The organism is Vermiculatibacterium agrestimuris (assembly GCF_943193085.1).
Lineage (GTDB): Bacteria > Bacillota > Clostridia > Oscillospirales > Oscillospiraceae > Vermiculatibacterium > Vermiculatibacterium agrestimuris.
Genome location: NZ_CALPCU010000009.1, coordinates 1 through 53,118, shown reverse-complemented (window position 1 = coordinate 53,118; position 53,118 = coordinate 1). Strand labels below are relative to the sequence as shown.

General features: G+C 57.7%; 66 protein-coding genes, 1 tRNA gene, 1 pseudogene and 1 riboswitch (1 of these 69 only partly in view). Of the genes and pseudogenes, 59 read left to right on the top strand and 9 right to left on the bottom strand.

Translation table 11 applies throughout. The features are described 5' to 3' along the window. The 10 genes in view from NFR87_RS04685 to NFR87_RS04640 are tightly spaced (at most 13 nt apart) and all read left to right on the top strand, a layout consistent with a single transcriptional unit that may run on beyond the window. Window positions 1–1,122, top strand: the 3' portion of a protein-coding gene (locus NFR87_RS04685) for a phage major capsid protein (RefSeq protein ID WP_251447082.1). It extends 165 nt beyond the left edge of the window; 1,122 of the gene's 1,287 nt are visible here — the last part of the coding sequence; its start codon lies beyond the left edge, outside the window; it ends in the stop codon at window positions 1,120–1,122. A 13-nt stretch (window positions 1,123–1,135) separates the two neighbouring features. After that, the gene (locus NFR87_RS04680) at window positions 1,136–1,582 is read left to right on the top strand and encodes a hypothetical protein (protein WP_251447080.1); all 447 of its coding nucleotides are present in this window, start codon (window positions 1,136–1,138) and stop codon (window positions 1,580–1,582) included. A 13-nt stretch (window positions 1,583–1,595) separates the two neighbouring features. Beyond that, entirely contained in the window at window positions 1,596–1,856 is a 261-nt protein-coding gene (locus tag NFR87_RS04675) for an SH3 domain-containing protein (RefSeq protein WP_251447078.1), read from the top strand. Between the two features lie 3 nt (window positions 1,857–1,859). Then, the gene (locus NFR87_RS04670) at window positions 1,860–2,195 is read left to right on the top strand and encodes a head-tail connector protein (RefSeq protein WP_251447076.1); all 336 of its coding nucleotides are present in this window, start codon (window positions 1,860–1,862) and stop codon (window positions 2,193–2,195) included. Then, window positions 2,176–2,787 (top strand): hypothetical protein, encoded by a 612-nt coding sequence (locus NFR87_RS04665; RefSeq protein ID WP_251447074.1) that lies wholly within the window; start codon window positions 2,176–2,178, stop codon window positions 2,785–2,787. Before NFR87_RS04670 ends, NFR87_RS04665 begins: the two co-directional genes overlap by 20 nt. Then, a complete protein-coding gene (locus tag NFR87_RS04660) occupies window positions 2,787–3,203 on the top strand; it encodes a hypothetical protein (RefSeq protein WP_251447072.1) in 417 nt (138 codons plus the stop codon). The genes NFR87_RS04665 and NFR87_RS04660 overlap by 1 nt, the downstream gene beginning before the upstream one ends. Then, window positions 3,204–3,656 carry a phage tail terminator family protein gene (locus tag NFR87_RS04655; protein WP_251447070.1) on the top strand — a complete coding sequence of 151 codons (453 nt, stop codon included), beginning with the start codon at window positions 3,204–3,206 and terminating at the stop codon, window positions 3,654–3,656. A 4-nt stretch (window positions 3,657–3,660) separates the two neighbouring features. Further along, window positions 3,661–4,752, top strand: a complete 1,092-nt coding sequence (locus NFR87_RS04650) for a phage tail sheath C-terminal domain-containing protein (RefSeq protein WP_251447068.1) — start codon at window positions 3,661–3,663, stop codon at window positions 4,750–4,752. Window positions 4,753–4,765: 13 nt separating this feature from the next. Continuing rightward, entirely contained in the window at window positions 4,766–5,206 is a 441-nt protein-coding gene (locus NFR87_RS04645; protein WP_251447066.1) for a phage tail tube protein, read from the top strand. Next, a complete protein-coding gene (locus NFR87_RS04640) occupies window positions 5,206–5,625 on the top strand; it encodes a phage tail assembly chaperone (protein ID WP_251447064.1) in 420 nt (139 codons plus the stop codon). The genes NFR87_RS04645 and NFR87_RS04640 overlap by 1 nt, the downstream gene beginning before the upstream one ends. A gap of 218 nt (window positions 5,626–5,843) precedes the next feature. Here the strand turns inward: NFR87_RS04640 and NFR87_RS04635 are convergent, their stop codons facing one another. Then, the gene (locus tag NFR87_RS04635; protein ID WP_251447062.1) at window positions 5,844–6,104 is read right to left on the bottom strand and encodes a hypothetical protein; all 261 of its coding nucleotides are present in this window, start codon (window positions 6,102–6,104) and stop codon (window positions 5,844–5,846) included. A 77-nt stretch (window positions 6,105–6,181) separates the two neighbouring features. Between NFR87_RS04635 and NFR87_RS04630 the strand changes: the two genes are divergently transcribed. From NFR87_RS04630 to NFR87_RS04515, 24 genes are all read left to right on the top strand, one after another. After that, window positions 6,182–8,164, top strand: a complete 1,983-nt coding sequence (locus tag NFR87_RS04630; protein ID WP_251447060.1) for a tape measure protein — start codon at window positions 6,182–6,184, stop codon at window positions 8,162–8,164. A 15-nt stretch (window positions 8,165–8,179) separates the two neighbouring features. After that, window positions 8,180–9,025, top strand: coding sequence for a LysM peptidoglycan-binding domain-containing protein (locus NFR87_RS04625; RefSeq protein WP_251447058.1), 846 nt, complete (start codon window positions 8,180–8,182; stop codon window positions 9,023–9,025). After that, entirely contained in the window at window positions 9,022–10,014 is a 993-nt protein-coding gene (locus NFR87_RS04620) for an XkdQ/YqbQ family protein (protein ID WP_251447056.1), read from the top strand. The genes NFR87_RS04625 and NFR87_RS04620 overlap by 4 nt, the downstream gene beginning before the upstream one ends. Beyond that, window positions 10,011–10,265, top strand: a complete 255-nt coding sequence (locus NFR87_RS04615; RefSeq protein ID WP_251447054.1) for a DUF2577 domain-containing protein — start codon at window positions 10,011–10,013, stop codon at window positions 10,263–10,265. Before NFR87_RS04620 ends, NFR87_RS04615 begins: the two co-directional genes overlap by 4 nt. Continuing rightward, on the top strand, window positions 10,262–10,693 hold the full coding sequence (locus NFR87_RS04610) for a DUF2634 domain-containing protein (RefSeq protein ID WP_251447052.1): 432 nt from the start codon (window positions 10,262–10,264) through the stop codon (window positions 10,691–10,693). The genes NFR87_RS04615 and NFR87_RS04610 overlap by 4 nt, the downstream gene beginning before the upstream one ends. Continuing rightward, entirely contained in the window at window positions 10,686–11,732 is a 1,047-nt protein-coding gene (locus NFR87_RS04605) for a baseplate J/gp47 family protein (RefSeq protein ID WP_251447050.1), read from the top strand. The genes NFR87_RS04610 and NFR87_RS04605 overlap by 8 nt, the downstream gene beginning before the upstream one ends. Beyond that, window positions 11,729–12,262 carry a putative phage tail protein gene (locus tag NFR87_RS04600; RefSeq protein ID WP_251447048.1) on the top strand — a complete coding sequence of 178 codons (534 nt, stop codon included), beginning with the start codon at window positions 11,729–11,731 and terminating at the stop codon, window positions 12,260–12,262. The genes NFR87_RS04605 and NFR87_RS04600 overlap by 4 nt, the downstream gene beginning before the upstream one ends. Beyond that, entirely contained in the window at window positions 12,259–13,041 is a 783-nt protein-coding gene (locus NFR87_RS04595) for a hypothetical protein (RefSeq protein ID WP_251447047.1), read from the top strand. The genes NFR87_RS04600 and NFR87_RS04595 overlap by 4 nt, the downstream gene beginning before the upstream one ends. Then, window positions 13,038–13,313, top strand: a complete 276-nt coding sequence (locus tag NFR87_RS04590) for a hypothetical protein (RefSeq protein ID WP_251447045.1) — start codon at window positions 13,038–13,040, stop codon at window positions 13,311–13,313. Before NFR87_RS04595 ends, NFR87_RS04590 begins: the two co-directional genes overlap by 4 nt. After that, window positions 13,310–13,489, top strand: a complete 180-nt coding sequence (locus tag NFR87_RS04585) for a hypothetical protein (RefSeq protein ID WP_251447043.1) — start codon at window positions 13,310–13,312, stop codon at window positions 13,487–13,489. The genes NFR87_RS04590 and NFR87_RS04585 overlap by 4 nt, the downstream gene beginning before the upstream one ends. Next, entirely contained in the window at window positions 13,479–13,811 is a 333-nt protein-coding gene (locus NFR87_RS04580) for a hypothetical protein (protein ID WP_251447041.1), read from the top strand. The genes NFR87_RS04585 and NFR87_RS04580 overlap by 11 nt, the downstream gene beginning before the upstream one ends. Continuing rightward, complete coding sequence (locus NFR87_RS04575; RefSeq protein ID WP_251447040.1) at window positions 13,808–15,157, top strand: hypothetical protein; 1,350 nt, start codon at window positions 13,808–13,810, stop codon at window positions 15,155–15,157. The genes NFR87_RS04580 and NFR87_RS04575 overlap by 4 nt, the downstream gene beginning before the upstream one ends. Window positions 15,158–15,929: 772 nt before the next feature. Then, window positions 15,930–16,310: a hypothetical protein gene (locus NFR87_RS04570; RefSeq protein ID WP_251447037.1), complete on the top strand. Its 381-nt coding sequence runs from the start codon at window positions 15,930–15,932 to the stop codon at window positions 16,308–16,310. Window positions 16,311–16,730: 420 nt separating this feature from the next. Next, window positions 16,731–17,108 (top strand): hypothetical protein, encoded by a 378-nt coding sequence (locus NFR87_RS04565; protein WP_251447034.1) that lies wholly within the window; start codon window positions 16,731–16,733, stop codon window positions 17,106–17,108. After that, window positions 17,105–17,539 (top strand): hypothetical protein, encoded by a 435-nt coding sequence (locus NFR87_RS04560; RefSeq protein WP_251447031.1) that lies wholly within the window; start codon window positions 17,105–17,107, stop codon window positions 17,537–17,539. Before NFR87_RS04565 ends, NFR87_RS04560 begins: the two co-directional genes overlap by 4 nt. Further along, window positions 17,523–17,945, top strand: coding sequence for a hypothetical protein (locus tag NFR87_RS04555; protein WP_251447028.1), 423 nt, complete (start codon window positions 17,523–17,525; stop codon window positions 17,943–17,945). The genes NFR87_RS04560 and NFR87_RS04555 overlap by 17 nt, the downstream gene beginning before the upstream one ends. Continuing rightward, entirely contained in the window at window positions 17,942–18,604 is a 663-nt protein-coding gene (locus tag NFR87_RS04550; RefSeq protein WP_251447025.1) for a hypothetical protein, read from the top strand. The genes NFR87_RS04555 and NFR87_RS04550 overlap by 4 nt, the downstream gene beginning before the upstream one ends. After that, window positions 18,601–18,909 (top strand): XkdX family protein, encoded by a 309-nt coding sequence (locus NFR87_RS04545; protein WP_251447022.1) that lies wholly within the window; start codon window positions 18,601–18,603, stop codon window positions 18,907–18,909. The genes NFR87_RS04550 and NFR87_RS04545 overlap by 4 nt, the downstream gene beginning before the upstream one ends. Next, complete coding sequence (locus NFR87_RS04540) at window positions 18,906–19,181, top strand: hypothetical protein (RefSeq protein WP_251447019.1); 276 nt, start codon at window positions 18,906–18,908, stop codon at window positions 19,179–19,181. The genes NFR87_RS04545 and NFR87_RS04540 overlap by 4 nt, the downstream gene beginning before the upstream one ends. Then, window positions 19,174–19,434, top strand: coding sequence for a hypothetical protein (locus NFR87_RS04535; RefSeq protein ID WP_251447016.1), 261 nt, complete (start codon window positions 19,174–19,176; stop codon window positions 19,432–19,434). Before NFR87_RS04540 ends, NFR87_RS04535 begins: the two co-directional genes overlap by 8 nt. Window position 19,435: 1 nt before the next feature. Then, window positions 19,436–20,812, top strand: a complete 1,377-nt coding sequence (locus tag NFR87_RS04530; protein ID WP_251447013.1) for a WD40 repeat domain-containing protein — start codon at window positions 19,436–19,438, stop codon at window positions 20,810–20,812. After that, a complete protein-coding gene (locus NFR87_RS04525) occupies window positions 20,809–21,504 on the top strand; it encodes an NlpC/P60 family protein (protein ID WP_251447010.1) in 696 nt (231 codons plus the stop codon). Before NFR87_RS04530 ends, NFR87_RS04525 begins: the two co-directional genes overlap by 4 nt. 11 nt (window positions 21,505–21,515) lie before the next feature. After that, window positions 21,516–21,767, top strand: a complete 252-nt coding sequence (locus NFR87_RS04520; RefSeq protein ID WP_251447007.1) for a hypothetical protein — start codon at window positions 21,516–21,518, stop codon at window positions 21,765–21,767. Between the two features lie 14 nt (window positions 21,768–21,781). Then, complete coding sequence (locus NFR87_RS04515; RefSeq protein ID WP_251447004.1) at window positions 21,782–21,979, top strand: holin; 198 nt, start codon at window positions 21,782–21,784, stop codon at window positions 21,977–21,979. Between the two features lie 215 nt (window positions 21,980–22,194). Here the strand turns inward: NFR87_RS04515 and NFR87_RS04510 are convergent. Beyond that, window positions 22,195–22,285, bottom strand: a tRNA-Ser gene (locus NFR87_RS04510). Between the two features lie 79 nt (window positions 22,286–22,364). Beyond that, window positions 22,365–22,955 (bottom strand): molybdenum cofactor guanylyltransferase, encoded by a 591-nt coding sequence (gene mobA / locus NFR87_RS04505; RefSeq protein WP_251447001.1) that lies wholly within the window; start codon window positions 22,953–22,955, stop codon window positions 22,365–22,367. A gap of 131 nt (window positions 22,956–23,086) precedes the next feature. On the opposite strand from mobA, the gene NFR87_RS04500 reads away from it, so the two are divergent. The 9 genes from NFR87_RS04500 (at window position 23,087) to NFR87_RS04455 (ending at window position 31,631) form a co-directional block, all read left to right on the top strand. Beyond that, window positions 23,087–23,560: a YbaK/EbsC family protein gene (locus NFR87_RS04500; RefSeq protein ID WP_251446998.1), complete on the top strand. Its 474-nt coding sequence runs from the start codon at window positions 23,087–23,089 to the stop codon at window positions 23,558–23,560. Between the two features lie 191 nt (window positions 23,561–23,751). Next, window positions 23,752–23,885, top strand: a riboswitch (molybdenum cofactor riboswitch). Between the two features lie 107 nt (window positions 23,886–23,992). Beyond that, a complete protein-coding gene (gene modA / locus NFR87_RS04495; protein ID WP_251446995.1) occupies window positions 23,993–24,868 on the top strand; it encodes a molybdate ABC transporter substrate-binding protein in 876 nt (291 codons plus the stop codon). Window positions 24,869–24,896: 28 nt separating this feature from the next. Further along, window positions 24,897–25,559 carry a molybdate ABC transporter permease subunit gene (modB, locus tag NFR87_RS04490; RefSeq protein WP_251446991.1) on the top strand — a complete coding sequence of 221 codons (663 nt, stop codon included), beginning with the start codon at window positions 24,897–24,899 and terminating at the stop codon, window positions 25,557–25,559. Next, complete coding sequence (locus NFR87_RS04485; RefSeq protein WP_251446988.1) at window positions 25,559–26,590, top strand: sulfate/molybdate ABC transporter ATP-binding protein; 1,032 nt, start codon at window positions 25,559–25,561, stop codon at window positions 26,588–26,590. The genes modB and NFR87_RS04485 overlap by 1 nt, the downstream gene beginning before the upstream one ends. Window positions 26,591–26,595: 5 nt before the next feature. After that, on the top strand, window positions 26,596–27,810 hold the full coding sequence (locus NFR87_RS04480; protein ID WP_251446985.1) for a molybdopterin molybdotransferase MoeA: 1,215 nt from the start codon (window positions 26,596–26,598) through the stop codon (window positions 27,808–27,810). Beyond that, window positions 27,807–28,823 (top strand): molybdopterin-binding protein, encoded by a 1,017-nt coding sequence (locus NFR87_RS04475; RefSeq protein ID WP_251446983.1) that lies wholly within the window; start codon window positions 27,807–27,809, stop codon window positions 28,821–28,823. Before NFR87_RS04480 ends, NFR87_RS04475 begins: the two co-directional genes overlap by 4 nt. A 2-nt stretch (window positions 28,824–28,825) precedes the next feature. Beyond that, window positions 28,826–29,773, top strand: coding sequence for a GTP 3',8-cyclase MoaA (moaA, locus tag NFR87_RS04470; RefSeq protein ID WP_251446980.1), 948 nt, complete (start codon window positions 28,826–28,828; stop codon window positions 29,771–29,773). Between the two features lie 2 nt (window positions 29,774–29,775). Beyond that, complete coding sequence (gene moaC / locus NFR87_RS10485; RefSeq protein ID WP_338147036.1) at window positions 29,776–30,741, top strand: cyclic pyranopterin monophosphate synthase MoaC; 966 nt, start codon at window positions 29,776–29,778, stop codon at window positions 30,739–30,741. Further along, window positions 30,738–31,631 carry a MogA/MoaB family molybdenum cofactor biosynthesis protein gene (locus tag NFR87_RS04455; RefSeq protein ID WP_251446977.1) on the top strand — a complete coding sequence of 298 codons (894 nt, stop codon included), beginning with the start codon at window positions 30,738–30,740 and terminating at the stop codon, window positions 31,629–31,631. Before moaC ends, NFR87_RS04455 begins: the two co-directional genes overlap by 4 nt. A gap of 52 nt (window positions 31,632–31,683) precedes the next feature. Here NFR87_RS04455 and NFR87_RS04450 read toward each other — a convergent pair whose 3' ends face one another. Continuing rightward, entirely contained in the window at window positions 31,684–32,511 is an 828-nt protein-coding gene (locus NFR87_RS04450; RefSeq protein ID WP_251446974.1) for a TrmH family RNA methyltransferase, read from the bottom strand. Between the two features lie 18 nt (window positions 32,512–32,529). Further along, the gene (locus NFR87_RS04445; RefSeq protein WP_251446971.1) at window positions 32,530–32,910 is read right to left on the bottom strand and encodes a DUF5655 domain-containing protein; all 381 of its coding nucleotides are present in this window, start codon (window positions 32,908–32,910) and stop codon (window positions 32,530–32,532) included. A 114-nt stretch (window positions 32,911–33,024) separates the two neighbouring features. Here NFR87_RS04445 and NFR87_RS04440 point away from each other — a divergent pair, with 114 nt between their 5' ends. From NFR87_RS04440 to NFR87_RS04420, 6 genes are all read left to right on the top strand, one after another. Then, entirely contained in the window at window positions 33,025–33,510 is a 486-nt protein-coding gene (locus tag NFR87_RS04440) for a methylated-DNA--[protein]-cysteine S-methyltransferase (RefSeq protein WP_251446969.1), read from the top strand. Window positions 33,511–33,631: 121 nt separating this feature from the next. After that, entirely contained in the window at window positions 33,632–34,414 is a 783-nt protein-coding gene (locus NFR87_RS04435) for a ZIP family metal transporter (RefSeq protein WP_251446966.1), read from the top strand. 6 nt (window positions 34,415–34,420) lie between these two features. Continuing rightward, complete coding sequence (locus NFR87_RS10480) at window positions 34,421–34,588, top strand: ketopantoate reductase family protein (protein WP_338147035.1); 168 nt, start codon at window positions 34,421–34,423, stop codon at window positions 34,586–34,588. A 47-nt stretch (window positions 34,589–34,635) separates the two neighbouring features. Next, complete coding sequence (locus NFR87_RS04430) at window positions 34,636–35,322, top strand: ketopantoate reductase family protein (protein WP_338147034.1); 687 nt, start codon at window positions 34,636–34,638, stop codon at window positions 35,320–35,322. Further along, the gene (locus NFR87_RS04425; RefSeq protein WP_251446965.1) at window positions 35,319–35,987 is read left to right on the top strand and encodes an L-2-amino-thiazoline-4-carboxylic acid hydrolase; all 669 of its coding nucleotides are present in this window, start codon (window positions 35,319–35,321) and stop codon (window positions 35,985–35,987) included. The genes NFR87_RS04430 and NFR87_RS04425 overlap by 4 nt, the downstream gene beginning before the upstream one ends. A 35-nt stretch (window positions 35,988–36,022) precedes the next feature. Next, the gene (locus NFR87_RS04420) at window positions 36,023–36,250 is read left to right on the top strand and encodes a hypothetical protein (RefSeq protein ID WP_420910703.1); all 228 of its coding nucleotides are present in this window, start codon (window positions 36,023–36,025) and stop codon (window positions 36,248–36,250) included. Window positions 36,251–36,330: 80 nt separating this feature from the next. Here NFR87_RS04420 and NFR87_RS04415 read toward each other — a convergent pair whose 3' ends face one another. Continuing rightward, window positions 36,331–36,561 (bottom strand): hypothetical protein, encoded by a 231-nt coding sequence (locus NFR87_RS04415; RefSeq protein ID WP_251446962.1) that lies wholly within the window; start codon window positions 36,559–36,561, stop codon window positions 36,331–36,333. A gap of 259 nt (window positions 36,562–36,820) precedes the next feature. Between NFR87_RS04415 and NFR87_RS04410 the strand changes: the two genes are divergently transcribed. The 4 genes from NFR87_RS04410 (at window position 36,821) to NFR87_RS04395 (ending at window position 41,867) form a co-directional block, all read left to right on the top strand. Beyond that, the gene (locus NFR87_RS04410; RefSeq protein WP_251447156.1) at window positions 36,821–37,549 is read left to right on the top strand and encodes a class I SAM-dependent methyltransferase; all 729 of its coding nucleotides are present in this window, start codon (window positions 36,821–36,823) and stop codon (window positions 37,547–37,549) included. 82 nt (window positions 37,550–37,631) lie between these two features. Further along, entirely contained in the window at window positions 37,632–38,249 is a 618-nt protein-coding gene (locus NFR87_RS04405; protein WP_251446959.1) for a TetR/AcrR family transcriptional regulator, read from the top strand. Window positions 38,250–38,361: 112 nt separating this feature from the next. Continuing rightward, window positions 38,362–40,137, top strand: a complete 1,776-nt coding sequence (locus NFR87_RS04400) for an ABC transporter ATP-binding protein (RefSeq protein WP_251446957.1) — start codon at window positions 38,362–38,364, stop codon at window positions 40,135–40,137. Continuing rightward, window positions 40,134–41,867, top strand: a complete 1,734-nt coding sequence (locus tag NFR87_RS04395) for an ABC transporter ATP-binding protein (protein ID WP_251446954.1) — start codon at window positions 40,134–40,136, stop codon at window positions 41,865–41,867. The genes NFR87_RS04400 and NFR87_RS04395 overlap by 4 nt, the downstream gene beginning before the upstream one ends. A 448-nt stretch (window positions 41,868–42,315) precedes the next feature. Here NFR87_RS04395 and NFR87_RS04390 read toward each other — a convergent pair whose 3' ends face one another. The 3 genes from NFR87_RS04390 to NFR87_RS04380 all read right to left on the bottom strand — a co-directional run bounded on the left by NFR87_RS04390 (window position 42,316) and on the right by NFR87_RS04380 (window position 44,230). Continuing rightward, window positions 42,316–42,948, bottom strand: a complete 633-nt coding sequence (locus NFR87_RS04390) for a hypothetical protein (protein WP_251446951.1) — start codon at window positions 42,946–42,948, stop codon at window positions 42,316–42,318. A gap of 146 nt (window positions 42,949–43,094) precedes the next feature. Continuing rightward, window positions 43,095–43,823, bottom strand: a complete 729-nt coding sequence (locus tag NFR87_RS04385; RefSeq protein ID WP_251446948.1) for an alpha/beta hydrolase — start codon at window positions 43,821–43,823, stop codon at window positions 43,095–43,097. Next, complete coding sequence (locus NFR87_RS04380; protein WP_251446944.1) at window positions 43,820–44,230, bottom strand: peptide deformylase; 411 nt, start codon at window positions 44,228–44,230, stop codon at window positions 43,820–43,822. Before NFR87_RS04380 ends, NFR87_RS04385 begins: the two co-directional genes overlap by 4 nt. A gap of 264 nt (window positions 44,231–44,494) precedes the next feature. On the opposite strand from NFR87_RS04380, the gene NFR87_RS04375 reads away from it, so the two are divergent. The 6 genes and pseudogenes from NFR87_RS04375 to NFR87_RS04350 form a co-directional block, all read left to right on the top strand. After that, window positions 44,495–44,716, top strand: coding sequence for a helix-turn-helix domain-containing protein (locus tag NFR87_RS04375; protein WP_251446941.1), 222 nt, complete (start codon window positions 44,495–44,497; stop codon window positions 44,714–44,716). Between the two features lie 84 nt (window positions 44,717–44,800). Then, window positions 44,801–45,697 (top strand): HamA C-terminal domain-containing protein, encoded by an 897-nt coding sequence (locus NFR87_RS04370; protein ID WP_251446939.1) that lies wholly within the window; start codon window positions 44,801–44,803, stop codon window positions 45,695–45,697. Between the two features lie 13 nt (window positions 45,698–45,710). Continuing rightward, a complete protein-coding gene (locus tag NFR87_RS04365; RefSeq protein WP_251446935.1) occupies window positions 45,711–47,960 on the top strand; it encodes a DEAD/DEAH box helicase in 2,250 nt (749 codons plus the stop codon). Window positions 47,961–48,161: 201 nt separating this feature from the next. After that, window positions 48,162–51,422 carry a type I restriction-modification system endonuclease gene (gene hsdR / locus NFR87_RS04360; protein ID WP_251446932.1) on the top strand — a complete coding sequence of 1,087 codons (3,261 nt, stop codon included), beginning with the start codon at window positions 48,162–48,164 and terminating at the stop codon, window positions 51,420–51,422. Then, on the top strand, window positions 51,419–52,849 hold the full coding sequence (locus tag NFR87_RS04355; protein WP_251446929.1) for a class I SAM-dependent DNA methyltransferase: 1,431 nt from the start codon (window positions 51,419–51,421) through the stop codon (window positions 52,847–52,849). Before hsdR ends, NFR87_RS04355 begins: the two co-directional genes overlap by 4 nt. Further along, window positions 52,849–53,118 (top strand): annotated as a pseudogene (locus NFR87_RS04350) (restriction endonuclease subunit S); the annotation flags it as partial. The gene NFR87_RS04355 and the pseudogene NFR87_RS04350, both read left to right, overlap by 1 nt.

The following is a 53,118-nucleotide window of genomic DNA, read 5'->3' as shown; positions in this document are numbered from 1 at the left end:
GCCAGTAATGCCGCGGCGGAGGGCGTCTATGACGGCGCGCTCCATACCAAGAAGCCGGAGGAAAAGACCGACGGGGAGGACAAGCCCTTTGCCTCTCTGGGGGAGCAGCTGTCGGCCATCTACCAGTTCCGGAAGAACCACGTGGAGGACAAGCGCCTCCAGCGGGTAAACAACGAGGCCCTGGGCGTCAACGAGGGCACCGGCGCCGACGGCGGCTTCCTGCTTCAGACCGACTTCGCCGGTACCATCCTGGAGAGTGCTGTGGAGTCCAGCCCCCTGCTCAATCGGCTGGATCGCTACACCTGCTCCAACGCCGCCAACGCCATGCGCTGGCTGGAGGCTGCCGAGACCGACACCTCCAAGAGCGTGTTCGGCGGCGTGCAGATGTACTGGGCCAGCGAGGGAACCTCTGTGGCGGCCAGCAAGCCCCAGTTCCGGGAGATGAAGATGGATCTGGAGAAAATGATGGGCTTTGCCTACGCCACCGATGAGATGCTCACCGACGCGCCCTTTATGTCCGGCTTCTTCGGCCGGGCCTTCACCTTGGCCGCCGACCGGCTGCTGACGGAGGGCGTGATCTCCGGCGACGGGGTGGGTAAGCCCCTGGGCATCCTCAACTCCAAGGCCCTGATCACGGTGGACAAGGCCACCGGGCAGGTCGCGGGCACCTTTACCGGCGAGAACGTCATCAAGATGCAGGCCAGCGCCCTGCCCCGGAACCGGGAGCGGCTGGTGTGGCTGATGCACCCCGACCTGGAGGAGCAGCTGCCCTACCTGGCCATCAAGAGCGGGGACGCGGCCAAGTTCCTGTGGAATCCCGAGGGCGGCCTGGGCAACTTTGACACCCAGCGGGTGCTCAACAAGCCGGTGCTCTTTGAGGACAACTGCTCTGCCCTGGGCAGCAAGGGCGACGTGCTGCTGGTGGATCCCTACCAGTACATCCTGATGACCAAGGGCACCATCAAGCAGGATTGGTCTATCCACGTGGAGTTCCTCACCGACCAGAACTGCTTCCGGGTGGTATTCCGCTGCAACGGCGCGCCCAAGATGGCGGCGCCCCTGAAGATCAAGAACAGCAACAAGCTCCGGGGCCCCTTCGTGACCCTGGCGGCCCGGGCCTGAGAGGAGGATCATTATGAATCTTATCCATGAGCAGTACGCCATTCTGACCGCACTGGTGCCTCAGAGCATCGCCGCGGCGGGCAGCGCCCAGGGCGGGGCCATCGATCTGCAGGGCCGGCACAGCTTTTGCGTGGCGGTTCAGCTGGGGGCGGTGGCCGCCGATAAGAGCGTGACGGTGGAGCTGTCCACCGGCAACGCCGCCGACGGCACCGACGGAAAGACCCTGGACAGCGTGACCTACACCGCTCCCACCGGCGGCGTGACCGACCACGTGGTGGAGCTGTCCGGCCTGGTACGGCCCACAATGGGCCGGTACCTGAAGGTGAAGGTCACCAACAACGGCGCCGCCGCCGTGCTCTCCGGCGCCGCCGTCATCCTGGACTGCGGCCACTATCCGGAGGACACCGGCGCCACGGTCAAGGTGGTAGGCGCAGCGGCCAACAACCAGCCCGCGGGCTGAAGGAGGAAGGATCATGGCGACGAAAACGACTGCTGCGGCGGCCAAGAAGGACAAGGATGAAGCCAATGTGCTCTGTCACGTTGTAGATGCACCCAACGGCCTGAGCCTGCGGGAGGGGCCACACCTGGACTTTAAGCGGCTGGACGTGCTGACGAACGGCGCTGAGGTGGGGCTCCTCCCCCTGCCCGGCGGGGTCAAGGTGCCCAAGTGGTCACTGGTGACCACGCACGATCATACCGGCTGGGTGATGGATCGGTTCCTCCGGGAGGGCTGAGATATGGCTGGTGAGGAGGACTGGGCCTTATACCCTGAGGAGCTGGCGGCGTGTAAGAGCTATCTGAGGATCGAGGGGGACGAGGAGGACGCTTTGGTGACGGGACTTGTCCTCTCGGCCCGGAGTTACCTGGCAGGGGCCGGGGTGAGCCTGCCCCCTGCCGGGAGCCCCCGGCGGGCCCTTTACGATCTGTGCGTCCACGCCCTTACCCTGGCCTACTATGAGCGCCGGGAAACGGCGGGAACCGTGCCGGAGAATCTCAACCTGCGCATGATCCTCAATCAACTCAAGCTGACGGAGCCGGAGGGAGGAGATCACGATGCCGATACAAATTCCTGACGCGGGGGAGCTGCGGGACAAGGTGAGGGTGCTGGAGTTCGTCCGGGTTTCCCCGCATCGATGCCGGTGCGCCCAGGTGTCCGAATCTGACACGGGGCAGAAGTCCGCTCAGTGGACATGGCGGGAGAAGCGGAAGGCCTGGGCCAAGGTAACGCCCACCGACCGCACCGCCATTTTTGCCAATACTGGCGTGGGAGGTCGGGAGGTGGAGTTGATCCTCCGGCGGCAGGGCCTGGACTTGACCAATGCCATCGAGTGGAAAAAGCAATTTTGCTTCCTGACCTCGGTGACGCCTCTGGGGCCCGGGCACCTGCTGGTTCGGGCGGCGCTGGCGGAGCCGGTGGAGTGCCGGATCGACGGCGACAAGCCGATGTGCTTCCCGGCAGTCCGGGCGGAAAAGTATATCCGTCACGCCCAGGAGGCTCCCATGTCGGTGAATGACCGGGCGCTGGTTCTGGTGACACCCAAGCAGGTGACGCTGACGCCGGGCCATCTGGTCTGGGTGAAGGACGAGCCCTGGGAGATCCTGGTGCCCCACGAGCTGGATCCCTACAAGAACGAGTACGAGCTGGGCCGAAGGGTGGAGCTGTGATGCAGAGCGTTACCATCAAAGAACTGGACAAGAAATTCAGCACCCTGCTCAAGACCATTCCGGAGGCGCGGCGAGAGATGCTTCGGGAGCTGTCGGAGGAATTACTTGGAGATGTGAACCGGCGCATCGGCGGGCGCGGAAAAGTGCGCAGCTGGCAGGATCGGTTTCTCGGTTCCGGCGGAGGCTGGGCGGCGGTACGGCCCAAGGCAAAGACCTGGACAGAGGCTACCCGAGCGGGAAAGCGGTATGCGGTGGGGTATGTGACCAATGCCATCACCTCGGGACACCGGGCGGGAGTGCGGGGATATGTTCCGGGTAAGGGCTTTTACGCCGGAGCCCGGCAGAACGCGCGAGCCATTGTCCGTCGGGCCATAGAACGCTTTGAGGCGCGTTTGCGGGAGGAGGCGGAGCTGTAGATGGAGCTGGGCGATTTGATGGACGCCGTGGAGGGCGCGATCAAGGAGGCCTATCCCGGCGAGCCGGTCTACCGGGATCTCCTCCCCAGGGATTTCAAGCGGCCCTCGTTCACTCTTGAGTGCCGGAAGGTGGAGGACGCGGACGCCAACGCCGGGCTGATCCGGCGGACGGCAGAGCTGCTGGTGACCTGTTTGGAAAAGGTCAACGCCTATTCCGACAGCAGCCGGGATGAGCTGAACAGACGGCAGGACAGGCTCATGGGCCGGTTTTCCCTGCCGCTGCGGGTGGGAGACCGAGTGCTGACGCCTCAGGCGCGGAGGGGCCTTGGCTCCCCGGAGTGCGCCGAGGTGACGCTGGTGTTTTCCTGGATGGAGGCGAGAACGACACTGTCCGGTCAGACACCGAATGAGGGGCCCATGATGGAACACATCGAATGGAGAAGAAAGGACTGATCGTATGCCGACAAAGAACACACTGCCCAGCCTGGTGCTCCAGTTTGAGAGCGCCGCCAGAGCGGTGACCAACCGGAACAAGCGTGGATATGTAGGCCTGGTGATCCGGGACGCCAAGGAGCAGGGAGTCCATGTGCTGACAAACTGGGCTCAGATCCCCGTGGAGCTGGGGCAGGAGAACAAGGCCTATATCCAGAGGGCCTTTCAGGGCAGCGACCGGGGCACACCGGGGCTTGTCCGGGTGGTGGTGGTCGACCCGGAGGAGACGGGTGCGGTGGCCGGCGGCCTGAAGGAGCTGGAGAGCCAGGGGATGGACTATGTGGCCCTGCCGCCCGACGCCACATCGGCTGAGGTGACGTCGGCGGTGACCTGGGTGAAAGCCAGGCGGGCCAAGCACTACACCGAGAAGCTGGTGGCGGCCAACGCCGATCCGGCACCCGACGACATGGGGGTGATCAACTTCTGTGAGACGGGGGTGACGGTGGGGAGCAAGGTCTACACCGCCGGGGAGTACGCCAGCCGCATCGCCGGGATCCTGGCCGGAGTCCCTGCGGGGATGAGCGCCACCTACGCGCCCCTGAGTGAGGTGACGGGCGTCACCGTCCGGACGGAGACAGAGCAGAATGCCGCCATTGCCGCCGGCAAGCTGATCCTCCTCCACGACGGGCTGAAGGCCAAGATCGCCCGGGGGGTCAATTCCATGACTACCGTGCCCGACAAGGGCCGGGAGGAGTGGAGCAAGATCAAGCTGGTGGAGGGCATGGATCTGGTGGACTACTACATGCGCACCACCATCCAGGACACCTATCTGGGCCGATATCCCAACGGCTATGACAACAAGTGCATCCTGCTGACCGGGGTAAAGGCCTTTCTCAAGCAGCTGGAGACCGACGGGGTGCTGTACCCCGGGAGCAGCTGGGCGGAGATCGACGTGGAGAGCCAGGAGGCCTGGCTGCGGGAGCAGGGGGTGGACACCTCCGGAATGGATGAGCAGGCCATCAAGGAGGCGGATACCGGATCCTGGGTGTTTTTGCTCTATGGCGGAAAGCTCATGGACGCCATGGAGGATTTCTCGGCCAAGTTCATTGATAACTGAGGGGGGATAACCAATGGCAAGAACAGTAGACAGCGCCAAGCGGGTCATGAGCGGCACCTACGGTGAGCTCTGGTGCGACGGCGAGAAGATCGCCGAGGTCAGTGAATTTCAGGCCAAGGTGACCAAGAACAAGGAGACGGTGATCTTCTGCGGGCAGATCATGGAGGACGCCAAGATGATCTCCGCCAAGGGAGCCGGCAGCATGACCATCTTCCATGTGGACAGCGGCTTTCTGGAGAAGGAAAAAGACGTCAAGAAGGGCGTGGATCGCCGGTATACCCTGGTGTCCAAGCTGGCCGATCCCGACAGCTGGGGCGCGGAGCGGGTCAGCGTGTCCAATGTGTCCCTTGACGACCTGACCCTGGCCGACTGGGCCGCCGCCAGGCTGGGCTCCATCACCAAGCCTTTTACCTTCAGTGACTATGATCTGCTGGATCTGGTGGAGGTGCGGTGATGGCAGAAGAGTTGATGAGGGAAAAGCCTGAAGAGGCAAAGCCCACTCTGCTGGAGCTGCTGCTCCGGCCGGAGCTGCCCAACGTACTCAAAGATCTGCCCACCGCCCGCTTTGAAATAAAGCGGCTGAGCGCACTGACGGGGTCGCCGGTGGTGTTTACCCTGCGGGGCTTGCCCTACGGGAAGGTGACCTCCATCCAGAACGGCAGCGGGGTGGACATGAACGTACACATCCTGCTGGCGGGGTGCGTGGAGCCGGACTGGAAAAGCCCGGAGCTGCAGAAGAGATTCGGCGGCGCTACGCCGGCGGAGACGGTGAAGGCGGCGCTGCTGCCCGGGGAGATCGAGGATCTGGCCCGGGCCGTCGAGCGGCTGAGCGGCTACCGCAAGACCACCATCGAAGAGATAAAAAACGGCTGAGGGAGGGCAGTGACAGGGAGCTGGAGCTGGTATATTACCTGTTCCACCACCATCACTGGCCTCCCGAGGCCTATTACAGCATGGGCGAGGGGGGCAGAGACCTGACCTTTGCCCTGGCCTCCTATGAGTGCGACCAAAGTCAGCAGACATAGAAAAACCGCCCTGCCGGGGAGGGCAGGGCGGTTGGGAGGAGAAGCGGATCCGAATCGGACGCCGGTTCAGATCAGGCCGATGCCGGCCATCCAGGCCCAGAAGGACAGGAGGGCTGCGGCGATGGAGGCGAGGAGAAGGCCAAGTTCGCCTATAAGGCCCATGAAGCAGGCGGCAACCAGGCTGAACAGGCCAAGGATGAACCAGAGATAGGTGAGCCAGGCGTCTCCCCGGAGGGCGTTCTTGGCTCTCCGGTACAGGGATGGCTCCTTCTCCCCGGGGTCGTCAAAGGCCCCGTCAACAAACAGTTTTTTCCAGAAGTCCTTCATGGCGGAGCCTCCTTTCACGGAAGATCTATTATTATCAGTATAGCGAAAACAATGTGAAATGTCAAGGAGGCGAGGGTATGGCGGAAGAGACCTCCATCGTCATTAAGGCGGAGGATCGGTATTCCGACAAGGTGAAGGCCATGCGGGACAGTACCAAGGCATTTTCCAAGGATGCGGAGGAGCTGCAAAAAAAGCTGGAGACGTTGAGCAAGAAAAAGGCGTCGCTCCAGATCGACGTGAAGGACGCCCAGAAAGCCCTGCGTGAGACAGAGAAGACGTTGGACGGGACGGGGGACGCCCTGAAAAAGGCGGCGGCCACCGCCAATCAGATGAAGCTCAACGGGCTGCGGGACGAGCTGAAGAGCGTCAACGACGAACTCAGGCAGACGGAGCGGCAGATCAAGGGAACTTCGGACGCCGGACGGAGGGCAGGAAATGAGGGCGGGCTGGCCAAGGGGCTTATGAGCGCCGGGCTGGGGCGGATGGTCAGCCAGGCGGCCAATCAGCTGGGAGACAGCTTCCTCAGCAGCACCGTTGGGGAGCCGATGGCCCGGGCAGCCAGTGGGATCCTGTCCGGGGTCATTTCCGGGGCGGCTGTGGGATCCATGATGGGGCCGGCCGGGACAGCCATCGGCGCCGCGGTGGGCGGCTTGTCAGGCCTTGCCTCCGGCGGCGCCCAGATCTTCCAGGCAGAGGACGAGGCATTCAAGAGCTATGTTCAGGAGGCGGCGGAAAATGTGGTCTCGGCCCGGGCGGGCGACATCTCCTCCGGTTCCGGGATCGCGGCCGGGCGGGAGAGGGATCTGATCTCCTTCTCCACGCTTTTTGGCAGCAGGAACACCGCCCAGGGGTATCTCAGCGACCTGGTGGACATGGCCAACACCACTCCCTTCCTCTATGACGACCTTACGGCTATGAGCAAGACCCTGGCCACTTATGGCTATGGAGCGAACAGCATCTTGCCGGTACTGCAGACCATCGGAGACGCAGGGGCGGCTCTGGGCATGGGAACCGGCGACATGACCATGGTGGCCACCGCCCTGGGCCGGATGAAATCCAGCGACAAGACCACCCTGGAGTATCTCAATATCCTCAATGACCGGGGCATCGGCGCCGTGGGGATGCTGGCCGACGCCTATGGGGTGGATCAGGGGACTATCTACGAGCAGATCTCCAAGGGAGAGATTGCCGGCGGCGACGCGGTGAAGATCATCCTGAAGGCTCTGACGGAGAAGTTTTCCGGATCCATGCTGGAGCAGTCCAAGACCTTTTCTGGTCTGACCTCTACCCTGGAGGGACTGGAACAGGAACAGCAAAACGCCTATGGCGAGGGCTTCAATGAGGTCAGGAAGCAGGGACTGAACGACCAGATCAGCTTTCTTTCCGGGGAGAGCGGCGAGCAGATGGAGGCGGCCAATAAGGCCATCGGCGCATGGTATGCTTCTCTGGAAAACGAGAAGGAGCGATTTTTACGTCAGGCCCAGCAGGATGTTCTGGAGTCTGACGCATACAAGGAGGCCATGGCGGCCGGAACGGATGAGGGCTACGCTGAGGCTGGACGCCTTCTGATGGAGGCCAAGGTCAAGGCACAAAATGAGTATAATGCCTCAGATGGAGCCAAGCTGCTGCGGGAGTCGGAGCTGACCATGATCGAACAGATCCGAAACGACACGTCGCTCAGCAGCGAATACTGGTCTGCCGGCTACGAGAAGGGACAGGAGTATTCCAAAGGCCTGGCGGCAGGGGCTATGAGCAGATGGACGCCGGGCTCAGGTTTCCGGGGGAGTACTGAGACAGGAGAGGGGTATGTCTGGGGCGTGAAAATGCCGGGCTACGCCTACGGGCTGGATCGGGTACCCTATGACAATTATCCGGCGCTCCTCCACCAGGGGGAGCGGGTGCTCACCGCCCGGGAGGCCAGGCAGGCCGACTACGGCGGCGGGGGGGTCAGCGTGCAGATCGGACAGGTGAGCTTCGGCAGCGAGGTGGGGGATCCGGAGCGGGCGGCGGATCTCTTCGCCCAGAGGCTGCTCCGGGATCTACAGCTTGCGCAGCCGTGAGGAGGCGACGACGATATGGCCGGAAAACAGTTTATTTTTAAGAACACCAGGACAGAGGAGGTCTTTGTGCTTCCGGTGACCCCGGCCGGATATCAGATCACCCATGGGCGCAAGGCGGTAAAGGTGGACATGCACGGCACGGGGGAGGTCAATTTGCCCGGTGAGCCCACTCTGCTGGATGAGACCATCGAGTGCTTTTTTCCATCCCGGGCCTATCCCTTCGCCCAGCCCGGGTCGTCCGTGGATCCCTTTGTGCCGCTGGAGACGCTGGAGAAGTGGAGCGACAGCGGCGTACCGGTTCGGTTCATCGTGGCCGGCACACCGGTGAACGCACTGGTGCTGCTGGATCCGATCCAATATGGGGAACGGGACGGCACGGGGGATCTCTATGTGACCATACCCATGCGTGGTTACCGTCTGCTGACGGCGAGCGCCACAGAGCTCACAGAGGCAGGCAACGAAGCCAGATCGGTGGAAACTGAGCCGACCCACGCCGCCACTTACGTGATCCAGAGAGGGGACACCCTCTCCGCCATCGCCAAGTGGGTCTACGGGAACGCCGGCCTGTACGGCAAGCTGGCCGCCGCCAATAATATCGCAAACCCTGATCTGATCTATGTGGGACAGGTGCTCACGCTGCCGGATGTGGAGGCGCTGCCGGCGGCGAAGACACCTGTGCGGGCCCATCAGATCGTGACGGCAACGAAAACAGAGCTGGAGGCTCTGGCGGAGGAGACCTCGCCAGGAGCTAGCACCCTGAAGGATATGAAATGGAAAGTCCGGCTGAGCCGGGAGGAAGGCAAGGCGCTGGTCAACGCCATGGAGGCGCACGGGTGGACTCGTGCGGACGTGGACGGATGAGCAATATTTCCCTTCATCTTCTCCATGACGGCGTGGACTATGACATCACAGAGCTGCAAGCCTCCGTCACAAATTCCGGAAGCGTAGGGGCGGTAGGGAGAACCTTGGAGTTCCCTTTGCTCTCGGCCCGATATGACGTCAATCAGCCCAAAGTACCGGCGGCCCTCGGGGACAACGTACAGCTCTTTGCGGACGGTCAGACGCAGTTTGACGGGTTTGTCTTTTCCCTCCAGAGAGACAGCGGCAGCGACCTGGTGACGGTGGGCTGTGTCGACCGGGGGCTTTACCTCAAGCGCAGTGAGGCGGCTTACCGCTTTGTGGGTCAGACGCCGGAGGCAATTGCCCGGCGGGTGTGCCTCGACCATAGGATCCCGGTGGGCCGGCTGGCCCAGACCGGGGTTCCCATTCGGCGCAATTTTCCCGGCGTGTCCCTCTATAAGATCATCCAGACAGCTTATACACTGGCCGCGGAGAAGACCGGGGAACGGTATATGCTCCGTTTCCGGGGCGCGGAGCTGGATGTGATCGCCCGGGTCAAAAGCGGGGCGAGCGCCGTGATCGAGCCGGGATGTAATCTGCTGACGGCCACGGTGAAGGAGAGCGCGGAGCGGCTGGTGAGCCAGGTGGCCATCTACGACCAGAACGGAAACCTGATCCGGGTACGGAAAAATGAAGACGCTATTGCCCTGTGCGGAGTGATGCAACGGTATATCCAGGCGGCCAAAAACAAGAATGTGGACGCCGAGGCGGCTATGATCCTGGAGGACAATGATATCCAGCGAACCATCACGGTGGAGTGCCTGGGAGATCCCGCACTGCTGTCCGGAGGCAGCGTGATTGTCCGGGAGCCGGTGACGGGCCTCTATGGCCTCTACTGGATCGACAGCGACGTCCACACCTGGAAGGGCGGCGTCCACCGGGTGAAGCTGGGGCTGAATCTGAAAAAGGTCATGGACAAGGTGACCGCAGGGAAGGAGCTGACGACATGAGCGCGATGGAAGCGTTGGCGCGGACGCTGACAGAAATGCAGGGCAGAGGAGCTCCGGCGCTGGTGATGGGAAAGATTCTTTCCAAGACCCCCCTGCGGGTTCTGGCGGGAGGAAACGCCCAGGATCGGGACAGCCTGCTGCGAAGTGCCGGGATAGACCTGGATGACCTGGCTGTGGGCGATCAGGTGGCACTGTGGCCCATTGAGGATCAGCAGCGCTACGTGATCCTGACAAAGGTGGTGGAGCTATGAGTGAGAGCCTTTTCCCGACTGTCAGCGCTGCCGCGACGGCGAGCGGATCGGAAGGCCTTCCCCTGGCAAGGGAGGTGGCCTGGGACTTTGAGCGGGACGGGCCTATTTTCCGCAATGGGGAGCCGGTAATCGTCACCGGGCGGGAGGCGGTAATGGTCTGGGCGTGGAACGCCCTGAAGACGGAGCGGTTCCGATACAGGCACCATTCCCGGGGCTATGGGAATGAGATGGAGCGGCTTACGGGACAGGCATTCACCGGGGATCTGAAGAAGGCGGAAGCCACCCGATATTTCCGGGAGGCTTTGGAGCCCAATCCTTACATTACCGGCGTTGAGGGCCTTACCGCCCGACTGGAGGGTTCCACCCTGCACGTGACGGGAACCATCCGGACGATCTATGGAGAAAAAGAGGTGAGTGTGGATGTTTGAGGATAGGACGCCGGAGGTGATCCGGGGGGAGATCCTGGCGGAGATGAGCGAGCGAGTGCAGATCCGGGAAGGGAGCTTTGCCGCGGAGATGGCGGGGCCGGCAGCTGTGGAGCTGTCCCTGGCCTATCAGGCTCTGGCTGCCCTGATCCCGTGCTTCTATGTGGATGAGGGCAGCGGGGGCTTTATCGACATTGCCGCCGGACGGTACGGCATTCTCAGAAAGGAAGGCACCCGGGCGGCGTGTTCCCTGCAACTGACGGGCCGGGCGGGGATGACTGTCCCGGCAGGGACGGTATTTGTCAGCGAGGAGGGCCTGGAGTTTGCCCTGGATGAGGCCGTGACGCTCTCGGCAGACGGCACCGGCGAGGGGACGCTCACAGCGTCAGAGGTGGGAGACGCCTATAACGTGCAGGCGGGGGCCGTCACCCAGATGGTGACGACCATGACGGGCCTCGACACCTGGAGCTCCGGCGCTGCCACCGGTGGGACGGATCCGGAGACGGACAAGGCCCTGGTGGGCCGACTCTATGACTTCTGGCGCAAGCCGTCCACCTCCGGCAACGTCCATGACTATGAACGCTGGTGTACGGAGGTAGACGGCGTGGGGGCGGCGAAGGTGCTACCCCTCTGGAACGGGCCGGGGACAGTAAAGGTGCTCCTGGTGAGTCAGGAGCACCGCCCGGTGGATGAGAGCGTGGTCACCGCTGTGGCCACCCACATTGAGCGGTTGCGGCCGGTGGGCGCGGCGGTGACGGTGGGGAGCGCCGGCGGCGTTGCAATCAATGTAACGGCGGCGTTGACGCTGGACGGATCGGTGCCGCTGTCAGAGGTCAAGGCCCGGTTTGCCGCGAAGCTGGACGCCTACTTACAGAGCGTGGCTTTTGTCAGCGATACAGTTCTCTTTAACCGGATCGCTTTCTTGCTGCTGGATGTGACCGGGGTGACGGACTACACGACCTTAACGGTAAACGGCGGGACTGACAATGTGGCGATCGCATCGGATCAGGTGCCGGTGGTGGGGACGGTGACGCTGACATGAGGCTTTTGGAGTATCTGAGGCCGGCGCTGCGGAAGAGCCCGGAGATCCAGGCGATCCAGGAAGGGCTGCAGGTGGGAATAGACGATCTCTGGGATGCTGTGGAGAGCGCAAGGAAGCAGCTCAATGTAGAGACGGCGACCTGGGGGCTGTCCATCTGGGAGGAGGCCCTGGGCATCTCGGTGGAGGCGGAGAAGGCGATGGACTTCCGACGCAGCCGGATCCGGGCCAAGCTGCGGGGGCAGGGAACCACCACCGTGGAGGCCTTATGCAATGTGGCCGCCAGCTTCTCTAACGGAGAAGTGGCGGTGACAGAGCACCCGGCGGAGTACCGGGTGGAGATCAAATTTGTGGGCGCCTTGGGATTGCCGCCCAACCTGGACGACCTGAAGGCGGCCATCGCCGAGATCCTTCCGGCCCACCTGGCGGTGGGGTACGTCTCCACCCTGAAGATCTGGAACGACGTGAAGGATATGACCTGGGCCGAGGCGGCGGGGCAGACCTGGGAGCAGCTGAGAGGAGGGACAGTGTGAAATACTCGGAAAACTATCATCTCTACCTCCCGGAGGGGAGCGATTTTGTCACGCCAGAGCAATACAATGACAACTTCAAGGCGCTGGACACCAAACTGAAGGCGGTGGAGACCGCGGCGGAGAGCGTGGTGGGGCACACGCACGGGATGGCGGATATCAAACCGGAGACCGTCGATGAAGTATCTACCTTTAACTTCAGCTCCCCGTTTGGAAGCTATCCGGCTTTGAAAATGTCACGGCCAGGCAGCGGTTATAGCGTTGAAATCGGGATGAATGGCGGAGCTGTCGACATAAGGAGCTGGAGCGGTGACGTTAAAAATACTGCGTTGCGTATTCTGTGCGGAGGAGGCGCGTATGCCGCACTGAAATTGATCGATACGGACAGTGAGGGCGAAGCAAAGAACTACCTCCTATTCGGTCAGCATAATCTGCCCCATTTTACCGGAGGGTATACCGGGGACGGTGCCTCGATCAGAAGCGTGAACCTTAACCGGTATGGGCGCATACACAAACCGAATCTTTTGCTTATTTTTGCAACGGGCGCGGCGGTAGGCGGAAATATCATTGCCGTGGTACCCGGACTGAGTGAGGATGAGTTGGGCAGCTATTCTGAATGTACGGTAATTAAGAGCAACGGAAGCACGGTGCAGAGTACGAACCTGGGTAGCGGTGCCTGTTTCAGCACGGGCAAGTCCAAACTTGAGATCTCCGGCAACGCCGCAGCTAATCTGCTCAACGTGTCGGGGGTAAGCTATTACTATTGGGGGGACAGAACATGACGATCATCCATAGAATCACCCACACGGTGGAGTGGCAAGACGGCGTCACGGAGAACTGGATGGGAGAGGACTGGGCCGTGGTGCCTCCGGAGCTGGCAAAAGCGGCCCGGGAGAGCGGAGGCTTTTGTGAGCTCACCTTTGACGAAGAAGGGAATCTGACGGGGCTCACACCTACGGAGAAACCGCCGGCGCCGGAGCCGGAGCCGACGGAGGGAGAACAGCTCCGGGCCGATGTGGACTATATTGCCGCCATGACGGGGGTGAGCCTATGACCGTGTTTGAGATGGCCAAACGATACTACCCAAGACTGTGGGGCACTGAGCGCATCGACGCCCTGGTGGCGGCCGGGCGGCTGACCGAGGCCGAGCGGGCGCTCATTATCCCCGCCGTGTCAGATTCGGACACATCGGGCGCCGACTCCGGGGGAGGCGGCCAGGATGCTGAGTGATAATGGGCGGCTGCGGATGACCCGGGGGGACTACGGCGTGCCGCTGCGGCTCCATATCATCGAGCACTGCAGGGACTGTGGCGACGAGCTGGAGTCGGACGACAGGATCCGGGTCGAGATTCTGCGGGAAGGGCAGGTGCTCTTTGCCCGGGAGGCGAGCCGGGAAGATCTGGAGGCGGACGACGGCGTGATGGAGCTCTATCTGACGGCGGAGGAGGCAGCCAATATGCCGCTGGGGCTCTACGCTTTTCGTGCGCTTCTGCTCCGGGAGGGCACGGTGCGAAACACCCTGTTTGCATCTATTGTGGAGGTGATCCCATGACGACCGATCTCTGTGGCTGTGACTGCAGTGGGCCGCATCTGGACGTACATATGCCTGCCGGCGCCACGCCCGGCCCCGGGGTACGGGGAGAGAAACAGAAGGCTGTGGTGTCCTCTACCGCCCGGGTATGCAAGGGGGAGTTTGTCCAGCGGGTGCTGGAGTATGTCAGTGTAGGGGACAAGCTCCGTTGGGGGCTGGAGGATATCCACATTCTGGACGCGGTGGAACTGTCCCAGGAACGGGTGGGAGTGGTCTTTGCCCAGCACGGTCAGACCAAGTTCAAGCTGCTGGCACTGGACGGGGAGGCTCTGGCCCTGGGCAATACTCTGGTGCTGGTGGAGGACGAAGCTCTGGAGACCGCGGCGCTGCTGGAGCTCCGGGACGGCCGGGCGCTGGTGGCCTACAATCAGGAGGCCGCAGGCGTGGTAGCTGTCATCTCCATGGATGGCCGGCGGGCCGTACTGGACTATACGGACATGTGGGGGGAGGGAGACCCCGAAAATATCTGTGTCTGCCGCATCAATGGCAGCAAGGCCCTGATCGGCTGTATGCAGCTCCATTACACAGCCCAGGGCGGGCACATCGGAGAGGCCTGGGTGCGGCCGGTGACGGTGGGCGAGACGAAGCTGATCCTTGGGACAGGCATCCGGGTGGACGGCAACAATGACACCGACGTCTACACTGGCGGCTGGTCACTGGTGGAAGTGACGGAGGACACCGCCGTGCTGGTATATCCTCAGGGACTGGACAAGCCGGTGGGCTTTGCGGTCATTGACGTGGCCGATGATGTCCCCGCCGTCCGTCTCATCAGCTCCGGCAAGTATGCCGCCTCGTTGCCCACGATCCAGGCTGTGGCGCTGGATGACGGACGGTGGGCGATGGTCTATGGGATCGGCTGGTTGTCGCCGGACAAGCAAGTGGTCAAGTCCACCCTGGCTCTGGAGGTGTGGGGGCTGACCAGATACGCTGCGGAGCTTATCTGGTACGGCTGCGAGGACACACGGTATGCCTCCGCAATCGGCGGGGTGTCTGCTGTATCTCACAGCATGGGGGCGGCCATCACCTACACTGGAGAGTACGTAGCCCGGGTGATCCATCTGGGTGTCATGGGCACACCCTATGCCGGCCCTGGGGTCGTCCTGGGCTCTCACGGCGGCTTTTGCCGGGTGGTGCCCGTCTCCCTTACCCGCGCGCTGGTGGTCTCTCAGGCCGACGGAAACGGCTACGTGGGGATCATGGAGACGGCGGAGCGGGTGATTCCCAGCGACAGCATGATCCACGGTGTGGCCATCACCGGCGGCGATCCTGGACAGGAAATTGTAATCAAGCAGCCGTTCGAATCGTAGTAGAGATCCTCTCTGATCTCATGGGCGCCATGACACCCAAATGGAGGAGGGCAGACTTTGGTGTTCGATTCGGACACCTTTGTCCCTATCCACCCAGCCCTCTGTAGAGGGCGCCGAATAAGGAAAGGAAGGAATTTGACCATGATCAGATGCTTAAATGCGGACGGTTCCGCTACCCAACCCAGTACAGACCACCTAATCGTAAGGGCGGTTGACGCCCGGTGAACCCCGAGGAGGCCATAATGGCAAAAGGGGGTGTCGTGGAGAGATCCACGGCTAACGGACTCAGCATCGATAAGGCGGCAAACGGGGGTCGCGCCCACGGGTTTACGTTTGACCAAAAGCCGCACGAACCAGCTGACTAAGAGACACCGGGGACCCAACATGGAGACGCGCCATGGAGGGCCGGCTCAAGGGGTGGAAACGCCCTGTGGAATTCCGTGCCAAGCCGCTAGGAGGCGGAAGGTGTACTGACTACCGAAAGCCAGATCCGGTGGAGAAAATCTGCCGGTGCAGATAAGGCGCGAGAGCGCACGAAGCGAGTAGGGTACAGCTCCCCGGCCCATCGTGGGCATAACTCCGGGGGAGTGCGTGGCGGGGTGGAGATGAGCCCCGCGTAAAATCGCTTGAATGGAAGCGCCGGGGGCCTGTGCTCCGGCTGAGGCGGACACAGGTCAAGATATAGTTGCCAGTTTGTATGTGAGAGGGTAATTTTGCTATTCAAAGCCTTGAAAATATATTGCATGGCGCCCATGAGATTGGAGAGGATCGTATGACCGAGCAGAGCTATTATCAAACGCTTGCTGATAGGTATGCAGCCAAACACCTGCGTAGCCGCACCAGGCAGGTCAATGTGAGCAGCCTGAAGCGGACAGATAACTACCGGGGAAAGTACCCTCATGATCGCCCCAGACCCATCCCGCTGGTGACGAGCCCAACCTATGAGGCAGATGTGGCGGCCTACTATGCTGAGGTGGGACACCTTATCGCGGCCGATGGGCCCCGGTACCCGCTTACCAACAAATTGGACTATGTGTTTTTCAAGCGGCCCATGATCCCGGATCCGCGGGTACCAATCGGGCCGGATGGGCACATTAACAGCTATGTCCAGCTGGGGTTTGTCGCTGATGTCAATGGAGAAAGCAACAAATGAGCCGCCGGGAAGAGAAGCGGGAGTTGGCCGCCTATCATGACAGCGGGCGATATCTCAAGCGACATCCGCCTCGACTGTCTGATCCACTGTTTGGACTTGCGCCCAGGGCGGAATGGGCAGATGAAGTCCGCATGGTGTTGAGGACTTATCCCAAACTGGCGCGGTGCAAGGAGGCGGCTCTTCGCGCCGGAGGGATCCGCGCTGGTCGACGGGGGCCGTCGGCGGAAAATGTTTTGCTCTGGCACTCGGCCGGAGCTGTGGCAGCGGTGGAGGCTGCGCTGGATCACTTCCCTATGGAGCGGCGCCGGCGGCTCTGCGCAGTTTGTTTTCAGAGAACGGAGCGCTGCAGGCAAGATTGGACGGATATCAACCTGTTGCAGCGCTATGTGGCGGTCTATCTTGGCTATGGGAGGGCACGATATGATCTTAAATCCATATAAACAGAGACAGATCATTTTTTACGACTGGGACGACACGGTCATTGGAGTGTTGTGCCTGCCGGAGATCCTCCATGATGTGCGGGCCTTTGCCAACTTTTTTGTTGGGGTCAATCTGATCCATCCGGATGTTTCTGGCGGGATCGTGGATGAGTGGGCCGAAGAACGGGAGGAGCGCTATGCCCAGGCCATACGGGACTGGCCCCGCCGGGCAATCTACCCGGAGGAGAGCTGGTGGTTTGAATCTGGCGCAGACGGGCCGGTAATGCGGCACTCCCTGCGGTATCTGCCTGCTGGATACGTTCCCGAGAGGTCGAGCCTGACTTCCTTCCGGCCCAAACGATCGGAGGCGGGAAAATGACAAATCCATATACACAGTTTGTCACAGAGGACGGACGGGTGTTCCAGCGGGTTCAATTTCTGACAGTAGACGGCGAGGAATTTGTGGAGCTCGGTGAGGACTATTATCAATACCTCCTGGAGCAGGTCGAGCTCAGCCGCAACGTTCGGTACCGGGGCGTGGAGGAGTTCAGGCTCTGGTGTCAGGTCAATAAAGGCACCATTACCGTGGAGGAGGGACTGCGAGCCTGCACGGCAAAAGAGTTGTACGACAGAGCGGTCGATGTATACCTGTTGCAGAATAACGGATGGACAACGGCTCTGAACCTGGTCTATGAGGCCATGATCCGGCTGGAGCGCCGGGCAGAAGCAGCGCAGAGGGCCAGGGAAGAGGTTGCTCCGAAGACGATCATGCCGCCGGAAGGGGAGGGTGACAATGCGGATCACGGGTGAAGAGTTTGGCTGGCTCACGGCGGTCAATGCGATCAACAGCTTGGACAAAACCCAGCCCGAGGTGGTGGCGGAGGCCCACGCCGAGAATTGGGCAGGCACCGCACGCTATGCCGGCCGGCAGGCCTGGCCAGACTGGGTGTTGGTGCAGCAACTGAAAACTCTTGTGGTCAACAAGTCAAGCTGCTATGCCGGCGCGTATCCGGACATCGGCGAAGAGGATATTGATGGGAAGGCCTATACCGGTGAGGATCCCGGGAAGCGGGGGCTGACAGACCTGAGCTATATTGGCCGGCCGTCGCTACTGGGCAAGGTGGCCGGCGAGCTGCTCCGTCGCTTGCAGTTGGAGCTGGAGCTGGATCAAGCGGCGCAGCAGCGGCGCTGGACGCCTCCAGAGACGCCACCGTGATCCCCCGGCCACTGACGGACAACGCCGCCCGACACAATCCCGGCCGCTGGGTCTGCAATATCAGGCCGGAGCGGTGCAATGGCATTTTCAGAGTGTATGGCCAGGATATGCCGTGTCCCCTGCGGGACAAATGCCTGGCAGGGCGGCGGAACACCTACCAGTGGACGCCGGGGCACAAGCTGGCGGGACGGTATCCGGAGATGGATCTGGATGCCGACTGGCACCGGCATCACGGGACGCGCCTGGCCCAGCTCCAGCAGGCCTTTGCCCCACTGCTCCGGCGCAAGCAGCGTACCCCGGAACAGCGGAAGCTACATGCGGAATGGCAGCGGGAGGCGCGACGCAGGCAACAGGTGGACGGGCATGCGGCCCCGCCATTAAGGCGGGTACCATTGCCGTGTGGAGAGGACTGCGAGAATTGCCCCTATGACGCCTGCCCCTATACTGATGAGGATCTGGATGCCATAGAGGCCGTGGCGGCCCGACAGCGGGCTCACAGAAGTTATGATCCGCAACGGCGTAGAGCAAAGTATGAGCGGGACAAGCTCAGACGGGCAAATGACCCGAAAAGTGCGGAGCGTTTCCGGGCGCAGAATGCAGCCCGGTGCAAACGCTGGTATCAAAAAAATAGAGCCAAACGAAAGGAGAATCAAAAATGAGTAAATTGGACGATCTGCGGGCCGGCATGGCCTCCAGCCGAGCGACCACTGACGCGGCGTATGCCCAGCAGCTGCGCAACAACAAGCAACCGGCTATGGAGGCCTTCCAGAAAGGAGAGATCTCTGCCCAAGAATATGAGGAGGTCGTGGGGGAGCCCTATGCCGTGACGGTCAAGGATCACTATGACGCCAGCATCGCACGGCTCAAGAATATTACGGCGGTTAGGGTCAGGGCCGGCCTACTGACACCGCAGCAGTACAAAGAGATCACCGGGGACGATTACAGTGAGGAGGGATACGCATGAGCGTACAGATGCAGAGGGTGGCGGCAAGCACCGCCACATGGAGCGAAGAGATCCCCGAGGGGTATCAGGTGCGGACACTGCCGATTAGCGCGGAGGTAGCTGCCCGAATCAGGCAGGCGGATCTGGAGAGGGAGGCTGCAAACATGGAAATTCGGCAAATGATCGAAGCCCAAGGCGGGAACAGCGGGAACATCCGGATCCATCTTGGAAATCAAACTGTCCAGTTCCTGGCGCCGATCCCTACCACTGAGACGGAGGACGGAGATGTTTGAGCATTGTGACTGCCGCGACCATGTAGATGTTCCGGTGCCGCCGTGCTCTGTACCGAGACCCAAGGGCACCAGGGTGCCGAAAGGTGGGAAAACCGGCCAGGTGCTGACAAAGTGCAGCGATGTGGACGGAGACACGGGGTGGACGATGCCTGTGACTATGGAGGCCGTGACCAAGGCTGTGGACGATAAGGTCAATGCAGCGATGGACGATATTTCTTCCGTGCTGGATGCCATCAACGGGGAGGTGGTCTGAAGTGGGTACTGTGGTGGACAAACTGGCCAGGCTCTCACAGACCAAGGCGGATCTTAGGGCGGCGATCCTGGAGAAAGGACAAGCGGTGGAGGAAACGGATCCCTTTGCTGCTTATCCGGCGAAGGTCAGAGCGATCCCGGGCAGAGATCAGATCAATCTGGCCCGGGAGGTGCAGGTGATAGCGGCAAACAAGATCCAAGTCGGGGATACGGTATATACCATCAGTGGAGATTATGCGCCATATCTCAGGGGCGGAGAGGATGGGGCACTGCTTTCTGGAACCGTTTGTGGTGCGGCATTTTCCCCGAATGGGCAGATCTTGGTTGTGGCCGGCTCGTTTCAGGGTAAGGTAAAGGTATACGCTGTTGACGGAACAAAGCTCACTTATTCCGGCGATATTGAGGATCCGCCTGCTCTCCTACCGAAAGGACTTGCTTTCTCAGCGGACGGGTCGTCGTTGGTCGTCGGTGCCGGGAGCGATGCCAATATCTACTCTGTACAGGAATCTGCGCTTGTTCCTACAGGCAAAGTAACTGTAAAGTCGATCTCCTGCGTGGCCTTTTCGCCGGATGGGACGGTTTTTGTAGCCGGATCCGCGAATGAGATCGATGTATTTTCTGTTGATGGGACGACCTTTACGGCTGCCGGACGTATCGATCTCCGTGGCGTACAGTGTCTGGCATTTTCTCCGGATGGCAGTACCTTGGTCGCAGGAGGATCCAGTGGGCTATCCAAGGTGTACGCCGTAGAGGGGACGACGCTTACTGAGGTTGGCAATCTTTACGCGGATGCGGAGGGAACAGCTCTTAATGGTGTTATATACGCCGCTGCGTTTTCACCTGACGGCTCCCTTCTGGTGCTTGGAGGTACATTTACCGGGCGGGCCAAGGTATATGCCGTAGAGGAAACCTCTATAACTTACATCAGCGACATTTATGCGGATACGGAGGGAACCACACTCGATTTTGGCAATGTGGCTGAAATTGCATTCTCGCCGGACGGCTCTATGCTGCTTCTGGTTGGAGGGGGTATAGGTTGGGCGAGAGCGTACTCGGTCAATGGCACATCGATCACGTACATCAAGACCGTCGGGGGAGACGGATCCGGCGAGAGCCTTGCAATATCACCGGATGGAGCACTGCTGATCCTTGGCCTTTCTTACTCCTCTACAAAACGCTTTGCGGTTAGATATACGATCGATGGGACGGACTTTTCCTTTCCGACGGAAGAATATGCTTCCGCGTACAAAGCCGCTGATGGGAGCATATCGGAGCAGCTCAACAATTTGATGGAGAGTATTGGCATCGGTTACGCAAAGTGCAGTATGGAGGCCGAAGAGACGGGCACGGTGGTGGTGATTGGGGAGGTGACAGCATGAGTGCCACAGCAAGCGACCTGATCCAGGCGGCGGAGAAATATCTGGGAATCAAGGAGGCCCCGCCCGACTCCAACAATGTGGTCTTCAACACCCGCTACTACGGAAAGGCGGTGTCCGGGGCGGCCTATCCCTGGTGTTGCGCCTTCCAGTGGTGCCTCTTCCAGGACGTGGGGGCGTCGGAGCTGTTCTATGGCGGCCAAAAGACGGCCTCCTGTACCACCCTCTATAACTGGTATAAGCGCTGGGGGCAGACAGTGGCAAAGGAGAGCATCCAGCCCGGAGATCTGGTCTTCTTCGTCTTTGACGGCAACAAGAAGGGTGTGATGAACCACATCGGCCTGTGTGTGGCTGTAGAGCCGGGTTATGTGACCACCATCGACGGCAACACGGGAACGACCAACGAAGCTAACGGCGGGGCCGTGATGCGCCGCCGGCGGGCGTTGAGGTACGTGGGCGGGGCCGCACGGCCTGCCTACGCCGCCCAGGAAGCCACGAAAGGGGAAGACGGTATGAAACTCTATCAGTTTGTGAGCGAACTGCCCTACGGCCAGGAAGCGGTCACCAGAGCCATTCAACAGGGCTACATCAAGCTGGACAAGACGGGGGCGATGGGCCTGTGGGAGCCTAATCTGCAGACGGTGATCCTGATGGATCGGGCCGGCCTGTTCGACCGGCCGGCGGTGAGAGAGTGAGGGGCCGGATCATGGAGACCATTATTGCCGCTGCGATCACGGGGATCATCACTCTGGCGGGGGTGCTCATCGCCAACAACAAGGCCCAGGCGGTTACCGACACCAAGCTGGAGGAACGCCAGGCGGCCACCAACGCCAAAATCGAGGATCTGACCCGGGAGGTGCGGGAGCACAACAACTTTGCCCGGCGGGTACCAGTGCTGGAGGAGCAGGTCAAGGTCATCAACCACCGTCTCTCCGATCTGGAGGAATATCACAAATGAGGGGAGGTGTACATATGAGCTATTGGAGCAAGTGGATCCGGTGTGCTGCCGTGCGCGCGGTGAAGACCATGGCCCAGACGGCGGTGGCCACCATCGGCGCCGCGGCGGTGCTCAGTGAGGTCAACTGGCCCGTGGTGGTCAGCGCCTCGGCACTGGCCGGGGCTTTGAGCCTGCTGACCAGCGTGGCGGGGCTGCCGGAGGTAGAGAAATAAAGAAGAGGGCGTTGCGGAGTGGAAAACTGCAACGCCCTCTTCTTTCATTGATGTGCCATTAGCATTTTAGTTAGCATTTTCTGTTTCGTGAAGGTCAATTTTGTCTACTGAATGGAAACTGTGTTTCACTTTAGAGAGATTCGGCGAAGTACCGAAAGCTATTGCAAACAAAAGAAAAAACCTCGGAACCTTTGCGGCTCTGAGGTTTTTCTTTTTGGCGCAGTGGGAGGGATTCGAACCCTCGAGCCGTTTTAGCGGCTACACGATTTCCAATCGTGCTCGTTATGACCACTTCGATACCACTGCAGGTCACAAACGCTGGAGCCGACCAAGTCGGACAGCAGATGTTATTATACCAGATTTTATAGATTCGTCAAGAGGGAAATCAAAAAAAGGAAGACGGCTGTTCCTCTGCCAGCAGGGCGTCGTACGCCTGGGGCGTGTTGACATTGGTAAGGCACCGGTCAGGGAAGGGGGTATCCGCCAGAGGGAGCCAGCAGGTTCGCAGAGAGGCCGGGAAATCGCGCATCCGGCCGTTTCCCGCCCTGAGCTGGGCTTGGAGCTTGGGAAGAACGTCCTTGCGGTACACGCCGCAGGCAGGATGCTGCCGGCCGTCCCGGGTGACGGGAACCACTGCCTCCCACTCCTCCGTTATGGCCTGGGCCAGGAACCGGGCCAGCTCCCTGGAAAAAAGGGGCGCGTCGCAGGGAACCAGGATAAGGGCCTCTGAGCGGCAGACGGTGAGCAGGGCGTGGAGCGCCCCCAGGGGGCCCCGGTCGGGGAGCAGGTCGGGCACAGTGAGAAAGCCGGGGACGGAGAGCGTCCGCCGGCCCACGGACAGAAGGCGCTCCGGGAAGTCGGAGAGCATCTCTGCCAGCCGGGCCTGAAAGGTCGTTCCCCCGAGGAGAAGCTGGGATTTGTCCCGGCCCATGCGGCGGCTTTCGCCTCCCACAAGCAGCGCGGCGCCTACCACCATATACGTATCCCCCTTTCTCCCATGTCATTTTGGAAATCGTACCACAGGACGGGGAGAAAAGCAAGGCGGCGCTTCCATTCTCTGTGGAAATGTGGTATGATGAGCCAAAAAGCGCAAAGGGGAGATCCATCATGTCCATCGAAAGAGCAAAGGCCCATCTTGAACAGTATGGCGCGGCAGAGCGGATCCAGCAGTTCCAGGTGTCCAGCGCCACGGTAGAGCTGGCGGCCCAAGCCCTGAACTGTGAGGGGTGCCGCATCGCCAAGACCCTCTCCTTCCTGGTGGAGGAGAAGCCGATCCTTATCGTGGCCGCCGGCGACGCCAAGGTGGACAACCCCAAATATAAGGCCCGGTTCGGGACAAAAGCGAAGATGCTTGCCCCAGAGGAGGTGGAATCCCTTATCGGCCATGCCGTGGGCGGTGTATGTCCCTTCGGGGTCAACGAGGGGGTGACGGTCTACCTGGACGAGTCCCTGAAACGGTTCCAGACCGTCTTTCCCGCCTGCGGCAGCAGCAACAGCGCCATCGAGCTGACCATCGCAGAACTGGAAGAGTATTCCGGCTATGTGGACTGGGTGGATGTGTGCAAGGGCTGGAGAGAGTGATAATAGGAAGGCGGCGGGATATCCTGCCGCCTTCCTGTTTTTTAATGGCGCTGTTTGGACGCCGCCGTCTGTGGCGGGAAGAAAAAAGTAAGCCAGTCAACAGAAAAATATGCCATGCCGCTTTTGAAGGAAAACGCGGAAAATGTCGATCCCACCGAAAATGAAATTGACAATCCTTTGCTCCTATGCGATAATGTCAGTGTCTTCGAGCTCCTTCGCCTAAAGCGTAAGCCATGGCGTTGGAGCCGGCCGGAGCTCCGGCCCGGGGTCGTATTTGGAAACGAAGCGGCCTTCCTGATTGAAAAGGGGACGGATACGGCGTATTAAGTTAAAACCGGTGAGCGGCTTTGACCTAGTTTGTTGTCCGTCTATGTGAAGACGGACATTTTTATTGCACCGCAATAAAAAGAACAAACTTGAGGAGGAAGAACCATGAAAAAGCTCACCGCATTGACCCTTGCCGCCGCCATGACCCTGTCCCTGACCGCCTGCGGCGGTGGGGAGACGCAAACTGCTCAGACCCCGCCTGCGGCCCCTGAGACGCAGCAGCCCTCCGCTCCCGCGCAGGAGCAGGTGGAGCTGGTGGTCTTTGCCGCCGCGTCCCTGACAGAGACCCTGACCCAGATCGCCGAGGACTATAAGGCCGTGGCCCCCAATGTGACCCTGGTCTTCAACTTCGACTCCTCCGGTACCCTGAAGACGCAGATCCAGGAGGGCGCGGTGTGCGATGTGTTCCTCTCCGCCGCCCCCAAGCAAATGGATCAGCTGGATATTGAGGCCGATCCCCAGGTGAACACCGAGGGGCTGGACTTTGTGCTCCAGGGCAGCCGGGTGGATCTGCTGGAAAACAAGGTGGCGCTGGCGGTGCCCGAGAGGAACCCCGCCGGGCTCCAGTCCTATGACGATCTGGCCCAGCGGCTGGAGAATGGAGATGTGCTGATGGCCGTGGGCAACGCCGATGTGCCGGTGGGCCAGTACACCCAGAAGATATTCGCCTATTACGGCCTGGAGGAGGACGCCCTTAATGCCGCCGGCGTGCTTACCTACGGCTCCAACGTGAAAGAGGTCACCTCCCAAATCTCCGAGGGGGCGGTGAACTGCGGCATCATTTACGCCACCGACGCCTTCTCTGCCGGACTGACTGTGGCGGACACCGCCACCGGCGATATGTGCGGCCGCGTGATCTATCCTGCCGCTGTACTCCACACCAGCGCCCACGGGGAGGAGGCCCAGGCCTTTCTGGATTATCTGACCGGGGAAGAGGCCGGCGCGGTGTTCTCCTCCGTGGGCTTCAGCCCTCTGAGCTGAAAAGAGACGGAAGAAAGGAGGGCGGGGCATGGACTGGTTCCCTCTGCTCAACTCCCTGCGGATCGCGGGCATCAGCACAGTGCTCGTCTTCTTTCTGGGCCTGCTGGCGGCCTACTATATCGCCAGAGCGCCCCGGCTGGTCAAGGGCGTTCTGGATGTACTGCTCACCCTGCCCCTGGTGCTGCCGCCTACGGTGGTGGGCTACCTGCTCCTGCGCCTGCTGGGCCCCAAACGGGTGCTGGGAAGCTGGATCCTGACGCATTTTGGCGTGCGGCTGACCATGGCCTGGTACTCCGCCATTTTTGCCACTGTGGTGGTGATCTTCCCCCTTATGTACCGCACTGCCAGAGGCGCTTTTGAGAGCTTTGACGAGACGCTGGCGCAGGCGGGGAAGACTCTGGGACTGAGCAACACCTATATTTTTTGGCATATCCGCATCCCCGTCTGCCGTCAGGGTATCCTGGCGGGGACGGTGCTGGCCTTTGCCAGAGCGCTGGGCGAGTATGGCGCCACCAGTATGCTCGCCGGTTATACCCCGGGCCGTACCGCCACCATCTCCACTGCCGTCTACCAGCTTTGGCGCACCGGAGAGGACGGCCTGGCCCTGCGCTGGGTGCTGGTGAACTTGGCCATCTCCGCCCTGGTGCTGGTGGCGGTAAACCTTCTGGAGCGAAAGCGGGAGGTAGCCTGATGTCGCTTTTTGTGGACATGGAAAAGCGGTTGGGGGACTTTCACCTCAAGACACATTTTGAGGTGGGGGAGGAGACCCTGGCTTTGCTGGGGGCCTCCGGCAGCGGGAAAAGCATGACCCTTCAGTGCGTGGCCGGGATACGCAGGCCCGACCGGGGGAGGATCGTGCTGGATGGGGAGACCCTCTTCGACTCGGAGAAGGGGATCGACCTGCCGCCCCAGCGCCGGCGTGTGGGCTATCTCTTCCAGAATTACGCCCTGTTTCCCAACATGACGGTGGAGAAGAATATCCGCTGTGGCCTTCGGGAGAAGCGCGATGCGCCCATGGTGGAGGAGCTGATAGCGGCCATGGGGCTGAAAGGGCTGGAGCATAAGCGGCCCTACCAGCTCTCCGGAGGCGAGCAGCAGCGGACGGCCCTGGCCCGTATCCTGGTGAGCCGTCCCCGCCTGCTGCTGCTGGACGAGCCCTTCTCCGCCCTGGACAGCCACCTGCGCTTCCAGATGGAGCGGGAGACCCGCCAGGTCATCCACCGGCTGGGAAAGACCGCCCTGCTGGTATCCCACGACAGGGACGAGGTCTTCCGCCTGGCCCAGCAGGTGGCGGTGATGCGCGCCGGGCAGATCCTGCAGATGGGCACCCGGCACCAGGTGTTCCAGCGGCCGGAAACCGTCTCTGCCGCCCGGCTCACCGGGTGCAAGAACATCTCCCGGGCCAAAGCGCTGGGGGAGGGGAAAATAGAGGCTCTGGACTGGGGAGTGACCCTGTGCCTTCCCCAAGGGGCAGAGGCGGCCGACTATGTGGGCGTGCGGCTTCACGATGTGGTCTTGGGCCCCGGTGAAAACCAGGTGGTCTGCCGGGTGGCGGAGGTGGTGGAGGATCCCTTTTCCGTCACCGTCATGCTCAAACCCCTGAATGCCGGGGAGAGCGAACCCTTTGGTATTGTTCTGGACAAGGAGGCTTGGAAGCGGACGGAGGGAGAGGCCTTGACGGTTTCGCTGCCCCCCGAGGCCCTTTTGCTTTTGAAGGAGTGACCCCCATGGAAAAACATATTTCTTATGAGGCCGCCCGGACGTTGACCGCGGATGCGGTGAGTCCGGTGGCGGCGGAGCGGCTCCCCTTGGCGGACTGTGCCGGCCGGGTGCTGGCTCAGAGCCTGGCGGCAGCGGAGAATGTGCCCGCCTTTGACCGCTCTCCCTACGACGGCTACGCCTTTCGCGCTCAGGACGTGCAGGGGGCGGGACAGGATAGCCCGGTGGAGCTTCGGGTCTTGGAGGAGATCCCCGCCGGGGGCGTCTCCCATTGCCCGGTAACGGAGGGCACGGCGGTAAAGGTGCTGACCGGGGCTCCCATCCCGCCGGGAGCGGATGCAGTGGTAAAGTACGAGGCCACCCAGTTCACTTCCGAGACAGTGACCCTTTTTAAGCCCGCAAAGCCGGGGCAGAACATCGTTCGGACAGGGGAGGACGTGAAGGCGGGGCAGCTGCTGGCCTCGCCGGGTGCGGTCATCGACGCCGGGCTCATAGGGGTGCTGGCCGCCCAGCGGCAGACGCAGCCGCTGGTGTACCGCAGGCCCCGGGTAGGGCTTATCACCACCGGGGAGGAGCTGCTCCCCCTGACGGCAGAGCCGGCGCCGGGAAAGATCTACGACACCAGCCGCTATACCCTCTCAGCGGCCTTGACGGCGCTGGGCTGTGATCCGGTGTGGCTGGGCTGGGCCGGAGATGACGTGGAGGCCATCAGCCGCCTTGTGGCCCAGGGGCTTGAGAGCTGCGACGCCCTGGTGCTCACCGGCGGAGTCTCCGCCGGCGACTACGACCTGACCCCCGCCGCCATGGAGCAGGGGGGCGTGGAGCTCCTTTTCCGGGGCGTGGACTTTAAGCCCGGTATGGCCTGCGCCTACGGCGTGGGGCGGGGGAAGCTGGTCTGCGGCCTTTCAGGCAACCCCGCCGCCGCCCTGACCAACTTTTATGCCATCGCAGCCCCGGCGCTGCGAAAGCTCCGGGGGCTGGCGGACTATCTCCCCCGGGAGGCGCGCTTGACCCTGGCCGCGCCCTATCCCAAGCCCAGCCCCATGACCCGGCTCCTGCGGGGCCGGCTGAAGCTGGATGGAGGAGAGGCGGCGCTGGAGCTGCCCGCCAACCAGGGCAACGCCGTGCTTATCAGCGCAGTGGGCTGTGACGCGATCGCCGTGGTGCCCGCCGGGAGCGGCGCGCTGGAGGCCGGGACGGTATTGAAAGGATTTGTGCTATGAAAAAGGTAGATGTGGAACAGGCGGTGGGACTCTCTCTCTGCCACGATATTACCGCCATGCGGGACGGCTTTAAGGGCGCTGCCTTCCGCCGGGGGCATGTTATCACGCCGGAGGACGTACCCGCCCTGCTGGACTTGGGCAAGCGGACGGTCTTCGTCTGGGAGGAGAACGCCGGGGAGCTCCATGAGGAGGATTGCGCCCTGCGCTTTGCCGCCATGGCTCCGGTGGAGGGGGCCCATTATGAGGGGCCCTCTGAGGGAAAGGTAGTCCTCCGCGCTGACGTCCGGGGGATGTTCCGGGTGGATACCGCCCTGCTGAGGGAGGTCAACGCCATTCCCGACGTGACCATCTCCACCTTGCCCGACCACTATCCCGTGGAGGTGGGCGAGCGCCTGTGCTCTATGCGCATCGTGCCCCTGGTGACGCGGGAGGAGAATGTCCTTCGGGCGGAGGAGCTGTGCAGGGAGCGCCCGCTCCTGGCCCTGAAGCCCTACCGCAGGCTGAAGGTGGGGATCATCATTACCGGGTCGGAGCTGTACTCCGGCCGGATCAAGGACAAGTTCGAGGCGGTGGCCCGTAGGAAGCTGGAGAAATATCCCCATGAGCTGCTGGGCGCCACCATCTGCGACGACGAGCCGGATATGCTCCTGTCGGCCGGGAGGCGGTTTTTGGAGGCGGGGGCGGAGCTGCTCATCTTCAGCGGCGGTATGTCTGTGGATCCCGACGATCTGACCCCTGCCGCCATCCGGGCCATGGGGGCGGAGGTGGTCAGCCATGGCGTGCCCTCCCAGCCGGGGAACATGACCCTGGTGGCCTATCTGGGCCAGACCGCCGTGCTGGGCGTGCCCGGCGCGGCCATCAGCATGCCCACCACCATCTTCGACGTGCTCCTGCCCCAGGTCTTTACCGGGCAGCGGCTGACCCTGGACGATCTGCGGCGGCTGGGGGAGGGCGGCCTGTGCCAGCAGTGCGGGAGCTGCCATTTCCCCAACTGCACCTTTGGAAGGTATTGATTATGAGAGACGGATTTGGACGGGAGATCACCTATCTGCGGCTGTCGGTGACCGACCGGTGCAACCTGCGCTGCCGCTATTGCATGCCGGAGGAGGGCGTGTCCCTCCAAGACCATGAGGAGATGCTGACCCAGGAGGAGATGCTCGCCGCCGTGGAGGCCGCCGCCTCTCTGGGGATCACCAAGCTGCGCATCACCGGAGGTGAGCCGCTGGTGAAGAAGAATATTCTCTCCATCTGCCGCCAGTGCGCACAGGTAGAGGGCATCAGGGAGGTCTGCATCACCACCAACGGCCTTCTGCTGCCCCAGCTGGCGGAACCTCTGCGGGATGCGGGGGTGAGCCGGGTCAATATCAGTCTGGACACGCTGGACGGGGAGAAATACCGCCGGATCACCCGCGTCGGGGAGCTGCCCCAGGCCCTGGCCGGCATTGAAGCGGCACTGAAGGCCGGGTTTGAAAAGGTGAAGCTCAATGTGGTGCTTATTGGGGGCTTTAACGACGATGAGATCCCCGCTCTGGCGGAGCTCACCCGCCGGTGGCCGGTGGACGTGCGGTTCATCGAGCTTATGCCCATGACCGAGGGCTTCCCCCAGTCGGCGTTTATCCCCTGTACCGCAGTGCTGGAGCGCCTTCCGGAGCTGGAGCCTGTCTCCGGCCGGGGAGGCACCGCCCGGCTTTACCGCCTCCCCGGCGGAATGGGGAACGTAGGGCTCATCAGCCCGGTGAGCGACCACTTCTGCGCCTCATGCGACCGCCTGCGCCTCACCGCGGACGGCAAGGTGAAGCCCTGCCTCCACGCGGAGACGGAGCTGTCTCTTAAGGGACTGAGCCGGGAGGAGATGGTGCAGCAGCTGCGGGCGGCCATTTTGGCCAAGCCCCGCTGCCACGAACCCCTCTCCCACGCCCAGCCCAGCAGAGCGGGGCGGGACATGAACCAGATCGGAGGCTGAGCATGGAAGGGATACCGGTACTGGGGCTGTCCGCCTATTCCGGCACGGGAAAGACCACGCTGATGGAAAAGCTCATCGCCGCCCTGACCGCGCGGGGGCTGCGGGTGGGGGCGGTGAAGCACGATGGCCACGACTTTGAGATCGACCACCCCGGAAAGGACTCCTGGCGCTATACCCAGGCGGGGGCGGCGGTGACGGCTATCACCTCCCTGGGAAAGACCGCCTTCATAAAGCAGGCCGGCGCCTCGCTGGAGCAGGTGCTGGCCCAGATCGGTGAGGTGGACATCATCCTGGTGGAGGGCTGGAAAAACAGCGGCATCTCCCGCATCGGCCTGTGCCGCAGGGCGGTGGGGAAGGACTTTCCCAGTCCCGTGGAGGACTATGTGGCCCTGGTGACCGACCGAGAGGATATGACCGACGCCGTGCCGAGGTTCGGCTTTGACGAGATAGAGGAGCTGACGGAATTTATCATGGAAAACAAAAAAGATTTCACCCATTTTGACGCCGCGGGCCGGGCCAAAATGGTGGACGTGGGGGAGAAGCCGCCCACGGTTCGCACTGCTGTGGCGGCGGCCCGGGTGCTGGTCAACGGGGAGACCTTCCGCCTGATCCAGACCGGCGGCGTGAAGAAGGGGGATGTGCTCACCGTGGCCCAGATCGCCGGGATCATGGGGGCCAAGCGCACGCCGGAGCTCATCCCCATGTGTCATCCCATCCTTGTGGATGGCGTGGAGCTTTCCCTGGAGCTGGACGAGGCGCGATCCAGCGTGGAGATCCGGGCCACCGTCCGCTGCGGCGGGCGCACCGGCGTGGAGATGGAGGCGCTCACCGCCGCCAGCGTGGCCGCTTTGACGGTCTACGATATGTGCAAGGCGGTGCAGCGGGACATGGTCATCACTGACGTGCGCCTGGTGGAAAAGACCGGCGGCGTTCACGGTGACTATCACAGAGAGGGGGAGGCAATATGAGCCGGACAGCGGCAGTTATCACCATCAGCGACAAGGGCGCCCGGGGAGAGCGGGTGGACACCAGCGGCCCCGCCGTTAAGGAACTCCTGGAGGCGGCGGGCTTCCAAGTCCTCCACACCGCCATCGTTCCCGACGAGGCGGCGGACATCCGGGCTGAGCTGATCAAATGCGCCGACGAGTTGGGCCTTGCCCTGGTGGTCACCACCGGCGGCACCGGTTTTTCTCCCCGGGACGTGACCCCGGAGGTCACGGCGGAGGTGCTGGAACGTACCGTCCCCGGTATTCCGGAGGCCATGCGCGCCGAAAGCATGAAGGTCACCGACCGGGGGTGCCTCTCCCGTGGCATTGCCGGAATTCGGGCGCGGACGCTTCTGGTAAACCTTCCCGGCAGCGAAAAGGCGGCCAGGGAGAACCTGGCCGCCGTGCTCCCGGCCATCGGACACGGCGTGGATATGCTCCTCTCCCAGGGCTCCGCCGACTGCGCCGTCCCCGTGGGCGGGAAGACCCCGCCCTCTATGGACGCCTGGCTCCGGGAGGCCAAGGCTGCCCCGGACAGCGGCAAGGTGGGCATGTACCTGACCCACAACGGAGTGGTGCGCGCCACCGCCCGAACCCAGGTGCGGGAGGGAAAGGCCCAGAGGGCCGTGACCGGGATGCGCTTCGGCTATGATAAGGAGAGGGCGGAGGCCGCTGCGGCGGAGATCCGAACCTGGCCGGGAATCTTCCACGTTCGGATATGGCTCAACGAGGGTGAGCTGGCCGTGGGGGACGACCTGATGTACGTCCTGGTGGGAGGCGACATCCGCCCCCATGTGATCGCCGCTTTGGAGGCGCTGGTGGCAAAGCTCAAGAAGGAGTGCGTCACCGAGGAGGAGATAAATTCAAATTGACAGGGGAAAAAGGAACGCCGCCGGTTTTCTTTCGGCGGCGTTCTTTTTTGGTTTATTGGCTTTCCCGCAGCTGCCAGAAGGCCACGGCGCTGGCGGCCGCCACATTGAGGGAGTCCACGCCGTGACACATGGGGATGCGGACGGTATAGTCGCACTGCGCCACCGTTTCGGCGGCCAGCCCGTCCCCCTCTGTGCCCAGGAGCACCGCCAGCCGTTCGATCTGCGCCAGTTTGGGATCGTCCACGGAGAGGGCGTCCTCCCGAAGGGCCAGGGCGGCGGTCTGGAAGCCCAGGGTGTTGAGCCTGGCCAGCCCCGGCTGGGGCCAGTCCTCCGCTCTGTCGCCGATCCACGCCCAGGGGAGCTGGAACACGGTGCCCATGCTGACCCGGGCGGCCCTTCGGCTCAGCGGGTCGCAGCAGGTGGGGGTCAGGAGTATCCCGTCCATGCCCAGCGCCGCCGCCGAGCGAAAAATGGCCCCCACATTGGTGGGATCCACGATCCCCTCCAGTACCGCCACCCGCTGGGCGCCGGCGCAGATCTCCTCCGCCGCCGGCGGGGAGGGCCGCCGCATGGCGCAGAGAATGCCCCGGGTGAGCGCGTAGCCGGTGAGCTGCTCCAGCACCTCCCGGTCGGCGGTGTAGACGGGGATCTCGCCGCAGCGCAGGAGAAGATCGGATTGCAGGGGAAGCTGCCGCCGCTCCATCAGAAGGGAGAGGGGCTCACAGCCCGCCCTCAGCGCGCAGAGGATGACCTTGGGGCTCTCGGCGATCAATATTCCCTTGGCCGCCTCCCGGCGATTGCGCAGCTGCCGCCCGGTAAGCCGGGCGAAAACGTCCAGCTCTGGGGCGGAGAGGTCGGCGATCTCAATGATTTCAGACATAAGGACGCTCCTTGCCGGTCATTTTCGCCGGCTCTTCCGCTGGGCGAAGTCATGGGCCTCCCGGAGCCAGCCCAACAGCTCCTCGTCCAACTGGTTTACGGCTGAAATGATGAAATGGTGTGTCCAACGGCCGGGGTAGGGCTCCACTGCCACGGCTGCCCGCGGGGAGGAGAGCCGCCGCTCCAGCCCCAGGGTGAGAATGAGATAGACCTCTGGGCAGCCCTTCATCCGTCCCAGGGAGACAAAGGCGAAGCCATACCGGGCCCTGAAGGTGATCTGGGTCTTTTTTACCTCTATGGCCGTTTCGGGGGCGAGGGAAAGAATGTGGGAGCGCAGAGCGTCATATAGGGGCACAGCTCCGGGCATATCGTTGAAAAATAACAGCTCATCAGCAGTCACAGCCGCGCCCTCCTTTGTGTGAAGCTATCTTATCATGGCCGGCGGCCTGTCGTCAAGGCGACGGTAGCCAGGGGCCGAAAAATGTGTTATACTATCTCAAAAGGAGGGAAACGTATGTTGTATACGGCCCACTATGACGCCCCTGTGGGGATGCTGACTCTGGCTGGCGACGGCCGGTATTTGACAGGACTTTGGATCGAGGGGCAGAAGTACTTCCTGGCCTCCCTGACGGAGCTGCCCGAGACGGTTGACGATCTGCCCGTTTTCAAGCAGGTCAAAGCCTGGCTGGACGCATACTTTGCCGGGGAGAGGCCCACCCCGGAGAACCTGCCATTGAAGCCGGAGGGGACAGCCTTTCAGCGGTCGGTCTGGGCCCGGCTGAAGGAGATACCATACGGCCAGGTGAGCACATACGGCGCCCTGGCTGAAAGGCTGGGGACTGCCTCTGCCCGGGCTGTGGGCGGGGCGGTGGGACACAATCCCATCTCCATCATCCTGCCCTGCCACCGGGTGGTGGGCGCGCACGGGAGCCTCGTCGGCTATGCCGGTGGCCTGGATAAAAAGCGGTGGCTTTTGGCCCACGAGGGCGTGGAGCTGTAAAAGCCGCTCCAAACCGGTCATTCCCCCAAAGGGGAGTACCTTCTAAAAGTGGATTGACAGTCAGAAGGGAATGGCGTAAGCTATAGTTAGCTTACACTAACTATATTTATAAGGAGAAAATATGACAACGGAATTTATTTTGGGAATCCTGCTGCCCTTTTTGGGGACGGCTTTTGGGGCGGCCTGCGTGTTTGCGATGCAGGGGCGACTTCATACCAAGGTGCAGAGAGCCTTGACGGGCTTTGCCGCCGGGGTCATGGTGGCGGCCTCCGTCTGGAGCCTGCTGGTGCCCGCCATGGAGCAGGCGGAGGATATGGGCCGCTGGGCATTTCTCCCGGCGGTCATTGGGTTTTGGCTGGGCGTTTTGTTCCTGCTGGTTTTGGACAGGACGATCCCACACCTTCACCAGAACAGCAGTCAGCCGGAAGGCCTCCACACCCGGCTGAAACGGACGACCATGCTGGTGCTGGCCGTCACCCTCCACAACGTCCCGGAGGGTATGGCGGTGGGCGTGGTGCTGGCAGGCTGGATGGCGGGCAACGGCGGCATCACCGCCGCCGGTACGCTGGCGCTGTCCATCGGCATCGCCATTCAGAACTTCCCGGAGGGCGCCATCATCTCCATGCCCCTGCGGGCGGAGGGAGTGGGGAAGGGGCGCGCGTTTCTCTATGGTATTCTCTCCGGTGTGGTGGAGCCGATCGCCACCATGTTGACCATTTGGGCGGCGGGTTTCATTCTCCCCGCTCTGCCCTATCTGCTCAGCTTCGCCGCGGGAGCCATGATCTATGTGGTGGTAGAGGAGCTGATCCCGGAGGCGTCCGCCGGGGAACACTCCAACCTGGGGACGCTGTTCTTCGGGTTGGGCTTTACCGTCATGCTGGCGCTGGATGTGGCGCTGGGGTAAACGAATATGAAAATCTTGATTTATGGAGCGGGTGTCATCGGCAGTTTTTACGCTGCGCTGCTGAGCGGAGCAGGACATGACACCACCGTCTATGCCCGTGGAAAGCGGCTGGACACGCTGAAGGAAAGCGGCCTGCTTATGAATACAGGGGACAGCTTCTTTCGGCGCAGGTAAAGGTCATCGACCGTGTCGCAGATGCGGAACGGTATGATTATATCTTTTTGACGGTCAGGGAGAACCAGGTACATACGGTGCTGAAAGAGCTTTGTTCCAATTGCAGTCCCAATATCGTGACCATGGTGAATACCCTGGAGTCATACAGCCGGTGGGAGGCGCCCTGTGGACAGGGGCGCATTATCCCCGCGTTTCCCGGAGCAGGCGGCAGTTTTCAAGGGAATACCTTGAAAGTCGCGCTGACTCCAAGGCTCATTCAGCCTACGACCTTTGGGGAGATCGGCGGAGCGAAAACAAAGCGCCTTGCGGAGCTGTACCGGCTGTTCAAAAAGGCGGGTATTCCCTGTCAAATCGTCAAGGATATGCAGGTTTGGCAGCTGTGCCACCTGGCCATGGTGGTGCCCATTGCCGACGTCTACTACGCCTCGGAGCATCCCGAAAGGGTATGGCGGGAGAAAGCGGTCATGGACCGGACAGCAAGGCAGCTCAAGCATAATTTTCGGACACTTCACGCCTTGGGCTTCTCCCTGTCTCCCCGGAAAATGAACCTGTTCCGGCTTGCGCCGGTGCGGCTGTTGCGAATCGGCCTGACCGCCGTTTTCAAAAGCCGATTCGGAGAGATGTTTATGTACCGGCACTCCATGAACGCCCCGGATGAGATGCGGCAGCTGCACAGGGAGTTTTATCAATATATGACGGATAAGACGAAACAGGGAGAGGAGATTTCGCCATGAGATACACATATTGTGAACGCTTTCTGTGGCAGATCATCGCCCCGGCGTCCCTCCGCTACTTGACAGAGCAGGGCTGGGATGCCACGCCGCTGAAAAAGAAGGCCAAGACGATCTACCGCCAGATGGTGAAGCGTACTCCCGGCATCGGCGGGCTGACCGGAAACTCCCTCCACATCTGCCTTGTGGCCGGGATGATCTGGCTGTCCATCTATGAGGCGGCGGAGGGCAAAATGGGCGAGGATTGCTTTGGAAAGATGGTGGTAGCCGGGCTGGAAAGCCCCATGGTCAAAGCGTCCTTTACCGGAAAAGCAAAGGCGGCATTCACCCTGGCGGCACAGCAAAAGCGGGCAGCAAAGGCAGTGCGGGACAATGCCGCCCCCGGCGGGGCGTTCAACTGGCAGGCGGAGGTCGTCCTGGGCCGGGACGCGGAGGAATTCACCGTGCTCTACCACCAGTGCGGCCTGTGCGCCCTGGGCCGCCAGGAGGGCCTATCCCAATTGGTGCCCTATCTGTGCGCCCTGGATACCCTGTCCATCGGCTGGATGGGCGGCGCGCTTTACCGAACCAAGACCCTCGCCGCCGGCGGAGATTGCTGTGACTTCTATATCTGCAAAAAGGATTCCCAATGGGACAGAGAACAAAAAGCAGGAGGGGTATCATACTGAAAATTACAGTACAGGTAGATGGGATGATGTGCGGGATGTGCGAGAGCCACATCAATGACGCCATTCGCAAGGCGTTTCCGGTGAAGAAGGTCACCTCCTCCCACAGTAGGGGAGAGACCGTGCTCCTCACAGAAAGCGACATTCGGCTGCTGGTGCGGTTCATGTTCCAAGCTGCCCGGAAATACCCGGAGGAGTGCCGGCAGACCCGGCTGGATATTGACGAAAAGCTGTCCCGCAGCATTATGGAGTGGGAAAGAGGATAAGGGTATCGCTCCGAACAGGGGTTGGAGCTTTAGGAGAGGATCGCTGAAAAAGCAAAACAGGGGTGGGTGAAAAGAATATGTCAGAACAGGGAGATCATGGGACTTACCGCCTCCAAACAGACGGCTTTCACGGGGAGCTGTTCCGCCCGGAGCGGGACAGCTATCTGGGGAAGGCGCTGATCTGTTTCAGCGGCAGTGATGGGAGATTTGAGTGGATCCGGATGCTGGCGCAGGTCTTTCAGGCTCATGGGCTGACGGCACTGGCCCTGGCCTATGTGATGGAGGAAGGATTGCCCAAACAGTTTTATCATGTTCCCATCGACCCGCTGGAGGCGGCGGCAAAGCGGCTGCATGACATGGGCTATGAAAAAGTGGGGCTGTGGGGTATTTCCAAGGGGGCGGAGCTGGCGCTGACGGCGGGAAGCCTTTTGCCGGGGCTGGTCAACGCGGTGGTGGCGGTGGCCCCCATGAATACGGTGTGCCAGGGTTTCTCTGAGGAGAGAGGGATCACCATAATGCCGGGGAGCGCATGGAGCTTTCACGGCGAGGAAGTCCCCTACACCCCCTTTGGTGAAAAAACCCGACCCCGCCGCAATCATCCGGGCAGAGGACATCTCCGGCAGGGCCATGTACCGCCTGCAATACATGTGGATCAACTGCGTCATCCGGCAGTACAATCTGGCCTGGGAGATCGCCGAATATCTGAAACAGCACCCCCAAGCCACGGTCGTAGAACTGGGAGCGGGGCTTTCTTGTTTGCGGCGGCAGATGGGGAACGAGACAAATCCCTGGTACTGCCTGGACATGGAGAACGTCATCGCCCTGCGGGAAAAGCACATTCCCAAGGGCGAGCATGAACAGAATGTGGTCTGCGACCTCAACGACTTTTCCTGGTTCGACCAGATCGACTTTGACCCGGCAAAGGGCGTCGTGTTTACTGCCGGGGGCCTGTTCTACTACTTCGAGACAGAGCAGGTGCGCTGCCTGCTCTGCGCCATGGCGGAGCGGTTCCCCGGCGGCATGATAACCTTTGACGCGGTAAATTCCCTGGGGCTGAAAGGGGTCAACGCCGAGGTGAGACTGGCGGGGAATAACAGCACAAAATCCTTTTTCTCCTTGGAGCGGCCCAAAGAGGAATTGGAGAACTGGTCGCCCAGCATCATCAATGTGATGGAGAAAGACTATGCCGACGGCTATCTGAAAGGCGGATACCGGAAAACGCCCATTACCCGGCTGTTCAACTGGATCATGCGAACCGTCCACATGAGCTTTATGCTCCATGTGGAGTTTCAGAAATAAAATCTCTCTTGGGTATTGACAAGAGAGATTTTAGTGCCTATAATATAACAATGTTATATAACGCTGTTACGGGGTTGATACTATGGGCGAGGGAGAACAGAATACGCTGGAGCGCATCCACTGTGCGGCTATGGCGGAATTTCTGGAGAAGGGATTCCGGGACGCCTCTTTGCGGCAGATCGTGAAAAATGCCGGGGTGACCACCGGGGCCTTCTATGGGTACTTTTCCAGCAAAGAGGCCCTGTTTACGTCCATTGTAGAGCCTCACGCGGCGGCGGTGATGGGACGGTTTATGATTGCGCAAACAGAATTTGCCGAGCTGCCCAGGGAGCAGCAGCCCGCCCACATGGGCAAGGAGTCCGGCGAGTGCGTGGAGTGGATGATCGACTATGTCTACGACCACTACAGGCCCTTTAAGCTCCTGATCTGCTGCAGCGACGGTACCCCCTATGAGAACTTCGTCCACAATATGGTAGAGATCGAGGTAGAGTACACATTCCGCTATATAGAGGTGCTGAAAAGTCTGGGGCATCAAGTTCCGGAGCTGGACAAGGAACTGTGCCACATGATCGCCAGCGGAATGTTTGAGGGGATGTTTGAGATCGTCCGCCACGATATGCCCAAGGCCCGGGCCAAACGGTTCATTGACCAGCTGCGGGAGTTTTCTACCGCCGGCTGGATGAAAATAATGGGGCAGTGAGCCCTATTATTTTTGGTCCTAAGTTAGCTAACACTAACTATAAATTCTGGATATTGGAGGGCGACTGCAGCGCTTTCTGTATCATACACCTTTCCCACAAGGAGGCATCTATGTGAAGAAGAAAAGTAATCTCAAGGAACTGATGGGTTACGCCGGGGGACACAGGTATCTGACTTACCTGTCCCTGCTGCTGTCCGCCGTCAGCGCGGTACTGGCCCTGTTTCCCTTTGTGTTCCTGTTCCGGATCATTCAGGAGGTCATTGCGGTGGCCCCTAATTACGCAGAAGCTGCCCAGGTCGTACATAATGGATGGATGGCGGTGGGCTTTGCACTGGCGTCCATCGTGATCTATGTGTGTGCCCTGATGTGTTCCCACCTGTCGGCCTTCCGCATTGCGGGAAACATCCGCAAGGCGCTGATGGCACACATTGCCGAGCTTCCCCTGGGCTTCATCGGGGAGATGGGCAGCGGGAAGATCCGCCGCATCGTCAACGACAGCAGCGCGGCCACCGAGACCTATCTGGCCCACCAGCTCCCCGATATGTCGGCGGCCATCACCACGCCTGTCTGCATGATCGTCATGCTGTTCCTGTTCGACTGGCGGTTTGGCCTTGTCAGCCTCCTGCCCATTGTCCTGGGCTTTGCCGCCATGTTCAAGATGGTGGGGCCGCAGATGGCGAAGGATATGAAAGACTATATGGACGCGCTGGCGGATATGAACAACGAGGCGGTGGAGTATGTCCGGGGCATCCCCGTGGTCAAGACCTTCGGGCAGACCGTCCACTCCTTTGCCCGGTTCAAGGGCACCATCGACAACTATTACAAATACTGCATTGCCTACTGCAAAAAGTGCCGGGGATCCATGCTGATGTACACGGTGTTCATCAACAGCGCCTTTGCGTTTTTGATCGTGCTGGCGCTGATCCTGACCGGGGACGGGCCGGTGGCACAGCCGATTCTGCTGAACTTTCTCTTCTATGTGATCTTTACCCCCATTATCGCCACGGCCATGTCCAAGGTCATGTATATGAGCGAGAATGGGATGATCGTAGCCGACGCCCTATCCCGCATCCACACTGTTCTGGATGAGAAACCGCTGCCCGAGACCCGCGGCGGAAAAGCTCCAATGGACAATTCTGTGGTACTGGAAAACGTGTCTTTCCGCTACAAAGGGGGCGCAGAGGATGCGATCAAGGATGTGACCATCCGGGTGGGCGCTGGGGAGACCGTGGCTCTGGTAGGGCCCTCCGGCGGCGGCAAGACCACCGTGGCGGGGCTGATCTCCCGGTTTTGGGATGTGACAGGAGGGGCTATCCAGATCGGCGGCGTCAACGTAAAGGACATCCCCAAGGAGACGCTGATGGACACCGTGGCCTATGTATTCCAGGATAGCCGTCTGCTGAAGGCATCCATTCTGGAAAATGTGCGTCTGGCCCGGCCCAACGCCTCCCGGCAGGAGGTGGAGCGTGTACTCCATGAGGCCCAGTGCGACGACATTATCGCCAAGCTGCCCCAGGGCATCGACACGGTGATCGGGACAAGGGGCGTGTACCTCTCCGGGGGCGAACAGCAGCGCATCGCCATCGCCCGTGTCATGCTGAAGAATGCGCCCATCCTCATTTTGGACGAGGCCACCGCCTTTGCCGACCCGGAGAACGAGGCCCTGGTGCAGCAGGCCTTTGAGCAGCTCTCCAAGGGCAAGACGGTCATTATGATCGCCCACCGGCTGACCACCGTCAAGAACGCCGACCGCATTTTTGTGCTGCGGGAGGGCCGGGTGGAGGAGAGCGGCACCCACGACGCCCTTGTGGCCGGCGGCGGGCTTTACGCCAAGATGTGGCAGGATTATCAGACCTCTGTGAGCTGGAAGGTAGGTGCTGCGAAATGATCGACAAGCTGATGAAACGCTTTGCCCTCTCTCGGGAGGGGGCGAAGGGACTGGTGCGGGCCACAGCCGCCTGCGCTGTGGCCGACCTGGTGCTGATGCTCCCTGTGGGGCTGCTCTATCTGCTGGTGAGCGATTTCCTGAGGGGCGGACATTCCTCCGGCCAATACGGGCTTTATGCCGCTGGAATTGCCGGGGCGCTGGTTTTGGTCTGGCTCTCCGAGTTTTGGAAGTACAATGCCACCTACTTTTCCACCTACCGGGAATCCGGGGCCTGCCGCATCCGGCTGGCGGAGAAGCTGCGCCAGCTCCCCCTGTCCTTCTTCGGCAAAAAGGATCTGTCCGACCTGACCAACACCATCATGGGGGATGTGCAAACCGCCGAGCAGATGTTTTCCCACTATGTCCCTCAGTTTTACGGCTCGGTGATCTCCACCTGCTTGGTTGCTGTCAGTCTGCTATGCTACGATTGGCAGATGGCCCTCGCCGCCCTGTGGGTGCTGCCGGTGGCGCTGGTGATCGTGGGTGTCTCCAAAAAGGCGCAGAACTATTTTACCCGCAGGCAGACTGCCGCAAATCTCGCTGTGGCGGACGGCGTGCAGGAGTGTTTGGAGACCATCCGAGACCTAAAAAGCAGTAAGGCGGAGCAGCAATATCTGGATAGGCTGGGGGAGAAGATCGACGTACTGGAGGTGCGGCATATCAAGAGCGAGCTGGGCTCGGCCATGTTTGTAGTCCCGGCCCAAATGGTCTTGAAGCTGGGCATCGCCTCGGTGGCTTTGGTGGGCAGTATGCGCCTGGTCAGCGGCGAGTTATCCCTTGTGACCTTCTTCCTGTTCCTGCTGGTGGTCTCCCGCATCTATGAGCCCATGAGCTTTTCCCTGCAAAATCTGGCGGCTATGAACTCCCTGCAGGTAAACATCGACCGCATGAATGAGATCAACGAAACTCCTTCCCAGCGCGGCGAACCGGCCTTTTCTCCCAAGGGCTACGACATTGTCTTTGACCATGTGGGCTTCGCCTACAATAGCGGCGAGACAGTGCTGAAGGATGTGTCCTTCACCGCCAAGCAGGGCGAGGTCACGGCCCTGATCGGCCCCTCCGGCGGCGGCAAGTCCACCGCCGCCAAGCTGGCGGCGCGGTTTTGGGATATAGACCGGGGCAAGATCACCGTGGGCGGCGTGGATGTGAGCAAGGTTGACCCGGAAAGGCTCCTGACTGCCTACTCCATCGTATTTCAGGATGTGACGCTGTTTAACAACACCATCATGGAGAATATCCGCATCGGCCGGAAGGACGCCACGGATGCGGAGGTCATACAGGCGGCCAAGGACGCGATGTGTGACGAGTTTATCACCAAGCTCCCCCAGGGGTATCAGACCATGATCGGGGAGAACGGCTCCACTCTCTCCGGGGGCGAGCGGCAGCGCATCTCCATCGCCCGCGCGCTCTTGAAGGACGCACCTATCATTCTGCTGGACGAGGCCACCGCCTCCTTGGACGCGGAGAATGAAACGGAGATCCAGCAGGCCATCTCCCGGCTGGTAGAGCGAAAGACGGTGCTCATCATCGCCCACCGCATGAGGACGGTGGAGAATGCCAACAAGATCGTGGTGCTGTCCGATGGCACTGTGGCGGAAACAGGAGCGCCGGAGGAGCTGATGAAGCAGAATGGGGCATTTGCCCGAATGGTGAGGCTGCAGACCGAAAGTCAGAATTGGGTGCTGCGGTAGTCTATCAGCAGTTGATACGCCAATCAATGAATAAGCAAAAGCCCCTCTGAAATTGCTGATTTCAGAGGGGCTTTGTTTTGAGTGGCGCAACTTGAACGCACGGTTTCCACATCCCAAAGAATACAGAGAACTTTTTTATAACATTTTTTGGACATTTATAGCAGTTTCTGCTCCATTTGATATGCTCTTTAGAACTCTCTAACCGTGGGTTTTCCATGTGGTCCAGCCCCAACTGTGGCTAAATATGTGGTCAAAAACGCTTCCTACCCTGAGCTGATGCTTTGCACTGGCCAGGACGGGAAGCGTTTTTTGTTTCTGTTGATTGAATTGTAACTCTGACGGAGGAGGTATGCAAGTCTTTTCTGAGAGGGGGAAGCAGTTACCTTGCTGTAAACAAGGAAACAGACATCCCCTTGGGGCCTATTTTAGTGAGCCACAAAAGATGTTCTTATTTGCCAAAATGCCGCTGGTAACACTCGTTTATTGTTTGGGCGTACAAGGATCTGGAATGCTTATTAGGATCTGTATTCAGATTCTTCTTATCCAGATATATGTCCAGTACTTCATTCCAGAAGCCCTTTTTCTTAAGGACATCTACTTTTCGTTCAAGGTCACGATCAGGCTGCGCTTGAAACGCCCAGGCACAAGCTCTTGTCTGTCTATCAAATTGAATATACTGCTGTCCTTCTTTACAATTATGGACTATCGCAAAATCACAACTATGTATGATAGATGATCGACGATAATCTATACACTTGATCGTCAGCACTCGGGTCGAATCTTCACAAGGCGAATATCCATAGTTTCGTGCGATGCGATTCAACGCTTCCCGTAAAATCTCCCTAATCTCTTTCGGCGCATAGTCTTCATCATCGTCATTGACTTCGATATTAACATCAAAGTCAAATCCCTTGTTAGTCTTGGAATCATAGGTAATCATGTTGCGCTTTGAACTGCCGATGAAGGTAAACTGAAATGTAAAATCACTTCTCACCTCATCTTGAACCCTGTTGATGATTTCAATGAGTTCCTTTTTGTAGGGCATGGCTTTCTTTCGAGACACATAGTCAAAATGATACATGAGCGATTCCTCCAAACTTGTTTTCCCCATGCCTCCCATTTAGTCTTACTGAACTAAATCGTTGTATTATAACAGAGAATACAGATTTGTCAATACTTTTGGAGAAATATGCGAAGTTCCTGTGCTTGCCACGCATCAATCATGTTTTATGGGACAGCAAAGGCGGCAATGGCCTCTACCGTCTGCTTGATTTGCTCCTCACCTGAAATGGCGGGAGTACCATCGCCATCCTGAGAGCCATAGCTACCGAACTGGGCATGACAGCCGCTCTCCAGAATGACTTCTGTGGTGTCAGCAGGAAGGTTTGCCCAATTCTTTTTGTAACTCTCCCGATCCATCACCCCATCCTCCGAGCCATAGATGGAGAGTACCCGCAGCGGTGTCTGGGTGAGATCCTTGGTGGAGTACGCAGCCAACAGGATGAGCCCATTGTAATCATCTGAGTGTGCGGCGGCGTAGTATGCTGCCATGGCGCCACCCAGAGAGTGCCCAGCTATATACCAGGTTGTGACCTCTGGATACTTTTCTGGAAGCCCATCTGCCGCATTGGCATCCAACACCGCCAGGTTGCCGGGCATCCGAACCAGGGCACAGAGGAGCCCCTGCTCTGCACAGGCCCGCAGTAGGGGAGCGTAGGCCGTGTGTTCCACCTTTCCTCCGGGATAAAAGATCAGCCCTGCAATCGGCTCCTGGGGAACGAACCAGGTTATATTCCCGTCCTCCTTGATCTGCACCTCGTCTGTCTGATAGGCCATGGCGGCCAGTGCGGCTTCGTCAGCACGGTAGTAGTCTGCCACATAGGCATAGCCGCCGACCCCAAGCAGGAGAAGAAAGGTCAAGCATACAGCGAGAATGATTTTTGTCTGCTTTTTCATATGATAATTCCTTCGCAGTGGTCGATCTCGTGCTGGATGATCTCCGACGTCCAGCCGGTAAAGGTCTTGATTCGGGTCTGGAAATTTTCGTTCTGCCACTGCACCTTGATGGATTGGAAGCGTTTGGTTTTCCGGGTGCCAGTGAGGGATAGGCAGCCCTCCTCGGCCTCATAGGGTCCGGACTGTTTGACAATGACAGGATTGAACATGACCATATATTCGCCCTCGTTGTCAAAGGCAATGATGCGCTTATTGACGCCGATCATGTTTGCCGCCATACCCACACAGCCATCTTTGTGAGCGATGAGGGTGTCCAGAAGATCCTGCGCTATGCCAAGGTCGCTTGTCGTGGCGACTTCCGCCTTTTGAGCAAGAAAGGCCTCGTCTTTGCAGATTTCACAGATCATATCGAACCTCCTATATCAGTGCAGTTTTCTTGAGTTTAGTATATCAATTTTGCGTGCCCCATGCAAGAGAGTGAGATGCGTGCTAGCTTCCAACTGCAAGAATAATCATGCGATCACATTATTTTCTTGCCTTTTTCGCCAAAATCTGATAATATGAATTACAACGCTGTCAGTGTTGGTATACGCCTCGGCAGTATGGATCTATAAAAATGCTCTGCCGAGCGGCAGGGCATTTTTTGTATGTCGGTATGGAGGAACTATGTTATGGCGGTTAGTTATAAAAAACTTTGGAAGCTGCTCATCGACAAAGATATGAAAAAGAAAGACTTGTGTGCCAAAGCGGGCATCAGTTCGGCATCTGTGACCAAGATGGGCCATAACGGTCATGTTACCACGGAAATCCTTTTGAAGATTTGCACAGCGCTGGATTGCCGAGTGGAGGATATTATGGAGATCGTGCCAGACGAAGACGATAATATGCAGTAAAAGAAAGAGCAAGGTGGTTTAATGCAAGCCATAAATAATATGGGCCGGAGCGGGGTCCTGGTTTTGAAAATTGACGAGGACGACGTGAACACTGTGTTGTTAAACACAGACGTGAGTAGTGATGGCCTACTGCAGTACGCATATGATAATTTTGCTTCCGTTTTTTCTGAAAATATTTTAGAGTATGCATTTGCATATGCGGAAATTCCGAGAGATCAAATCACAAAGAAACAGAGAGAGGCAGCTCAAAGTCTCCTAAAGCTTCATGAGATTGATAGACTTAGGTATTATCTTGAACGTGATATCCCTGAGGAAGAATGGGATCCTGACTTTTTGCGATGGTATGAGAAAAAAGGGGTGTTGGGAGAAATTATATTGCACATGATTCTAAAAGAATTTAAAAATACTATTCCCCTCATTTCAAAAATGTATTTTAAGGATTCTTTTTCCCAGGAAGCAAAAGGGTTTGATGCTGTACATGTTAGCCAGGATGGCCAGACATTATGGTTAGGCGAAACCAAATTCTATAAGGCGTGGAAAACCAACGGAGTTATAAAAGGCGGTATTGACGAATTGGTCGGAGACCTAAAAAAGCATATAACCAAAGACTACCTTACTGAGCAGTATGTAATTATCAAACGTGGGCTTGAAGCTCAGTTGGAGCACCCCCAAAGGGCAGTATGGATTGAAAAGTTGAGCAAGCCTGTTTTGTTAAAAGATGTATTTCAATATATATGCATCCCTCTTTTATGCATTTACGAAGATAATATCGCGTTGGACTATCTAAAAGCCGTCGATGATGCTATCAAAGATGCAGATATCGTTACCCATACAACAACACTTCGTGATTATTATAATTCAATTAACACGTTTCCTTATCGGGAGCGGGTTCAAACGGTATTGATTCTTATGCCCATAGAAGCAAAGAAAAAGCTTGTGAAATGTATGATTGAAAAAATTTGGCATATGCAAAGTATCTAACCAGGAGGCAGATATGGATTTCTTTCAGAAAATTGATAATATTGCCTTGTTAGAGCCTAATGATCAATTTGATTTGTTCCAGGCCATTTCTAACGCTTTGAATTCAGAGAGTACCGAAACTCAGACAGTTGGAAGAAATCATTTGATAAAAATCATTGATGTATGGGAGACTGTTCCAACCGCATTGAAACCCATGTGGGAGGATTTAATTGAGGCAGTCGGCTTCTATCCCTATATTGAAAAATATAAAATGACGCTAACCGATCTTGACGCACGCATACGGCAGGAATATCATCGGTCAGATTATATTTTTGATAAAAGTCTACATAGTAAGCAAAAAGAACTATCAGAACTGGTTCTTTCAAAGCGGAATGTCGTTGTAAGTGCTCCTACCAGTTTTGGAAAAAGCTTATTGATTGAAGAGATCGTTGCCAGTGGCATATATAGAAATATTGTTATTATTCAGCCCACCTTGGCGTTGCTTGACGAGACTCGAATAAAATTAAAACGGTATTCTGATCAATACAAGATAATTGTTCGAACATCGCAAACCGCCTCGACAGAAAAAGGAAATATTTTTTTGCTTACAGCAGAGCGAGTATTAGAGTACCCTGATATGCCACATATTGATTTGCTTATTATTGATGAATTTTACAAGCTTAGTAAGCAGCGGGAAGATAACAGGGCAAATATATTGAATATCGCATTTCTTCGTATGATGAGGAATCCTTCCTGCCATTTTTATCTGTTGGGCCCAAATATTGATAATATTTCTCCCGGTTTCTTGGAAAAATATGATGCTGTTTTTTACAAGACTGGCTATTCGCTGGTTTATACTGAAACAGAGAATCTCTATGATATTGTGAAGAAAAAGCAGGGCGGCAAAGTGTCAGCCGAAGATATTTTCGCAGTGTTAGATAAGACTGAGGATCAATCTCTAATTTTTTGTTCATCACCGTCGACCGCTCGAAAGTTGGCCTTTGCCTATTGTAATCATCTGGAAGACCAAGGAATCCAACGAAATGAGGACATTCCTTTGATTCAATGGATTCATGAAAATCTTGGCGTTGAATGGTCTCTGGCACACTGCCTTGCAAATGGGATTGGAGTTCACGATGGCTCCATGCCCAAACATATCACGACATCAACTATTAAATACTTTAATGACCGCAAGCTAAGATTTTTATTCTGTACTAACACTATAATTGAGGGCGTTAATACTTCTGCTAAAAATGTGATTTATTATGATAATAAAATTGGTACTCGTAATGTTGATTATTTTGACTATTCTAACATTCGAGGGCGAGCAGGCCGTTTAATGGAGCATTGTGTCGGTCGAGTAATAAATCTTAAAAAACCGCCGCAGGCGAAAGAAATGACTGTCGATATTCCGGCATACACCCAGAATCCGATTGATGATGAAGTGCTGGTAAACATTGAAAAAGCTGAAGTTAAATCTTTCAATATGGAACGGTATCAGCACTTCGAGAGTTTGCCTGATGCATTGAAAGTTATTTTGAAGCGTAATGCTGTCTCAATTAAGGATCAGCTTGAGTTGTTGCCAATCATCCGTAAGATGATGCTTGATCCAAATGGTAGAGGCGACATTGTTTGGAGAGATTTAAGAGATAAAAAACTGTATGGTCATCTTTGCGTTATATTTGACTTAGTAAAAGAACGTTTTGTTGAGGGAAACGATAAAAATGTGCTTATATCCACAAAATGGATGGCGACCCAAACGGTCAGCTATATTTATAACAAAAATATCCGGCAAATGATTAATGACCGTGTTTCCTATTATGCCAAAGAGCATCTTAAAAAGATTACTAATAATTATTCAGATATACATTTCTCAATGAAGCAGTTTATAACTGACTATCCTGAAGTGGCACGACAACTTGCAGATGAAGCAATTGAAACTATATTTAGATTTCAGAAGAACTGGTTGCAATATAAAATTCCCAAGTGGCTGAATGTTGTCGACTCACTCCAGAAATATATTGCTGCGGAAGAGGGAATCCAAGCAGGAGATTATTCATTTATAGCAGAAGCAATTGAAAATGAATTTACTGATGCAAATATTCGTATTCTTACAGAATTTGGCGTTCCGAGTTCTGCAATCAGAAAGATATTGGATCGATATAGGCATCGTCTAAAGGACTTGACGGAGGACCAAGTAATTTCGGCCATTATTCGAAACCGTCAGCTGATAAATCGCTGTCTAACTCCGTATGAAATTGAATCGTTAGAGCGGTGTTTATAAGAGTAATTGTATTGATGCGATAATCGCGGGAGATATAGGAAAAACTCTGAGGCGGTTTCTGACCCCTGTGACGAGCGACTGAGGAAACCAATATACTTCATTTTGCAAAAGGGCGGTATTGTAGCCGAGAATTATTTTTTGTCCCTTAACTTCTGATAATATAGAATTATCGGAAGCTCTACTAAAGTTAGGAGGATACACATGAAGTCTAATTTTGAATTTCTTAATAGATACTGGCCGGCATTGGCACAGATCGGTGCTGCGGCGGAGAATTATGTGTATTCTGATGCCAACGCCTGCCTATATAAGATGGGCATGTTTGGGGAGCGCTTGGTCCGTGAGATTTTTGCTTTTGAGCATATTAGGGAACCTGCCGTAGACAATACGCATGCCAACCGGATTCGCCTGCTGAAACGAGAAGGTTTGATCCCAAAGAAAATTGACGATATCCTATTCGCATTGCGTAAGACCCGTAACGATGCCGTACACGCTGGTGCGGATTCCATAGAGGATGCAAAAACTCTACTCTCTATGACCTATAACCTTGCGGTTTGGTTTATGGAGGTATATGGCGATTGGGGATATATTGCTCCCGCCTTTGTTGTGCCAGAAAATGTAGAGCAGCCGGATTATGAGACTATCATCAAGGAGCAAGAAGAAAGGATTACAGAGCTTTCCAAGCAGATCGAGGAGGTATCCACGGCAGCATCGTCTAAGACTGCCAAGGAACGAGCTGAAAAGGGCGAAACTGCATCTGAGAGCATGGAGCTTTCTGAAGCTGAAACTCGCTATCTCATTGATGAGCAGCTTCGCAAGTATGGCTGGGAAGCAGACACTAACAGCCTGTGCTATTCTAAAGGTGCCCGCCCCCAGAAAGGAAAAAATCTTGCCATTGCTGAGTGGCCCACCGATTCTACCGTGGGTAAAAACGGCTATGCAGATTATGCCTTGTTTGTTGGGTTGAAGCTTGTGGGGGTTGTTGAGGCCAAAAAAGCAGCGATTGATATCCCCTCAGTGATTGACTACCAGTGCAAAGAGTATGCCAAGGGAATCAAGGCCGAACATAAAGAGTATATCATCAATCAGTGGGGAGCATATAAAGTCCCGTTTGTCTTTGCAACCAATGGCCGCAAGTATCTGAAACAGATTGATACCAAATCCGGTATCTGGTTTCAGGATTTGCGCAGTGGAGCTAATGCACCCAAGGCATTGCAAGGATGGATCAGCCCTCAAGGTTTGATGGAGCAACTTGAAAAGGATATTGCTTCGGCTAACGCAGTACTCCAAAATACACCGTTGGATCTGCTATGCGATCCAGACGGTTTGAATCTTCGCAAATATCAAATAAGAGCCATTGAAGCAGCGGAGCAAGCTGTTATTGATGGAAAGCAAACCGTTTTGCTATCCATGGCGACTGGTACCGGAAAGACCCGTACGATTCTGGGCATGATCTATCGTTTTATTAAGAGTGACCGCTTTAAGCGGGTACTATTTCTGGTAGATCGAACAGCGCTGGGGGAGCAGGCTGAGGATGTGTTCAAGGAAGTCAAAATCGAAGAATTGATGACTTTGGATTCTATCTATAACATTAAAGGGCTGGACGAAAAGGAAATCGATAAGGAAACTAAAATACATATTGCAACGGTGCAGAGTCTTGTTAAGCGTATTCTCTATCCCGAAGGCGATACCATGCCCTCTGTCACAGATTACGATTTGATCGTGGTTGATGAGGCACATCGTGGATACATTCTGGATAAAGAGATGAGCGAAACGGAGATGCTCTATCGCAATCAGGATGACTATATCAGCAAATACCGCACTGTTATCGAATATTTTGATGCCGTGAAGGTTGCTTTGACGGCGACTCCGGCATTACACACAACCGAGATTTTCGGAAAGCCTGTTTTCAACTATTCCTACCGTGAAGCGGTCATTGACGGTTATCTGGTTGATCATGATGCCCCCCATGATATCCGCACTAAACTTCGTGTAGAAGGTATCAATTACGAGAAGGGAGAGCAGCTTGCAATATACGATCCGGTTACCGGCGAAGTCCTTAATAGTGATGAGCTGGAAGATGATATGAAGTTTGAAATTGACAGCTTCAACCGCCGGGTCATTACTGAAAACTTCAATCGCACGGTTTTCGAAGAAATTGCTTGGGATTTCAATCCGGACGGGCAGGGAAAGACCCTTATTTATGCCGTTGATGACAACCACGCAGATCTTATCGTCAAGATTTTGAAAGAGATTTATACGGAGGGCGGCGTTGATAACGATACGGTGATGAAGATCACCGGCAGCGTGGCAGGAGGGAATAAAAAGAAGATATCCGAGGCCATCAAGCGCTTCAAGAATGAGTCTCTACCCAAAGTCGTGGTTACTGTTGATCTTTTAACCACGGGCATTGATGTGCCGGAAATAACCACTCTTGTCTTTATGCGCCGCATCAAATCACGTATTCTCTTTGAACAAATGCTGGGCCGAGCTACCCGGCTATGTCCCGTTATTGGCAAAACCCATTTTGAGATTTATGATCCTGTGGGTGTATATGAATCCTTGCAGGATGTCAGCAATATGAAGCCTGTTGTGACCAACCCCTCGGCCGGCTTCGAAGATTTGATTAGGGGACTGGAAGTAGCAGCTACTGACGAACAGCTTGCCTATCAAATTGATCTGGTTGTTGCCAAGCTGCAGAGGAAACGCCGTAATGTAAGCGAGAAAGCCCGGGAACAGTTTATCCATCTTACTGGGGGTAAAGATCTTTCTGATTTTGCAGAACACCTCAATGGCAGTACTGTCAAAGAGGCAACCGCAGAACTTCTGAACCATCGTGAAGCCTTCTCGGTATTGGATATGGACAAGCCTCGCAGTAAGCACTCAGTAGTGATTGACTACCATGAGGATGAACTGATTAGCCATACACGTGGCTACGGCGAGGGGCAGAAGCCGGAAGACTATCTGGATGCATTCAAAGCATTTATTAACAACAATATGAATACCATCGCCGCACTGCGGACGGTTTGTACGAAACCCTCTGAACTCACCAGAGAAGATCTTAAGAGCTTGAAACTGGAGCTGGACCGTCATGAGTTCACGGAGAAGCAGTTGAACACGGCGTGGAATGAGATGACCAATCAGGATATTGTGGCAGATATTATTGCATTTATCCGTCAGCAGGTTTTAGGTTCCGCACTGGTTAGCCATGAACAGCGAGTAAAACACGCCTTTGCAAAATTAAAGCTTAACCATGACTTCAATAAGAATCAGCTTGATTGGCTTAACCGTATTGAAAAAGTGCTCCTGGAAGAGAGCGTTTTGGATGAGCAGATTTTTGAAGTCGGAGCATTTAAGAACGCTGGAGGATTTTCCATCATTGACCGGCGCTTCGGCGGAAAGCTCCGTGAGATCATTACGGAGCTGAATGAGTATCTCTATGAAGATGGGGGAAGTGTGGCATGAACAATCAGGAGATCGTAGCAAAACTCTGGAATCTTTGCAATGTGCTGAGAGATGACGGCATTACTTATCAGCAGTATGTTACTGAGCTTACCTATATTCTTTTCTTGAAGATGTGCAAAGAGACTGGTACAGAAACAGCAATACCCGAGCAATATCGCTGGGATCAGCTTACCGGCAAGCAGGGCGTTGAACTTAAGCGTTTCTATAAGGAACTTCTCGACCATCTGGGGGACAACTGCACTGGCCGTGTCCGTGAAATCTATCAGGGGGCACAGACCAATATTGACGAGCCCAAGAATCTGGAGAAGATCATTACAACCATTGATCAGTTTGATTGGTATAGCGCCAAAGAGGAGGGCTTGGGCAATCTATACGAAGGGTTGCTCGAAAAGAACGCTACCGAAAAGAAATCCGGCGCCGGACAGTATTTCACGCCCCGAGTGCTTATCAATGTTATGACCCGTTTGATTGCACCGCAGCCCGGTGAACGGTGTAATGACCCCGCCTGTGGTACATTTGGCTTTATGATTGCTGCTGACCGCTATGTTAAGGATCACACCGATGACCTGTTTGAATTGCCCGTAGATCAGCAGGAATTTCAGAGAACCCAGGCTTTCTCTGGATGTGAATTGGTGCATGATACCCATCGGCTGGCATTGATGAATGCGATGCTGCACGATATCAGTGGCCCGATCTATCTTGGAGACACTCTTTCCAACTTCGGTAAGAATATGAAGGGTTATGATGTGGTACTAACCAATCCACCCTTTGGTACTAAAAAGGGCGGTGAGCGTGCAACCCGTGATGACTTTACATTTCCGACCAGCAATAAGCAGCTTAATTTCTTGCAGCATATTTACCGCAGCTTGAATACTCATGGCAATGCCCGCGCTGCTGTGGTTTTGCCAGACAATGTACTGTTTGCGGATGGTGACGGTGAGCGTATTCGCCGTGACCTGATGGAGAAGTGTAATTTGCATACCATTTTGCGCCTGCCCACCGGCATTTTCTATGCCCAGGGCGTTAAAACTAACGTGCTGTTTTTTACCCGTGGAACTTCCGATAAGAACAATACAAAGGAAGTTTGGATTTATGACCTTCGTTCCGATATGCCCTCCTTTGGAAAGACGAATCCCTTGAAAGAAAGTCATTTTGACGAATTTGTCGAGTGCTATAAGGACGGTGACCTGTCCGCCCGGAAGGAGACCTTCAGCGAGGAGAATCCCAACGGCAGATGGCGCAAGTACACCTATGAGGAAATTTTGGATCGGGATAAGACCAGCCTGGATATCACTTGGATAAAGTCTGACTCTGGTATGGCGGATTATACTCTTGCGGAGTTGTTGGAGCAGATTAAGGAGAAGTCCGCTAATATTGCCAAGGCTGTGGCTGCGCTGGAAGAACTGATTGGCGAGGTAGATGAATAATGGATACGAAAGCATTGTGGCAAAAGGTGCTTGATCTTGCCATTCGTGGTAAGTTGGTTCCGCAAGATCCCAATGATGAACCGGCTTCTGTTCTGCTGGAGCGCATTCGTCAGCAAAAGCAGCAGATGGTGAAAGATGGTAAGCTCAAAGCCAAGGATATCAAGAATGATACTATTATCTTTGTTGGTGAGGATAATTTACATTATGAGAAGTTCGCCGATGGAGCGGTAAAATGTATTGAGGATGAGATCCCATTTGACCTGCCGGAG

What these genes read in the sequence shown, in the direction of transcription:
- NFR87_RS04680 (WP_251447080.1), top strand. Translation starts at nt 1,136, where the DNA reads ATGAATCTTATCCATGAGCAGTACGCCATTCTGACCGCACTGGTGCCT.
- NFR87_RS04675 (WP_251447078.1), top strand. Translation starts at nt 1,596, where the DNA reads ATGGCGACGAAAACGACTGCTGCGGCGGCCAAGAAGGACAAGGATGAA.
- NFR87_RS04670 (WP_251447076.1), top strand. Translation starts at nt 1,860, where the DNA reads ATGGCTGGTGAGGAGGACTGGGCCTTATACCCTGAGGAGCTGGCGGCG.
- NFR87_RS04665 (WP_251447074.1), top strand. Translation starts at nt 2,176, where the DNA reads ATGCCGATACAAATTCCTGACGCGGGGGAGCTGCGGGACAAGGTGAGG.
- NFR87_RS04660 (WP_251447072.1), top strand. Translation starts at nt 2,787, where the DNA reads ATGCAGAGCGTTACCATCAAAGAACTGGACAAGAAATTCAGCACCCTG.
- NFR87_RS04655 (WP_251447070.1), top strand. Translation starts at nt 3,204, where the DNA reads ATGGAGCTGGGCGATTTGATGGACGCCGTGGAGGGCGCGATCAAGGAG.
- NFR87_RS04650 (WP_251447068.1), top strand. Translation starts at nt 3,661, where the DNA reads ATGCCGACAAAGAACACACTGCCCAGCCTGGTGCTCCAGTTTGAGAGC.
- NFR87_RS04645 (WP_251447066.1), top strand. Translation starts at nt 4,766, where the DNA reads ATGGCAAGAACAGTAGACAGCGCCAAGCGGGTCATGAGCGGCACCTAC.
- NFR87_RS04640 (WP_251447064.1), top strand. Translation starts at nt 5,206, where the DNA reads ATGGCAGAAGAGTTGATGAGGGAAAAGCCTGAAGAGGCAAAGCCCACT.
- NFR87_RS04635 (WP_251447062.1), bottom strand. Translation starts at nt 6,104, where the DNA reads ATGAAGGACTTCTGGAAAAAACTGTTTGTTGACGGGGCCTTTGACGAC.
- NFR87_RS04630 (WP_251447060.1), top strand. Translation starts at nt 6,182, where the DNA reads ATGGCGGAAGAGACCTCCATCGTCATTAAGGCGGAGGATCGGTATTCC.
- NFR87_RS04625 (WP_251447058.1), top strand. Translation starts at nt 8,180, where the DNA reads ATGGCCGGAAAACAGTTTATTTTTAAGAACACCAGGACAGAGGAGGTC.
- NFR87_RS04620 (WP_251447056.1), top strand. Translation starts at nt 9,022, where the DNA reads ATGAGCAATATTTCCCTTCATCTTCTCCATGACGGCGTGGACTATGAC.
- NFR87_RS04615 (WP_251447054.1), top strand. Translation starts at nt 10,011, where the DNA reads ATGAGCGCGATGGAAGCGTTGGCGCGGACGCTGACAGAAATGCAGGGC.
- NFR87_RS04610 (WP_251447052.1), top strand. Translation starts at nt 10,262, where the DNA reads ATGAGTGAGAGCCTTTTCCCGACTGTCAGCGCTGCCGCGACGGCGAGC.
- NFR87_RS04605 (WP_251447050.1), top strand. Translation starts at nt 10,686, where the DNA reads ATGTTTGAGGATAGGACGCCGGAGGTGATCCGGGGGGAGATCCTGGCG.
- NFR87_RS04600 (WP_251447048.1), top strand. Translation starts at nt 11,729, where the DNA reads ATGAGGCTTTTGGAGTATCTGAGGCCGGCGCTGCGGAAGAGCCCGGAG.
- NFR87_RS04590 (WP_251447045.1), top strand. Translation starts at nt 13,038, where the DNA reads ATGACGATCATCCATAGAATCACCCACACGGTGGAGTGGCAAGACGGC.
- NFR87_RS04585 (WP_251447043.1), top strand. Translation starts at nt 13,310, where the DNA reads ATGACCGTGTTTGAGATGGCCAAACGATACTACCCAAGACTGTGGGGC.
- NFR87_RS04580 (WP_251447041.1), top strand. Translation starts at nt 13,479, where the DNA reads ATGCTGAGTGATAATGGGCGGCTGCGGATGACCCGGGGGGACTACGGC.
- NFR87_RS04575 (WP_251447040.1), top strand. Translation starts at nt 13,808, where the DNA reads ATGACGACCGATCTCTGTGGCTGTGACTGCAGTGGGCCGCATCTGGAC.
- NFR87_RS04570 (WP_251447037.1), top strand. Translation starts at nt 15,930, where the DNA reads ATGACCGAGCAGAGCTATTATCAAACGCTTGCTGATAGGTATGCAGCC.
- NFR87_RS04565 (WP_251447034.1), top strand. Translation starts at nt 16,731, where the DNA reads ATGATCTTAAATCCATATAAACAGAGACAGATCATTTTTTACGACTGG.
- NFR87_RS04560 (WP_251447031.1), top strand. Translation starts at nt 17,105, where the DNA reads ATGACAAATCCATATACACAGTTTGTCACAGAGGACGGACGGGTGTTC.
- NFR87_RS04555 (WP_251447028.1), top strand. Translation starts at nt 17,523, where the DNA reads ATGCGGATCACGGGTGAAGAGTTTGGCTGGCTCACGGCGGTCAATGCG.
- NFR87_RS04545 (WP_251447022.1), top strand. Translation starts at nt 18,601, where the DNA reads ATGAGTAAATTGGACGATCTGCGGGCCGGCATGGCCTCCAGCCGAGCG.
- NFR87_RS04540 (WP_251447019.1), top strand. Translation starts at nt 18,906, where the DNA reads ATGAGCGTACAGATGCAGAGGGTGGCGGCAAGCACCGCCACATGGAGC.
- NFR87_RS04535 (WP_251447016.1), top strand. Translation starts at nt 19,174, where the DNA reads ATGTTTGAGCATTGTGACTGCCGCGACCATGTAGATGTTCCGGTGCCG.
- NFR87_RS04525 (WP_251447010.1), top strand. Translation starts at nt 20,809, where the DNA reads ATGAGTGCCACAGCAAGCGACCTGATCCAGGCGGCGGAGAAATATCTG.
- NFR87_RS04520 (WP_251447007.1), top strand. Translation starts at nt 21,516, where the DNA reads ATGGAGACCATTATTGCCGCTGCGATCACGGGGATCATCACTCTGGCG.
- NFR87_RS04515 (WP_251447004.1), top strand. Translation starts at nt 21,782, where the DNA reads ATGAGCTATTGGAGCAAGTGGATCCGGTGTGCTGCCGTGCGCGCGGTG.
- mobA (WP_251447001.1), bottom strand. Translation starts at nt 22,955, where the DNA reads ATGGTGGTAGGCGCCGCGCTGCTTGTGGGAGGCGAAAGCCGCCGCATG.
- NFR87_RS04500 (WP_251446998.1), top strand. Translation starts at nt 23,087, where the DNA reads ATGTCCATCGAAAGAGCAAAGGCCCATCTTGAACAGTATGGCGCGGCA.
- modA (WP_251446995.1), top strand. Translation starts at nt 23,993, where the DNA reads ATGAAAAAGCTCACCGCATTGACCCTTGCCGCCGCCATGACCCTGTCC.
- modB (WP_251446991.1), top strand. Translation starts at nt 24,897, where the DNA reads ATGGACTGGTTCCCTCTGCTCAACTCCCTGCGGATCGCGGGCATCAGC.
- NFR87_RS04485 (WP_251446988.1), top strand. Translation starts at nt 25,559, where the DNA reads ATGTCGCTTTTTGTGGACATGGAAAAGCGGTTGGGGGACTTTCACCTC.
- NFR87_RS04480 (WP_251446985.1), top strand. Translation starts at nt 26,596, where the DNA reads ATGGAAAAACATATTTCTTATGAGGCCGCCCGGACGTTGACCGCGGAT.
- NFR87_RS04475 (WP_251446983.1), top strand. Translation starts at nt 27,807, where the DNA reads ATGAAAAAGGTAGATGTGGAACAGGCGGTGGGACTCTCTCTCTGCCAC.
- moaA (WP_251446980.1), top strand. Translation starts at nt 28,826, where the DNA reads ATGAGAGACGGATTTGGACGGGAGATCACCTATCTGCGGCTGTCGGTG.
- moaC (WP_338147036.1), top strand. Translation starts at nt 29,776, where the DNA reads ATGGAAGGGATACCGGTACTGGGGCTGTCCGCCTATTCCGGCACGGGA.
- NFR87_RS04455 (WP_251446977.1), top strand. Translation starts at nt 30,738, where the DNA reads ATGAGCCGGACAGCGGCAGTTATCACCATCAGCGACAAGGGCGCCCGG.
- NFR87_RS04450 (WP_251446974.1), bottom strand. Translation starts at nt 32,511, where the DNA reads ATGTCTGAAATCATTGAGATCGCCGACCTCTCCGCCCCAGAGCTGGAC.
- NFR87_RS04440 (WP_251446969.1), top strand. Translation starts at nt 33,025, where the DNA reads ATGTTGTATACGGCCCACTATGACGCCCCTGTGGGGATGCTGACTCTG.
- NFR87_RS04435 (WP_251446966.1), top strand. Translation starts at nt 33,632, where the DNA reads ATGACAACGGAATTTATTTTGGGAATCCTGCTGCCCTTTTTGGGGACG.
- NFR87_RS10480 (WP_338147035.1), top strand. Translation starts at nt 34,421, where the DNA reads ATGAAAATCTTGATTTATGGAGCGGGTGTCATCGGCAGTTTTTACGCT.
- NFR87_RS04425 (WP_251446965.1), top strand. Translation starts at nt 35,319, where the DNA reads ATGAGATACACATATTGTGAACGCTTTCTGTGGCAGATCATCGCCCCG.
- NFR87_RS04420 (WP_420910703.1), top strand. Translation starts at nt 36,023, where the DNA reads ATGTGCGAGAGCCACATCAATGACGCCATTCGCAAGGCGTTTCCGGTG.
- NFR87_RS04415 (WP_251446962.1), bottom strand. Translation starts at nt 36,561, where the DNA reads ATGATAAAACTGTTTGGGCAATCCTTCCTCCATCACATAGGCCAGGGC.
- NFR87_RS04405 (WP_251446959.1), top strand. Translation starts at nt 37,632, where the DNA reads ATGGGCGAGGGAGAACAGAATACGCTGGAGCGCATCCACTGTGCGGCT.
- NFR87_RS04395 (WP_251446954.1), top strand. Translation starts at nt 40,134, where the DNA reads ATGATCGACAAGCTGATGAAACGCTTTGCCCTCTCTCGGGAGGGGGCG.
- NFR87_RS04390 (WP_251446951.1), bottom strand. Translation starts at nt 42,948, where the DNA reads ATGTATCATTTTGACTATGTGTCTCGAAAGAAAGCCATGCCCTACAAA.
- NFR87_RS04385 (WP_251446948.1), bottom strand. Translation starts at nt 43,823, where the DNA reads ATGAAAAAGCAGACAAAAATCATTCTCGCTGTATGCTTGACCTTTCTT.
- NFR87_RS04380 (WP_251446944.1), bottom strand. Translation starts at nt 44,230, where the DNA reads ATGATCTGTGAAATCTGCAAAGACGAGGCCTTTCTTGCTCAAAAGGCG.
- NFR87_RS04375 (WP_251446941.1), top strand. Translation starts at nt 44,495, where the DNA reads ATGGCGGTTAGTTATAAAAAACTTTGGAAGCTGCTCATCGACAAAGAT.
- NFR87_RS04365 (WP_251446935.1), top strand. Translation starts at nt 45,711, where the DNA reads ATGGATTTCTTTCAGAAAATTGATAATATTGCCTTGTTAGAGCCTAAT.
- hsdR (WP_251446932.1), top strand. Translation starts at nt 48,162, where the DNA reads ATGAAGTCTAATTTTGAATTTCTTAATAGATACTGGCCGGCATTGGCA.
- NFR87_RS04355 (WP_251446929.1), top strand. Translation starts at nt 51,419, where the DNA reads ATGAACAATCAGGAGATCGTAGCAAAACTCTGGAATCTTTGCAATGTG.